General features: G+C 74.0%; 25 protein-coding genes, 1 tRNA gene and 2 pseudogenes. 10 read left to right on the forward strand and 18 right to left on the reverse strand.

Going from position 1 to position 41,216, the window contains the following annotated elements; all coding sequences use genetic code 11:
- Nucleotides 1-318 precede the first annotated feature (318 nt).
- The 5 genes from RKE29_RS05860 (at nucleotide 319) to RKE29_RS05880 (ending at nucleotide 17,188) form a co-directional block, all read left to right on the forward strand.
- Nucleotides 319-2,781 carry a SpoIIE family protein phosphatase gene (locus RKE29_RS05860; protein WP_312003959.1) on the forward strand — a complete coding sequence of 821 codons (2,463 nt, stop codon included), beginning with the start codon at nucleotides 319-321 and terminating at the stop codon, nucleotides 2,779-2,781.
- 456 nt (nucleotides 2,782-3,237) lie between these two features.
- Nucleotides 3,238-12,687 carry a non-ribosomal peptide synthetase/type I polyketide synthase gene (locus RKE29_RS05865; RefSeq protein WP_312003960.1) on the forward strand — a complete coding sequence of 3,150 codons (9,450 nt, stop codon included), beginning with the start codon at nucleotides 3,238-3,240 and terminating at the stop codon, nucleotides 12,685-12,687.
- Complete coding sequence (locus tag RKE29_RS05870; protein WP_312003961.1) at nucleotides 12,677-14,344, forward strand: NAD(P)/FAD-dependent oxidoreductase; 1,668 nt, start codon at nucleotides 12,677-12,679, stop codon at nucleotides 14,342-14,344. Before RKE29_RS05865 ends, RKE29_RS05870 begins: the two co-directional genes overlap by 11 nt.
- Before the next feature lie 95 nt (nucleotides 14,345-14,439).
- The gene (locus tag RKE29_RS05875) at nucleotides 14,440-16,131 is read left to right on the forward strand and encodes an NAD(P)/FAD-dependent oxidoreductase (RefSeq protein WP_312003962.1); all 1,692 of its coding nucleotides are present in this window, start codon (nucleotides 14,440-14,442) and stop codon (nucleotides 16,129-16,131) included.
- A 1-nt stretch (nucleotide 16,132) separates the two neighbouring features.
- Nucleotides 16,133-17,188: an NADP-dependent oxidoreductase gene (locus tag RKE29_RS05880; protein WP_312003963.1), complete on the forward strand. Its 1,056-nt coding sequence runs from the start codon at nucleotides 16,133-16,135 to the stop codon at nucleotides 17,186-17,188.
- 136 nt (nucleotides 17,189-17,324) lie between these two features.
- On the opposite strand, the gene RKE29_RS05885 is transcribed toward RKE29_RS05880, so the two are convergent.
- The gene (locus tag RKE29_RS05885) at nucleotides 17,325-19,544 is read right to left on the reverse strand and encodes an NADP-dependent isocitrate dehydrogenase (protein ID WP_312003964.1); all 2,220 of its coding nucleotides are present in this window, start codon (nucleotides 19,542-19,544) and stop codon (nucleotides 17,325-17,327) included.
- A gap of 679 nt (nucleotides 19,545-20,223) precedes the next feature.
- On the opposite strand from RKE29_RS05885, the gene RKE29_RS05890 reads away from it, so the two are divergent.
- The 4 genes from RKE29_RS05890 to RKE29_RS05905 all read left to right on the forward strand — a co-directional run bounded on the left by RKE29_RS05890 (nucleotide 20,224) and on the right by RKE29_RS05905 (nucleotide 24,071).
- Complete coding sequence (locus RKE29_RS05890) at nucleotides 20,224-20,910, forward strand: TetR/AcrR family transcriptional regulator (RefSeq protein WP_312003965.1); 687 nt, start codon at nucleotides 20,224-20,226, stop codon at nucleotides 20,908-20,910.
- 44 nt (nucleotides 20,911-20,954) lie between these two features.
- A complete protein-coding gene (locus RKE29_RS05895) occupies nucleotides 20,955-21,950 on the forward strand; it encodes a diiron oxygenase (RefSeq protein ID WP_312003966.1) in 996 nt (331 codons plus the stop codon).
- A gap of 124 nt (nucleotides 21,951-22,074) precedes the next feature.
- Entirely contained in the window at nucleotides 22,075-23,475 is a 1,401-nt protein-coding gene (gene lpdA / locus RKE29_RS05900) for a dihydrolipoyl dehydrogenase (protein WP_312003967.1), read from the forward strand.
- Nucleotides 23,476-23,663: 188 nt separating this feature from the next.
- Nucleotides 23,664-24,071, forward strand: a complete 408-nt coding sequence (locus RKE29_RS05905; RefSeq protein ID WP_312003968.1) for a tautomerase family protein — start codon at nucleotides 23,664-23,666, stop codon at nucleotides 24,069-24,071.
- Between the two features lie 39 nt (nucleotides 24,072-24,110).
- Here RKE29_RS05905 and RKE29_RS05910 read toward each other — a convergent pair whose 3' ends face one another.
- The 14 genes and pseudogenes from RKE29_RS05910 to RKE29_RS05975 form a co-directional block, all read right to left on the reverse strand.
- Nucleotides 24,111-25,247, reverse strand: a complete 1,137-nt coding sequence (locus RKE29_RS05910) for a cation diffusion facilitator family transporter (protein WP_312003969.1) — start codon at nucleotides 25,245-25,247, stop codon at nucleotides 24,111-24,113.
- A 146-nt stretch (nucleotides 25,248-25,393) separates the two neighbouring features.
- On the reverse strand, nucleotides 25,394-25,789 hold the full coding sequence (locus RKE29_RS05915) for an NUDIX domain-containing protein (protein ID WP_312003970.1): 396 nt from the start codon (nucleotides 25,787-25,789) through the stop codon (nucleotides 25,394-25,396).
- 83 nt (nucleotides 25,790-25,872) lie between these two features.
- Nucleotides 25,873-27,414 (reverse strand): carotenoid oxygenase family protein, encoded by a 1,542-nt coding sequence (locus RKE29_RS05920; protein ID WP_312003971.1) that lies wholly within the window; start codon nucleotides 27,412-27,414, stop codon nucleotides 25,873-25,875.
- Nucleotides 27,415-27,643: 229 nt separating this feature from the next.
- Complete coding sequence (locus RKE29_RS05925) at nucleotides 27,644-28,474, reverse strand: calcium-binding protein (protein WP_312003972.1); 831 nt, start codon at nucleotides 28,472-28,474, stop codon at nucleotides 27,644-27,646.
- Nucleotides 28,475-28,929: 455 nt separating this feature from the next.
- A pseudogene (locus tag RKE29_RS05930) lies at nucleotides 28,930-29,367 on the reverse strand (serine hydrolase domain-containing protein); the annotation flags it as partial.
- 43 nt (nucleotides 29,368-29,410) lie between these two features.
- On the reverse strand, nucleotides 29,411-30,529 hold the full coding sequence (locus RKE29_RS05935) for an ABC transporter substrate-binding protein (RefSeq protein ID WP_312003973.1): 1,119 nt from the start codon (nucleotides 30,527-30,529) through the stop codon (nucleotides 29,411-29,413).
- A 112-nt stretch (nucleotides 30,530-30,641) separates the two neighbouring features.
- Nucleotides 30,642-30,977: pseudogene (locus RKE29_RS05940) on the reverse strand (aminoglycoside phosphotransferase); the annotation flags it as partial.
- Between the two features lie 160 nt (nucleotides 30,978-31,137).
- On the reverse strand, nucleotides 31,138-32,253 hold the full coding sequence (locus tag RKE29_RS05945) for a methyltransferase domain-containing protein (RefSeq protein ID WP_312003974.1): 1,116 nt from the start codon (nucleotides 32,251-32,253) through the stop codon (nucleotides 31,138-31,140).
- A 68-nt stretch (nucleotides 32,254-32,321) separates the two neighbouring features.
- Nucleotides 32,322-32,477 carry a hypothetical protein gene (locus RKE29_RS05950; protein ID WP_312003975.1) on the reverse strand — a complete coding sequence of 52 codons (156 nt, stop codon included), beginning with the start codon at nucleotides 32,475-32,477 and terminating at the stop codon, nucleotides 32,322-32,324.
- 130 nt (nucleotides 32,478-32,607) lie between these two features.
- On the reverse strand, nucleotides 32,608-33,687 hold the full coding sequence (locus RKE29_RS05955; RefSeq protein WP_312003976.1) for a hypothetical protein: 1,080 nt from the start codon (nucleotides 33,685-33,687) through the stop codon (nucleotides 32,608-32,610).
- A gap of 499 nt (nucleotides 33,688-34,186) precedes the next feature.
- Nucleotides 34,187-34,411 (reverse strand): hypothetical protein, encoded by a 225-nt coding sequence (locus RKE29_RS05960; RefSeq protein WP_312003977.1) that lies wholly within the window; start codon nucleotides 34,409-34,411, stop codon nucleotides 34,187-34,189.
- Between the two features lie 113 nt (nucleotides 34,412-34,524).
- Entirely contained in the window at nucleotides 34,525-34,722 is a 198-nt protein-coding gene (locus tag RKE29_RS05965; RefSeq protein ID WP_312003978.1) for a hypothetical protein, read from the reverse strand.
- Between the two features lie 19 nt (nucleotides 34,723-34,741).
- The gene (locus RKE29_RS05970; protein ID WP_312003979.1) at nucleotides 34,742-34,879 is read right to left on the reverse strand and encodes a hypothetical protein; all 138 of its coding nucleotides are present in this window, start codon (nucleotides 34,877-34,879) and stop codon (nucleotides 34,742-34,744) included.
- 938 nt (nucleotides 34,880-35,817) lie between these two features.
- Nucleotides 35,818-36,009, reverse strand: coding sequence for a hypothetical protein (locus RKE29_RS05975; RefSeq protein ID WP_312003980.1), 192 nt, complete (start codon nucleotides 36,007-36,009; stop codon nucleotides 35,818-35,820).
- A 138-nt stretch (nucleotides 36,010-36,147) separates the two neighbouring features.
- On the opposite strand from RKE29_RS05975, the gene RKE29_RS05980 reads away from it, so the two are divergent.
- Nucleotides 36,148-37,401, forward strand: coding sequence for a helix-turn-helix transcriptional regulator (locus RKE29_RS05980; RefSeq protein WP_312003981.1), 1,254 nt, complete (start codon nucleotides 36,148-36,150; stop codon nucleotides 37,399-37,401).
- Nucleotides 37,402-37,641: 240 nt separating this feature from the next.
- Here the strand turns inward: RKE29_RS05980 and RKE29_RS05985 are convergent.
- The 3 genes from RKE29_RS05985 to RKE29_RS05995 all read right to left on the reverse strand — a co-directional run bounded on the left by RKE29_RS05985 (nucleotide 37,642) and on the right by RKE29_RS05995 (nucleotide 40,957).
- Nucleotides 37,642-37,728, reverse strand: a tRNA-Leu gene (locus tag RKE29_RS05985).
- Nucleotides 37,729-37,979: 251 nt separating this feature from the next.
- Nucleotides 37,980-39,524: an aldehyde dehydrogenase family protein gene (locus RKE29_RS05990; RefSeq protein WP_312003982.1), complete on the reverse strand. Its 1,545-nt coding sequence runs from the start codon at nucleotides 39,522-39,524 to the stop codon at nucleotides 37,980-37,982.
- 383 nt (nucleotides 39,525-39,907) lie between these two features.
- Nucleotides 39,908-40,957, reverse strand: a complete 1,050-nt coding sequence (locus tag RKE29_RS05995) for a type VII secretion protein (RefSeq protein WP_312003983.1) — start codon at nucleotides 40,955-40,957, stop codon at nucleotides 39,908-39,910.
- Nucleotides 40,958-41,216: the final 259 nt, after the last annotated feature.

The raw sequence follows: 41,216 nt of genomic DNA on the forward strand, positions 1-41,216 counted from the left end.
GGCGGCCGCGGACCCGGCGGGGCGCGCGCGGGCCGCGCGGGTGCGGGCTCGGACGGCGAGTCCGGGCCCGCGGACGGCGGCGACGCGGAGGGCGGACCAGAGGCCGGAGCGCGGGGAGGCGCGGGGACGGCGGGCGGGGGCGGCGAGCCCGCCGCCGTCTGACGTCGCGCACCGGCAGGCCACGTACGGCCGACCGGTGCCGCCGGACCACGGTAGAGCACCCCCGGGATGGGGAAAATATCCCGAGAAAGGGATATTTTCGGCAGAGCGCATCGGGCCGGCCGCCGGGCCGGACCAGCCGGAGTGGGGTGGCCGACCGTGGCGACACGCGAGGGGAACGACCTGCGCGGACTGCGTGCCGTGTCCGGCGTGGCCGACGCCGCCTCGCTGCTGCTCGACGCGCGCGGGCGCGTCACGGGCTGGTCCGCCGACGCCGAGCGGCTGCTCGGCTATCCGGCCGAGCGGATCGTCGGCCGGCCCGCCACCGCCCTGCTCGCCGCGGGCGGCGACGGCCGCAAGCCCGACGTGGCCCGGCGCTGCGGCGCGGACGGCGGCTGGTCGGGCGTGCTGTGTGCCCGGCACCAGGACGGCCGCGAGCTGCCGCTGAGTGTGCGGGTGGTCGCCCTGGCGGACGCCGCCGGGCCCGACCGCTGGCTGGTCCTGGCCGTCGCCGCGGCGGGCGCGCCCGGGCCGGGGATGAGCCGGGACGTCCTGGAGCGCATGGTCGTGAACACTCCGGTCGGCATGGGCGTGATGGACACCGGCCTGCGGTTCGTGTGGACCAACCCCGCGCTGGAGCGCTACGGCGGCGGCACGTCCGAGGAGCGGTACGGCAAGCGCTTCGCCGAGTGCCAGCCGGGGCTCGCGCCCGACCTGGTCGAGGGCCAGATGCGGCGGGCGCTGGAGACGGGCCGGCCGGTGGTCGACTTCGAGTACGTGGGCCGGCCGCGCTCCGATCCGACCCGGGACCGGGCGTTCACCACGTCGTTCATCCGCCTGGAGGACTCCGGCGGGCGGCCCTTCGGCATCGGCTACACGGTCGTCGACGTCACCGACCGCTACCGCTCCCGGCAGCGGCTGGCCCTGCTGGACCGGGCCAGCGAGTACATCGGCCGCACGCTCGACGTCCTCCAGACGGCCCAGGACCTGGCCGACGTGGCCGTGCCCGAGCTGGCCGACTTCGTCGCCGTGGACCTGCTGGAGCAGGTGGTCGGCGGCGGGGAGCCGCCGGCCGGGCCGCTGGGCGACGCCGGTCTGGTGCGGCTGCTGCGCGGCGGCCAGCAGTCGGTGAACGCCGGGGTACCCGAGGCCGTGGTCGCCGTCGGCGGCCCGGCCGTCTACCACCCCTGGGCGCCGGTCATCCACTGCCTGGTCGGCGGCACCTCCTGGCACGCGGCCCGGCTCGACCCGCTGGCCCGGGAGTGGGCCACCGACATCCCCGGCGGCCGGGCGGCGCGCTTCGCGGAGCTGGGGCTGCACTCCGCGATCGTGGTGCCGATCCGGGCGCGGGGCGTCACCCTCGGGGTGACCACGTTCTACCGGCGGCAGCGCGAGGAGTCCTTCGACGAGGACGACCTGCGGCTGGCGGAGGAGTTCGTGGCGCGCGCGGCCGTGTGCATCGACAACGCCCGGCGCTACACGCGCGAGCGGGACGCCGCCCTGGTCCTCCAGCACAGCCTGCTGCCCCGCGGCACCCCCGAGCAGACCGCCGTGGACGTGGCCTCCTGCTACCGGCCCGCCGACGAGCTGGCGGGCGTGGGCGGCGACTGGTTCGACGTGCTGCCGCTGTCCGGCGCCCGGGTCGCCCTGGTGGTGGGCGAGGTGGTGGGGCACGGCATCGACGCCGCCGCCACCATGGGACGGCTGCGCACGGCCGTGCAGACCCTCGCCGACCTGGACCTGACGCCCGAGGAGCTGCTGGGCCACCTGGACGACCTGGTCGGCCAGGTCAGCCGCGAGGAGGGGGCCCGGCCCGGCGGCGGCGCGCGGGCCCTGGGCACGACCTGCCTGTACGTGGTCTACGACCCGGTCACCCGGCGCTGCCGCATGGCCGGCGCCGGCCACCCCGCGCCCGCGATCGTGGCGCCGGACGGCTCGGTGGAGTTCCCCGACCTGCCGGTCGGGCCGGCGCTGGGCATCGGGGGCCTGCCGTTCGAGTCCGTGGAGCGCACGCTGGAGGAGGGCAGCGTGCTCGCCCTCTACACCGACGGGCTGCTGGCCGGCCACCGGGACACCGGCGCGGGCCGGGAGCGGCTGCGCCGGGTGCTGGAGCGGCAGATCCTGCCGCTGGACGGCCTGTGCCGGACGGCCGTGGACAGCCTGCTGCCCGAGCGGCCGCCCGACGACGTGGCCCTGCTGATGGCCAGGACCCGGCGGCTGGGCGAGGACCAGGTGGCCTCCTGGGACCTGCCCGCCGACCCCGCGGTCGTGGCCCGCGCCCGGGAGACGGCGCAGCGGCAGCTCGACGCCTGGGGGCTGGCGGGCCTGGCCTTCACCACCGAGCTGGTCGTCAGTGAGCTGGTCACCAACGCGATCCGGCACGCGACCGGCCCGATCAGGCTGCGCCTGATCCGCGACCACGCCCTGATCTGCGAGGTCTCCGACGCCAGCAACACCTCGCCGCACCTGCGGCACCCGCGCGCGACGGACGAGGGCGGCCGCGGCCTGTTCCTCGTCGCGCAGCTCACCCAGCGCTGGGGCACCCGCTACACCCCGGGCGGCAAGGTCATCTGGACCGAGCAGTTCCGCTCCGAGCGAGCCGACGGCTCCGGCTGGCTCTGACGGGAACGGACGGGAACGGCGGGACCGGCGGGACCGGTCGGCGTTCTCGGGCCGCCGTACCGCGACACCTCGGGATATCCCCCGCACGACACGCCCGGCCCCCTTTTCTCCACCGAGACCCAAGCGCGAATCGAGTGTTCTTCAAGTCGCGGCCGCTACTAATAGCACCGCAACGCATGCTTTCGGTGACGACCAGATGAGACGAGGGAGGGCACGTGTCCCCGAGCGCCGCGGAGTGCGTCGGTGGCGGTGCCGCCGCGGGATCCCGCGCGGCATGACCTCGTCTGCCCCGGCGCCCGCATCCTCCCGAGCCCCGAACAGCATCGCTGGGCCCCACCAGGCCTGTCTTGATCACGTCCTTCCCTGACGCCCGCGTACGGCTCCCCTGACCGGCGCGGCGTCGCGCACCGCCACCCTGAACCTGGCCGTAGCGCCCCTGACTTCGAGGATTCGCCCATGACGGACTCACCCAGTGCCGTTTTCCGCGACAAGATAGCGATCGTCGGCATGGCGTGCCGCCTGCCGGGCGGCGCGTCCGACTACCGCGCGTTCTGGCGGAACCTGATGGCGGGCCGGGACTGCATCACCGACACGCCGCCCGACCGGTACGACGTGGCGACCCTCGGCAGCCGGGACCGGACCAAGCCGGGGCGGCTGGTGGGCGGCCGGGGCGGGTACATCGACGGCTTCGACGAGTTCGACCCCGCCTTCTTCGGCATCAGCCCGCGCGAGGCCGAGCACATGGACCCGCAGCAGCGCAAGCTGCTGGAGGTGTCGTGGGAGGCGCTGGAGGACGGCGGGCTGCGGCCCGGGGACCTCGCGGGCTGCGACGTCGGCGTGTTCGTCGGCGCCTTCACCCTTGACCACAAGATTCTCCAGTTCTCCGACCTCAGCTTCGACACCCTGGCCGCGCACACCGCGACCGGCACGATGATGACCATGGTGTCGAACCGCATCTCCTACTGCTTCGACTTCCGCGGCCCCAGCCTGTCGATCGACACCGCGTGCAGCTCCTCCCTGGTGGCCGTGCACCTGGCGTGCGAGAGCCTGCGCCGCCGGGAGAGCGGCGTGGCGCTGGCCGGCGGCGTCCTGCTGCACATGGCGCCGCAGTACACCATCGCCGAGACCAAGGGCGGCTTCCTGTCCCCCGACGGCCGGTCGCGCACCTTCGACGCGGGCGCCAACGGCTACGTGCGCGCGGAGGGCGTCGGCATGGTCGCCCTCAAGCGCCTGGACGACGCGCTGCGCGACGGCGACCCGGTGCACGCGGTGATCATCGGCAGCGGCGTCAACCAGGACGGCCGCACCGGCGGCATCACCGTGCCGAGCCCGGACGCGCAGGTGACCCTGATCCAGCGGGTCTGCGCCGAGGCCGGCATCGAGCCCGGCGCGCTGGGCTACGTCGAGGCGCACGGCACGTCCACGCCGGTCGGCGACCCGATCGAGGCGAACGCGCTCGGCCGCGCCCTGGCGGTCGGCCGCAGGCCCGGCGCGAAGGCGTACGTCGGCTCGGTCAAGACCAACATCGGGCACACCGAGTCGGCCGCGGGCGTCGCCGGGCTGATCAAGACCGTGCTGTCCCTGAAGCACCGCACGATCCCGCCGCACATCAACCTGGAGCGCGTCAACCCGGCCATCGACCTCGCCTCGCTGCCGTACGAGATCCCCACCCGGCCCACCCCGTGGCCCGACCACGAGGGCCCGGCGCGGGCCGGGGTGAACGCGTTCGGCTTCGGCGGCACCAACGCGCACGTCCTGCTGGAGGAGGCCCCGGCGCGCCCCGCCCCGGCCGTCTTCGGACCACTGGACGCGGCGGACGGGCCGGTGCCGCGCCCCCGCTTCCTGGTGCTGCCGCTGACCGCGCGCGACCCGGACGTCCTGCCCGAGGTCGCCCGCGGCGTCCGCGCCGAGCTGGCCGGCGAGCACGGCGCGCCCGTGGACCTCGCCGACCTGGGCCACACCCTGGCGCACCGCCGCCAGCACCTGGAGTCCCGGCTGTCGGTGGTCTACGACTCGCGCGCGTCGCTGGCGGAGGTGCTGGCCGCCTGCGAGCGGGGCGAGGCCCACCCGCGCGCCCTGCCCGGGCGGCAGCGGGAGGAGCGGCGGCTGGTGTGGGTGTTCACCGGCATGGGCCCGCAGTGGTGGGCGATGGGCCGGCAGCTGTACGAGGCCGAGCCGGTCTACCGGGCGGCCGTCGACGCCGTCGACCGGGAGATCGCCGCGCTCGCCGGCTGGTCGCTGACCGAGGAGATGGCCGCCGGCGAGGGCGAGTCCCGGATGGCCGAGACGTGGCTCGCGCAGCCGGCCAACTTCGCCGTGCAGGTGGGCCTCGCGGCGCTGTGGCGCGCCTACGGCGTGCGCCCGGACGCCATCGTGGGGCACAGCACCGGCGAGGCGGCCGCGTTCTACGAGGCGGGCGTCTACACCCTGAAGGACGCGGTCAGGATCATCGTGCACCGCAGCCGCCTCCAGCAGAAGCTGGTGGGCACCGGCACGATGCTCGCCGTCAGCCTGCCCGAGGAGGAGGCGGCCCGGCGGGTGCGGCCGTACGGCGACGAGGTGTCGGTGGCCGCCGTCAACAGCCCGACCGCGGTCACCCTCGCCGGGGACGCGGACGCGCTGGCGCGGCTGGCCGAGGAGCTGAAGGCCGCGGGCGTCTTCGCCAGGTTCCTGTCCGTACGGGTGCCCTACCACAGCGCCCGGATGGACCCGGTCAAGGACGAGCTGCTGTCGTCGCTCGACGGCCTGGCGCCGCGCGCCGCGCGCGTACCGCTGTACCTGACCGGCCAGGAGGGCGTCGCGCACGGCACCGAGCTGGACGCGGGCTACTGGTGGAAGAACGTCCGCGACGCGGTGCGCTTCCGCGCGGCCGTCGACCGCCTGGCCGACGACGGCTACCGGGTGTTCCTGGAGCTGGGCCCGCACCCGGTGCTCGCCCACTCGATCGCCGAGTGCCTGGCCGCCAAGGGCGCCGACGGGCAGACCCTGCCCTCGATCCGGCGGCAGGAGGACGAGGCCGAGCGGTTCGCGATGTCGCTGGCCGCGCTGCACAGCCTCGGCGCGGACATCGCGTGGGACGTGCTGCACCCGGCGGGCACGCAGGTGCCGCTGCCGCGCTACCCGTTCCGGCGCGACCGGTACTGGACCGAGCCGGCGCCGGTGGAGCAGGTCCGGCTCGGCCGGCTGGACCACCCGCTGCTGGGCCGCCGCCTGGCCAGCGCCGAACCGGCCTGGGAGGCGCGGCTCGACACCGAGGCCCTGCCCTACCTCGCCGACCACCGCATCCAGGGCAGCGTGCTGTTCCCCGCCGCCGGCTACGTGGAGATGGCCGTGCAGGCCGTGCGGGCGATGACCGGGGGCGGCGAGGCGGCGCTGGCGGACATCGAGCTGCGCAAGGCGCTGTTCCTGCCCGAGGGCGAGGCGCGGGCGGTGCAGCTGTCGTTCTCCTCCGAGGGCGCCGCGTTCACGGTGGCCACCGCGCCGGCCCCGGGCGGGGAGCGCACCGTGCACGCCACCGGCGTGGTCCGCACCGGCCAGCGCAACCGCCTTCAGGCGGTGCTCGACGCGGAGGCGGTCCGCACGCGCGGCGAGCGGCACCTGGCGGCCGCCGAGTGCTACGCGGCGCTCGCGGACCTGGGCTACCACTACGGCCCGGCGTTCCAGGGCATCGAGGAGGTGTGGATCGGCCGCGGCGAGGCGCTGGCCCGGCTCGGCCCGCCCGCCGCGCTGGGCGGCGGCGCCGCCGGCCACCACCTGCACCCGGCGCTGCTCGACGCCTGCTTCCAGACGCTGCTGACGCCGCAGATCCTCACCGCGCCGGACGCGGCCGACGCGGCCGACGGCCCCGGCGCGCCGGGCACCGGCATCCGGCTGCCGCTGTCGATCGGCGAGGTGCGGGTGGACGAGGTCGGCGACCGGCCGCTGTGGGTGCACGCGACGCTGCGGCCCGGCACCGGCGACGACCTCGTCGGCGACCTGGCCCTGTACGCGGACGACGGGGCGCCGCTGGGCCGGATCAGCGGGTTCCGCGCGGCCGACGTGGAGAAGGCGTCCGCCGCGGTGGCCCTGAGCACCATCGACGGCTGGCTGGCGGACGTCACCTGGATCGACGCGCCGCCGCCCGCGGCGGCCGGCGAGGTCGCCGGCGGCCTGGCCATCGCCCGCGCCGCGGGCGACTGGCTGATCCTGGCCGACGCCGGCGGCGTGGCCGAGGAGCTGGCCGAGCTGGTGACCGGGCGCGGCGGCCGGTGCCACCTGGTCCGGCCGGGCCCGGCCTACCGGCTGGGGCGCGGCGGCGAGCCGTCGGCGGTCGCCCCGGACTCGGCGGCGGACTTCCGTCGGCTGCTGGCCGGCCTGGCGGACGCCGGGATGTCCTGCGACACGGTCGTCCACCTGTGGAACCTGGACCTGCCGCGGCTGGCGGACACCGGCCGGGACGCGTTCGGCGCGCACGCCGCCGCCGGCGCGTACTCGCTGGTCGCGCTCGCGCAGGCGCTGGCCGGGCGGCAGGCCCCCGGCAGGTTGCACGTGGTCACCCGCGGCGCGCAGGCGGCCGCGCCCGGCGAGGCGGTCGAGCCGCTGGGCGCGCCCGCCTGGGGCGTGGGCCGTGTGCTGTGGCACCAGGAACTCCTCGACCACCGCGGCAAGCTGATCGACCTCGACCCGGCCGCGGGCACCGGCCGGGCCGCGCGGCGCGTGGAGGCCGAGGCGCTGCTGCGCGAGGCCGCGGCGGCGGACGAGGACGAGATCGCGCTGCGCGGGCGGGCCCGCCGCACCAGCCGGCTGCGACCGGCCGGCGACCTGACCCGCCCGCTGCCGCTGCGGCTGCGCCCGGACGGCAGCTACCTGGTCACCGGCGCGTTCGGCGCGCTCGGCCGGCTGCTGTGCCGCACCCTGGTGCGGCGCGGCGCGCGCCGGCTGATCCTGGTGGGCCGCGGCCGGCTGCCCGAGCGCGACCGGTGGCACGAGCTGGACCCGGACAGCCCGGCCGGGCAGCGCGTCCGCTTCGTCAAGGAGCTGGAGGAGCTGGGCGCCCACGCCGTGCTCGCCCCGCTGGACGTCACCGACGAGGCGGCGCTCACCGGCTGGCTGGCGGAGTACCGGCGGCGCGACTCGCCGCCGGTGCGCGGCGTGTTCCACCTGGCCGGGCAGGTCCGCGACACGCTGGTGCCGGAGATGGACCGGCCGGTCTTCGACGCGGTGTACGACCCGAAGGCCGTCGGCGCCTACCTGCTGCACCGGCACCTGGCCGACGAGCCGCTGGACCACTTCGTGCTGTTCGCCTCGGTCGCCTCGCTGCTGACGACCGCCGGGCAGACCAACTACGCGGCGGGCAACGCGTTCCTCGACGCGCTGGCCCACCACCGCCGCGCCCGCGGCCTGCCGGGCCTGAGCGTGTCCTGGGGCCCGTGGGCGACGGGCATGATCGAGGAGCTGGGCCTGGTGCGCCACTACCGGGAGAGCCGGGGCATGAGCTCGCTGTCCCCGGAGGCGGGCATGGCCGTCTTCGAGCGGGTCATCGGCCAGGACCGCGCGCACCTGCTGGTGGCCACGATCGTGGACTGGCCGGTGTTCCTGTCCTGGTACCCGGTGCCGCCGCCGCTGGTGGCCGAGCTGGCCGCCGCCGCGCAGGACACGTCGTCCGGCGAGAGCAGCGGCTTCCTGGACGCCTTCCGCGAGGCGGGCGAGGAGAAGCGCCGCCTGCTGGCGGCCGAGCGGTTCACCGCGCTGGTCGCGGGCGTGCTGCGGGTGCGGGCCGAGCAGGTCGACCCGGCCGTCAGCCTGGGCGCGCTGGGCCTGGACTCGCTGCTGGCCATGGAGCTGCGCACCCGCGTGCACGCCGACCTGGGCGTGGCGCTGCCGGTGGTGGCGCTGCTGAGCGGCAGCCCGTTCGCCGACCTGGTCGGGCAGTTGCACGACGGCCTGGCGGACCTGGTGGCGGACGGCGCCGGGGACAGCGCGCAGGGCGCGGCCGTGGAGGTGCACACGGACGAGGCGCGCTATCCGCTGACGCAGAACCAGAAGGCGCTGTGGTTCCTCAAGCAGCTCAACCCGGACGGCTTCGCGTACAACATCGGCGGCGCCGTGGAGGTGCGGGTCGCGCTGGAGCCGGACCTGATGTTCGACGCGGTGCGGGTGCTGCTGGCGCGGCACCCGAGCCTGCGGGCGAACTTCCTGCTCGACCAGGGGCAGGCGGTCCAGGTGATCTCCCCCGAGCCCAAGGAGGACCTGGCCCTGTTCGACGTGCAGGGCACCCCGTGGGACGAGATCTACCAGACGATCATCCGCGAGTACCGCAAACCGTACGACCTGGAGCGCGACCCGCTGGTGCGCTTCCGGCTGTTCAAGCGGGCCCCGGACCGCTGGCTGATCATGAAGGCCGTCCACCACATCATCTCCGACGCGATCTCCACGTTCACCTTCATCGAGGAGCTGCTGGCGGTCTACGAGGGCCTGCGCGCGGGCCGTACCGTCGAGCTGCCCCCGGTGTCCGCCCGCTACCTGGACTTCCTCAACTGGCAGCGCCGCTTCCTGGCCGGCCGGGACGCGCGCCGGATGCTGGAGTACTGGCGCTCCCACCTGCCCGAGCGGGTGCCGGTGCTGGCCCTGCCCACCGACAAGCCGCGCCCGGTGGTGCAGACGCACAACGGCGCGTCGGAGTTCTTCGTCCTGGACGAGGAGCTGAGCGCCCGGGTGCACGCGCTGGCCCGCGAGCACAACGTGACCGTGTTCATGGTGCTGCTGAGCGCCTACTACGTCCTGCTGCACCGCTACTCCGGCCAGGACGACGTCATCGTCGGCAGCCCGGTGACCGGCCGCACCCGGGAGGAGTTCGGCGGCGTCTACGGGTACTTCGTCAACCCGCTGCCGCTGCACGTCAGCCTGGCCGGCGCGCCCACGGCCGGGGAGCTGCTGGAGCGGGTCCGGCACGCCGTGCTCGGCGGCCTGGACCACCAGGAGTACCCGTTCGTGCTGCTGGTGGAGAAGCTGGGCCTGAAGCACGACCCGAGCCGGTCGGCGGTGTTCCAGGCCATGTTCATCCTGCTCACCCACAAGGTGGCCACCGAGAAGTACGGCTACCGGCTGGAGTACATCGAGCTGCCCGAGGAGGAGGGCCAGTTCGACCTGACCCTGTCGGCGTACGAGGACGAGGCGGAGCACCGCTTCCACTGCGTCTTCAAGTACAACACCGACCTGTTCCTGCCCGAGACGATGCGGCGGCTGGCCGGCCACTACGTCAACCTGCTCGACGCGCTGACCCGCGCGCCCGCGACGCGGCCGGTCGCCCGGCTGGACATGCTGGGCGAGCGGGAGCGGGCGCGCATCCTGGGTGAGTGGAGCGGCGCGGACGAGGGAAGCGGCGCGGGCGAGCGGGCCGGGGCGGCCGAGCCGGTGCACGTCCTGTTCGGCCGGGCCGCGGCCGAACACCCGGACGCGGTGGCGGTCGCCGACCCGGCCGGCCCGGGCGGGCCGCGCCGGATGACGTACGCCGAGCTGGACGGCTGCTCGGACCGGGTGGCGCGCCGGCTGCGCGACCGGGGCGTGGCCGAGGGGTCCGTGGTGGCGCTGTGCCTGGAGAAGTCGCCCGAGCTGGTGGCCGCGGTTCTCGGGGTGCTGAAGGCCGGCGGCGCCTACCTGCCGCTCGACCCCGGCTACCCGGCCGACCGGCTGGCCCACATGGTGCGCGGCGCGGGCGCGGCGCTGGTGGTCGCGGACCCGGCCGGCCGGGAGAGGCTGGCCGCACTGCCCGGCGGCGCCGCGGGCGTGCTGGCGGTGGACGGCCTGCTCGCGCCCGACGGCCCGGGTGAGCAGGCGGCCGTCCCGGTCGCGGTGGGCGGGGACGCGCCCGCGTACGTCATCCACACCTCCGGCTCCACCGGCCGGCCCAAGGCGGTCGTGGTCGGCCACGCCAACCTGGCCGCGGCCTACGCCGGCTGGCGGGACGCGTACGGCCTCCGGCGGGACGTGCGCGTGCACCTCCAGATGGCGAGCCCGTCGTTCGACGTGTTCACCGGCGACCTGGTGCGGGCGCTGGCCTCGGGCGGCACGCTGGTGCTGGCCGGCCGCGACCTGCTGTTCGACACGGCGCGGCTGTACCGGGTGATGCGCGAGGAGCGGGTGGACTGCGGGGAGTTCGTGCCCGCGGTGGTGCGCGGCCTGATGCGCTACTGCGAGCGGGAGGAGGTCCGGCTGGACTTCCTGCGGCTGCTGGTCGTCGGCTCCGACGCCTGGAAGGTGGAGGAGTACGAGCGGCTGCGCGGCCTGTGCGGGCCGGACACGCGGGTGGTCAACTCCTACGGGCTCACCGAGGCGACGATCGACAGCGCCTACTTCGAGGGGCCGGCCGACGGCCTGGAGCCCAGCCGCATGGTGCCCGTCGGGCGGCCGTTCCCGGGCAGCCGGCTGTACATCCTGGACGAGCACGGCGAGCCGGTGCCGCCGGGCGTGCCGGGCGAGCTGTGGATCGGCGGCTCCGGGGTGGCGGCCGGCTACGCCGGGGACCCGGAGCAGACCGCGCGGCGCTTCGCGCCGCTGCGGCTCGGCCGCGAGGCGGACGCCGCGCCGGAGCGCGCCTACCGCACCGGCGACCTGGCCCGCTGGGACAGCCGCGGCCGCGTGCACCTGCTGGGACGCGCCGACGCGCAGGTGAAGGTGCGCGGCCACCGGGTGGAGCCCGGCGAGGTCGAGTCGCACCTGGCGCTGTGGCCGGGCCTGGCGCAGGCGGTGGTCACCGTGCGCCCGGACGCGCGCGGCGAGGCGGAGCTGTGCGCGTACTGCGTGCCCGCGCCCGCGGCGCGCCTGGACTGGCGGGAGCTGCGCCGCCACCTGGCCGGCTACCTGCCCACCTTCATGATCCCCGCGCACTTCACCGAGCTGCCGGAGCTGCCGCTGACGGCGAACGGCAAGGTCGACGTGGCCGCGCTGCCCGAGCCGCGCGCGGAGGCGGAGGACGCCGGGTCCTACGAGCCGCCGGTGACGCTGTACGAGGTGCGCATGGCCGCCCTGTGGTCGTCGCTGCTGGGCCTGGAGCGGGTGGGCCTGCGGCACGACTTCTTCGAGTCGGGCGGCAGCTCGATCAAGCTGATCGAGCTGATCCACCACCTCCAGACCGAGTTCGCCGTGAGCGTCCCGGTCAGCCACCTGTTCCGGGTGACCACCCTGCACGGCATGGCCCGTACGGTGGAGCGCATCGTCACCGGGCAGCTCGCCGGGGCCCAGCCGTACCTGCGGTTCAACACCGGCCGCGGCCGGCCGGTGCTGTTCTGCTTCCCGCCCGCGGGCGGCCACGGCCTGGTCTACCGGCAGTTCGCGGCGCAGCTGCCGGAGTACCAGTTCGTCGCCTTCAACTACGTGCCCGGCGACGACCTGGTGCGCCGGTACGCCGACCTGGTGGAGTCCGTGCAGCCCGAGGGGCCGTGCGCGCTGTTCGGCTACTCCCTCGGCGGCAACCTCGCCTTCGAGGTGGCCAAGGAGCTGGAGGGCCGCGGGCGGCACGTGCCGGACGTGGTCATCATGGACTCGTACCGCATCCCCGAGTCCTTCGAGCCGGCGCCCGAGCACCTGGCGGAGTTCGAGCGGGAGCTGGGCGAGCACCTGCGCAAGCACACCGGCACCGAGGCGGTCGCCGAGGAGACCCTGGCGCAGGCCCGGGAGTACATCGGCTTCTGCGGCCGCCACCCCAACCTGGGCACGGTCCGCGCCGCGGTGAGCGTGATCTCCGACGAGCACAAGGAGGCGTTGTACGCGGCGGGCCAGGAGGGCACCTGGCACGGCGCGTCGGCCACGCACAGCGCGGTGCTGCGCGGCCACGGCCGGCACGCCGACATGCTGGACGAGGAGCACATCGCCGGCAACGCGGCGCTGACCCGCGGCATCCTGACGGGCGGTGAGGCACGTGCCGCGTGAGACGGGTGGCAAAGACGACTGGAGCGAGCGGCACCGGCCGGCCGGCGGCCGGCCGCGGGTGATCATCATCGGCGCGGGCGTCGGCGGCCTGTCCACCGGGGCGTACGCGCAGATGAACGGGATGGACACCCGCGTCTTCGAGAAGCACGTGCTGCCCGGCGGCTGCTGCACCGCGTGGTCGCGCGAGGGCTACCTGTTCGACTACTGCATCGAGTGGCTGGTGGGCACCGGCGCGGGCAACGAGGCGAACCAGATCTGGCGGGAGCTGGGCGCGCTCGACGGCAAGACGATCACCGACTTCGAGGTGTTCAACACGGTCGTCGGCGAGGACGGCAGGTCGGTGACGTTCTACAACGACGCCGACCGGCTGGAGCGGCACCTGCTGGAGGTCTCCCCCGCCGACGCGCGGCTGATCCGGTCCTTCTGCCGCGACCTGCGCCGGTTCGCCGGCATCAGCCTGTACCCGTTCCTGAAGCCGGCGGCCTTGCGCACCACCGGCGAGAAGCTGCGGATGCTGCGCACGGTGCTGCCCGCGTTCCGCCTGTTCTGGCGCACCGCCGCCACGCAGATGAACGCCTTCTCGGGGAGGTTCCAGGACCCGCTGCTGCGCCGGGCGTTCCCGAACATCTTCTTCCAGGACCACGAGGTCTTCCCGCTGCTGCCGTACCTGTTCAACATGGCGGGCGCGCACAACCGCAACTGCGGCTTCCCGCAGGGCGGGTCGCTGGGCCTGGCCCGGTCCGTCGAGGAGCGGTACACCGGTCTCGGCGGGCGGATCACCTACCGGGCGCGGGTGGAGCGGATCCTGGTGGAGGGCGACCGGGCCGTCGGCGTGCAGCTGCGCGACGGGCGGCGGTACTACGCCGACCACGTGGTGGCCGCCTGCGACGGGTACACCACGCTGTACGGCCTGCTGGAGGGCCGGTACACCAGCCCCCGCGTCCACCGGCTGTACACCGACCTGCTGCACCGGCCCGGGGTGATCTACCCGGGCGTGGTGTCGGTGTTCCTCGGCGTGGACGGCGAGGTGCCCGACGACCGGCACAGCACGACGTACCTGCTGTCCCGCGAGGACGGCGCGGTGCTGCACGCGGCGCAGGACAGCCTGGCGGTGCAGATCCGCTCCCGCTACTCCGACGGCTTCGCCCCGCCGGGCAAGTCGGTGCTGCACTGCACGTACTTCAGCGACTTCGACTACTGGCACGGGCTGCGCAGCACCGACCGCCGGGCCTACCGGGCCCGCAAGCAGGAGGTCGCGGACTTCGTGCGCGGCTACCTGGAGAAGCGCTATCCGGGCCTCGGCGGGCGCGTCGAGGTGGTGGACGTGGCCTCGCCGGTGACGAACAAGCGCTACACCGGCAACCACAACGGCAGCATCCTCGCGTGGATGGCGTTCACCGACGCCGACGACGTGATCGGCAAGGTGGTCAACAAGGACCGCTGCCGGCTGGACGGGCTGGACGGCTTCTGGCTGGCCGGCCAGTGGGCGGGCGGCGGCGGACTGATCCGGGCCGCGTCCACGGGCCGCTTCGTGGCCCAGTACCTGTGCCAGGAGCTGGGCCGGGAGTTCCGGGCGTGGGAGTCGGTGCCCGCCGGGCCCTGGCACCCGGACAAGCTGGGCCACCTGCCCCAGCTCGACCGCCGGCCCGTCCGGTGACCGGCCCGGACTTCCGCCGGCCTGCGCAGCCACCACACCACGAGACGGAAAGAGGCGACCGGGTCATGCCTGGGACACGGCACGACAGGAAAACCATGATCATCATCGGTGGCGGCCTCGGCGGCCTGTCCACCGGCGTCTACGCGCAGCTCAACGGCTACCACACGCGGATATTCGAGATGCACGAGATCCCCGGCGGCTGCTGCACCGCGTGGGACAAGGGCGACTTCACCTTCGACTGCTGCGTCAGCTGGCTGCTGGGCAACGGGCCGGGCAACGAGATGCACCAGATATGGCTGGAGCTCGGCGCGCTCCAGGGCAAGCAGATGCGGCACTTCGACGTGTTCAACATCGTGCGCGGACGCGACGGCCGCGCGGTCTACTTCTACTCCGACCCCGACCGGCTCCAGGCCCACCTGACGGAGCTGTCCCCCGCCGACGCGCGGCTGATCCGCGACTTCTGCAAGGGCTTGCGCGCGTTCCGCAAGTGCCTGGCGGTGTACCCGTTCCTGAAGCCGGTCGGCCTGATGGGGCGGCGGGAGCGGTGGCGCATGCTGGCCTCGTTCCTCCCGTACGTCAACGTCATCCGCAAGTCGATGGGCTCGCTGATGACCGAGTACTCGGCGCGGTTCAAGGACCCGCTGCTGCGCGAGGCGTTCAACTTCATCCTCTACGAGAAGCACCCGAACTTCCCCGTGCTGCCGTTCTACTTCCAGCTCGCCTCGCACGCGAACCTGTCGGCGGGCGTGCCCGAGGGCGGCTCGCTGGGCCTGGCGCGGTCCATCGAGCAGCGCTACCGGCGCCTGGGCGGGGACATCACCTACAACGCCAAGGTCACCGAGGTGCTGGTGGAGGACGACCGCGCGGTGGGCGTGCGGCTGAGCGACGGGCGGGAGTTCCGCTCCGACATCGTGGTCTCCGCCTGCGACGGGCACACGACGATGACGAAGTTCCTGAAGGGCCGCTACCTGAACGACGCCTACCGGAAGCTGTACACGCGGACCATCCAGGAGCCGGGCATGGTCTTCCCCGGCTACTTCATCCTCTTCCTGGGCCTGAAGCGCGCCTTCCCCGAGGGCGACCCGTGCACCACGCACCTGCTCACCGACGCGGAGGCCGCGCGGCTGACGGGCATCCGCCACCCGAGCATCAACGTGCAGTTCCGCAGCGCGCACTACCCGGAGCTGTCACCGCGGGAGACCAGCGTCGTGTACGCCACGTACTTCTGCGACATCGGCCCGTGGCGCGCGCTGGACGAGGGCCCGGAGCAGGTCAGCCGGGTGCGCGGCGGCGAGGAGATCCACACCCTGCCGGTGCGGCACGGCCGGGAGTACTACGCCGCCAAGCGGCGGGCGCGCACGGCGCTGCTGGAGTTCCTGGAGCAGCGCTACCCGGGGCTGACCGAGTCCGTCGCCGTACGGGACGTGTCCACCCCGCTCACCCAGGTCCGCTACACGGGCAACTACGACGGCACCGTGCTGGGCTGGCAGCCGTTCGTGGAGAGCGGCGAGACGCTGGAGGAGCTGGTCAAGAAGCACGGGCCGGGCCTGCCGGGCCTGGCGAACTTCTACATGTCCGGGGTGTGGGCGACCACCGGCGGGCTGATCCGGGCGGCGGCCGCGGGCCGGCACGTCATGCAGTTCGTCTGCCGCGACGACGGCCGCGAGTTCACCGCGAGCGTCGACGACACCAAGCCCGCGCCCACCCACGTGGTCGTGCCCGTCGGGGCGCGGCCGGCCGCCGCGGCGCGCGAGCCGCGCGGCGCCTCACTGTCACAGGGAGTCTGACATGCGGATCGAGAAGTGGGTCGTACGCGAGCACGCCGAAGGCGTCCCCGACGTGCGGCGCGTGTACGAGAAGGTCGTCGAGGAGGTGGACGTCGACCTGAAGGACGACCAGATGCTGCTGAAGACGCGGTACATCTCCGTCGACCCGTACCTCCAGGGCATCTGCCTGGACACGCCGCTGGGCGATCACATGGGCGCCGACGCGGTCATGGAGGTGCTCCAGGCCGGGCCGCGGGCCGCCTTCCGGCCCGGTGACCTGGTACAGGGCTTCGGCGGCTGGCGCAGCCACGTCGTCAGCGACGGCGCGCCCGCGCTGTGGCAGACCGGCACGTTCCCCATGGTGTTCCCCGCCTACCGCAAACTGGACCCGGCGGACCACGACGACGCGCTGCCGCTGTCCACGGCGCTGAGCGTGCTGGGCGGGCCGGGCATGACCGCGTGGGGCACGCTGACGAAGTTCATGACCGTCCGGCCGGGCGACACGGTGGTGATCAGCGGCGCGTCGGGCGCGATCGGGACGCTGGTCGGCCAGCTCGCCAAGCGGGCGGGCGCGCGCGTGGTGGGCACCACCGGCTCGCCGGAGAAGGCCGCGTACCTCACCGGCCTCGGCTTCGACGCGGTGGTGGACTACCGGCAGGGCGACGGCGAGGAGAAGGTCCGCGAGGCGCTGCGGCAGGCCGCGCCGGACGGCGTCGACAAGTACTTCGACAGCCTCGGCGGCACCCTCACCGACGTGGTGTTCTCGATGCTGAACGTGGGCAGCCAGGTGGCGGTGTGCTGGCAGTGGGCCACGCAGGTCGCGGGCGACTTCGTCGGTCCGCGGCTGCTGCCGTACATCATGTTCCCGCGCGCCACCATCCGCGGCATCTTCGCTATCGAGTGGTTCAGCGAGGAGAACTGGAAGGCGCTGCGCGACGAGCTGGGCGGCCTGGTCCGCGACGGGGAGATCACCTACGACCAGACCGTGTGGAAGGGCTTCGACAGCATCCCGGACGCGTACCAGAGCCTGTACACCGACCGGGCGGCCAACCGGGGCAAGGTCCTGGTGGAGCTGTAGCCGCCGGCTCGGGGCCGCCCGTCCGGCCCCGGGTCCCGCGCTCGCGCCCTGCGCGGACGCGGGGCCGCCCCGGCCGGGTGCGGCGCCGGCCGGGGCGGTCCGGGGTGCGGGCGGCGCCGGTCCGCCCGCGCGGGCGTCAGCCGAGGGTGGCCAGGGCCTGGTTGAGGGTCTGCGACGGGCGCATGACGGCGGCGGCCTTGGCCGGGTCGGGCCGGTAGTAGCCGCCGATGTCGGCCGGCGAGCCCTGCACGGCCAGCAGCTCGTCGACGATCGTGCCCTCCTGCTCGGTCAGCGTCTTGGCCAGCGGCGCGAACGCCTCGGCGAGCTGCGGGTCGTCGGTCTGCCGGGCCAGCTCCTGCGCCCAGTACAGGGCCAGGTAGAAGTGGCTGCCGCGGTTGTCGATGCCGCCGAGGCGGCGGCTGGGCGACTTGTCCTCGTTCAGGAACGTGCCGGTGGCGCGGTCGAGGGTGTCGGCCAGCACCTTGGCGCGCGCGTTGCCGGTGGTCTGCGCGAACTGCTCGAAGCTGACCGCCAGCGCCAGGAACTCGCCCAGGCTGTCCCAGCGCAGGTAGTTCTCCTTGACCAGCTGCTGGACGTGCTTGGGCGCGGAGCCGCCGGCGCCGGTCTCGAACAGCCCGCCGCCGTTGATGAGCGGCACGACCGACAGCATCTTGGCGCTGGTGCCCAGCTCCAGGATCGGGAACAGGTCGGTCAGGTAGTCGCGCAGCACGTTGCCGGTGACCGAGATGGTGTTCTCGCCGCGGCGGATGCGCTCCAGGGACACCGTGATGGCGTCCACCGGCGCCTTGATGTCCAGGGACAGCCCCTCGGTGTCGTGCTCGGGCAGGTACGCCCGGACCTTCGCGATGAGGTTGGCGTCGTGCGCCCGGGTCTCGTCCAGCCAGAACACGGCCGGGTCGCCGGTCGCGCGGGCGCGGGTGACGGCGAGCTTGACCCAGTCGCGGATCGCCACGTCCTTGGTCTGGCACATGCGCCAGATGTCGCCGGCGCTCACCACGTGCTCCAGCACGGCCTCGCCGCGGCCGTCGAGCACCCGCACCGTGCCGGTGACGGGGATCTCGAAGGTCTTGTCGTGGCTGCCGTACTCCTCGGCGGCCTTGGCCATCAGGCCGACGTTGGGCACCGAGCCCATCGTCGCGGGGTCGAGCGCGCCGTGCGAGCGGCAGTCGTCGATGACGGCCTGGTAGATGCCCGCGTAGCTGCTGTCCGGGATGACCGCGAGGGTGTCGGCCTCCTGGCCGTCCGGGCCCCACATGTGGCCGGAGGTGCGGATCATGGCCGGCATGGAGGCGTCCACGATGACGTCGCTGGGCACGTGCAGGTTGGTGATGCCCCGGTCGGAGTCGACCATCGCCAGCCGCGGGCCCTCGGCCAGCTCGGCCTCGAAGGACGCCGCGATCTCCACGCCCTCGGGCAGCGCCGAAAGGCCCTTGAGGATGCCGCCGAGGCCGTCGTTCGGGGTCAGGCCGGCCGCGGCGAGCGCCTCGCCGTGCGCGGCGAAGGTCTTGGGGAAGAAGGCCCGTACCACGTGCCCGAAGATGATCGGGTCGGACACCTTCATCATCGTCGCCTTCAGGTGCACCGAGAACAGCACGCCCTCGGCCTGGGCGCGGGCGACCTGCGCGGCCAGGAACTCGCGCAGCGCCGCCACCCGCATCACCGACGCGTCGACGACCTCGCCGGCCAGCACCGGCACCGACTCGCGCAGCACGGTGGTGGTCCCGTCGTCCCCGGCCAGCTCGATGCGCAGCGCGCCGTCCTCGGCGATGACGGCGGACTTCTCGGTGGAGCGGAAGTCGTCGGCGGTCATGTGGACGACGTTGGTCTTCGACTCCGGCGACCAGGCGCCCATGCGGTGCGGGTGCGACCGGGCGTAGTTCTTCACCGACGCGGGGGCGCGCCGGTCGGAGTTGCCCTCGCGCAGGACCGGGTTGACGGCGCTGCCCTTGACCTTGTCGTAGCGGGCGCGGATGTCCCGCTCCTCGTCGGTCTTGGGGTCGTCCGGGTAGTCCGGCAGCGCGTAGCCCTTGTCCCGCAGCTCGGCGACCGCGGCCTTCAGCTGCGGGATGGAGGCCGAGATGTTCGGCAGCTTGATGATGTTGGCTCCGGGCGTCTTCGCCAGCTCGCCCAGCTCGGCGAGCGCGTCATCGATGCGCTGGTCCTCCCGCAGGCGCTCGGGGAAGGCGGCGATGATCCGCCCGGCCAGGGAGATGTCGCGGGTCTCCACGGCCACCCCGGCCGCGGAGGCGTAGGCCTCGACCACGGGCAGGAGGGAATACGTCGCCAGGGCCGGGGCCTCGTCGGTGTGCGTGTAGATGATGGTCGAGTCAGTCACCGGGTGCTCCGCTCCACGTCTGCAACATTGCTCGACATCAAGATATCTCGTGGCGGGGTGCGGGCGGGGCACGGGGCGGGGGACGCCTGCGCACGGCCACCCGGAGGCGTCCGAGGAGTGGACACCGCCCGTTCCGCCGCTTCCGCGCGGGCGCGCGCACGGCTGCCGGGGACGCGCGCGGCGCGGAGGCCCGCCCGCGCCAGGGGCCCGCCCGCCTTCCGGCCCGTACGGTCCGGAAGCCGCCTCCGTCCGGCCGCTTCCGGGCCGTACGGCTCCACCGGCCGCGCGGACGCCGGGCCCGCCCCGCCGGGCGCGGCTCGGGACGACCGGACGCCCGGCGCGTCGATGCGGGTCAGCAGCCGGCGCGGCCGGGCCGACGCGCGCGACACCGGATCCGGGCGGTGCGGGCCCGCGTCGGTGCCGGGTCCGGGCAGCATCCGGACGTCCTCGGGCGGCACCCGCACCGCGCAGGCCGGGCAGGTGCCGTCCGGGCCCAGGCGGGTGCCGCAGGGTTCGTGGCGGAAGACCACCCGGAGCCGGCCGTCGGAGGCGTGACCTCACCCCTGGTCGGTTCGACCGGTGAACCGCGGCGCCGCGGGCCGGCCCTCACGGCCGGATGTGACGGGCGGCACATACAAGCAGGCTTGCTTGCTTGTTGCCGCGCTCCTACCGTCGGGGCGTGTCAGTCAGCAGGCGCCGCCGCCACTCGCGCGGGTACAGCGACAGCCGCCGCACCCAGGACGAGCGGCGCTCGCGCACCCGGGCGCGGCTGCTCGACGCCACCATGGAGTGCCTGGTCGAGCTGGGCTGGTCGGGCACCTCGACCACCGAGGTGGCCCGCCGCGCGGGCGTCTCCCGCGGGGCGCAGCAGCACCACTACCCCACCAAGATGGCGCTGGTCGCCGCCGCCCTGGAGCACCTGCTGGCGGCCCAGCGGCTGGCGTACGAGACGGCGTTCGCGGTGCTGCCCCCCGAGCGGCACAACGTCGAGGGCGCGCTCGACCTGCTCTGGGAGGTCTTCCGCGGGCGCCCCGCCAAGGCCCTGCTGGAGCTGGCCATGGCGGCCCGCACCGACGAGGAGCTGCGGGAGCTGTGCCGGGACCTCGACGGGCGGATCCTCGACGCCATCCTGGACACCTTCGACCGGCTGTTCCCGCAGAACGCGCTGCCGGAGGACTTCGCGCCCGTCGTACTGCGCAGCCTGTACGCCACGTTCGTCGGCCTGTCGGTGCAGAACGCGCTGGACGACGACGCCCACGGCCACCAGCGGGCGGTCCTACAGATGATCAAGGACATCGCCCGTCTGATCATTCCCGACCCCGGACCCGCCGCCCCGCCCCGCGGACCCGACGGCGGCCTCCACTGAGCCGACCGCGGTCTCCCGCGCGTGACCACAAGGAAGTGCCCGACATGCCGAAAGCACCCACCGAACTCGCCGAAGAACTGCGCGCGCAGGTCACCGACCGCGCGGCCTACCTGAGCGTCATCGACCGCCTCAACAAGGCGTCGGTGGACAAGCACTGGGAGGCGTACGCCGACATCCCCTGGGACGACCCCGACCTCCAGGTCGACCCGGACGACCCGCGCTGGGTCCTGCCGCCGTTCGACCGGCTGGGCGAGACCGAGTGGTACAAGGCCCAGCCCGCCGGGGTCCAGACGCGGATCGGGCTGTGGCGCGTGGCCACCGCGATGAAGATCGGCCTCCAGTTCGAGAACCTGCTCAAGCGCGGCCTGCTCAACTACGCCTACCGGCTGCCCAACGGCCGCCCGGAGTTCCGGTACGTCTACCACGAGACGACCGAGGAATGCCATCACGGGATGATGTTCCAGGAGTTCGTCAACCGCACCGGGCTGCCGATACGCGGCATGCCCCGCGCGCTCAGCGCGATCGCCCAGCTTGCGCCGCTGATCCCGCTGGTCAACACCGAGCTGTTCTTCGTCTTCGTGCTCGGCGGCGAGGACCCCATCGACTACGTGCAGCGCAAGTCCCTCAAGGGCGGGCACATCAAGCACCCCCTTGAAGAAACGATCATGCGCATCCACATCGCCGAGGAGGCCCGGCACATCTCCTTCGCCCGCCACTACCTCAAGCACCGGGTGCCGCGGATGCCCGCCCTGCGGCGCCGGATCCTGGGCCTGACCACCCCGGTCGTCCTCGGCGTGATGGCCCGCATCATGCTCTCCCCGCCCGGTCCGATGGTGCGCTACTTCGACATCCCCGACGAGGTCGTGAAGAAGGCGTACGAGTGCCAGGCGGCCCGGGACGAGATCCGCGCCTCGGTCGGCAAGATCCGCGACCTGATGGGCGAGCTGGGACTGCTCACCCCGGCGAGCAGGCGGGTGTGGAAGGCGATGGGCATCTGGGACACGCCCCGCGTCCGCGGCGCCGCCGCCAAGGCGGCCTGAACCCGGTGGACCTTCGGGGCCACCGCGGGCCGGCGGGCCGCACGCCCGCCGGCCCGCGGTGAACCGCGCCGGGCCGCACCGGTCGGGACCGGGCCGACCAGGCCGGTTTGGTAGCCTGCCCGCCATGAGCGCGCACTATGACGTCGTCGTACTGGGCGCGGGGCCCGGCGGTTATGTCGCCGCGATCCGGGCCGCCCAGCTCGGGCTGACCACCGCGATCGTCGAAGAACGCTACTGGGGCGGGGTCTGCCTGAACGTGGGGTGCATCCCCTCCAAGGCCCTGCTGCGCAACGCGGAGCTGGCGCACCTGGTCACCCACGAGGCGAAGGCGTACGGCCTGGTCTTCGACGGCCCGGTGACGGCCGACTACTCCGTGGCCTACCAGCGCAGCCGGCAGGTCGCGGACGGCCGCGCCAAGGGCGTCCACTACCTGATGAAGAAGAACCGCATCCAGCAGTTCGAGGGCCGCGGCTCCTTCACCGACGACCACACGCTCCAGGTGACCCGGGCGGACGGCACCGCAGAGACGGTGACCTTCGGACACTGCGTCATCGCCACGGGCGCCACGCCGCGCCTGCTGCCGGGCACGTCGCTGTCCGACCGGGTGGTCACCTACGAGAGCCAGATCCTCAGCGACAGCCTGCCGGAGAGCATCGTCATCGCCGGCGCGGGCGCCATCGGCGTGGAGTTCGCCTACGTGCTGCGCTCCTACGGGGTCGCGGTCACCATCGTGGAGTTCCTGGACCGCCTCGTGCCGCTGGAGGACGAGGAGGTGTCCAAGGAGCTGGCGCGGCAGTACCGCCGCCTGGGCGTCGACGTGCTCACCTCGACCCGGGTGGAGGGCATCGACGACTCCGGCGAGAAGGTGCGCGTCACCGTCTCCGGCGGCGGCCGCACCCGGGTGCTGGAGGCCGACAAGGTCCTTCAGGCCATCGGCTTCGGCCCGAACACCGAGGGCTACGGGCTGGAGCGCACCGGCGTGCGGCTCACCGAGCGCGGCGCGATCGGGACCGACGCCCGCGGCCGTACGAACGTCCCCCACGTCTTCGCCATCGGCGACGTCACGGCCCGGCTCATGCTCGCCCACGCGGCCGAGGCCATGGGTGTCGTCGCCGCGGAGACGATCGCGGGCGCGGAGACCATGGAGCTGGACTTCACCATGATCCCGCGGGCGACCTACTGCCAGCCGCAGATCGCCAGCTTCGGCTGGACCGAGGCGCAGGCCCGGGAGCGGGGATTCGACGTGCGGGTGGCCAAGTTCCCGTTCACCGCGAACGGGAAGGCGCACGGCATCGGCAGCCCGGCCGGCTTCGTGAAGATCCTCAGCGACGCCACGCACGGGGAGATCCTCGGCGCGCACCTCATCGGCCCGGACGTCACCGAGCTGCTGCCGGAGCTGACGCTGGCCCAGCAGTGGGACCTGACCGTGACGGAGGTCGCCCGCAACGTGCACGCGCACCCCACGCTCGGGGAAGCGGTGAAGGAAGCGGTCCACGGCCTGGCCGGCCACATGATCAACTTCTGACGCGCGGCGCGTCCCGCCCGGCTCCCTGTCCGCCCGGCTCCCGGCGCCCCGCGGGACGTGCGAGGACGAACGCGTCCCGCGGCCCGTACCCCTGCCGGGGCCGGCGCGGCGGGCGGTGGCACGGCCGGCGCTATGATCGGCGACCGTCGGCCACCGCGCCGGGTCCCCGACGGAAAGCGAGCGTATCCGTGCCTCTCGTCCGCATCGACCTGTCCGCCACCCGTCCGCCCGCCGCCCGCCGCGCCATCGCCGACGGCGTGCACCGGGCCCTGGTCGACGCCGTCGGCGTCCCGGCCGGGGACCGCTTCCAGATCGTCACGCCGCACGACCCGGAAGAGATGTTCTTCGATCCGAGCTACCTCGGCGTGGCCCGCGAGGACGTCGTCTGCGTCCAGGTCCTCCTGCGCGCGGGCCGGCCGGAGGAGGTCAAGCGCGGCCTGTACCGGCGTCTGGCGGACGAACTGGCCGAGGCCGGGGTGCGGCCCGAGGACGTGTTCGTCACGCTGTCCGAGAACTCCAGCGACGACTGGTCGATGGGCAACGGCCTGGCGCAGCTGGCCGACCAGGCCGCGGCCGCGGCGCGCTCCGGTACCTGAGGAGGCGGCGCCCAGTCGGCGCTTGGCCGCGCCCGCCGCTCAGGCCGCGGCGTGGTGGGCGAGGGCGGCGTGCGGGTCCCCGCCGTGCGGGGTGTGGTCGGTGTGCACGGTCGCCGCGGTCAGCCGGGGCACGGCGTGGATCAGGGCGTGCTCGGCGGCGACGGCCAGCTCGTGGGCGGCGACCACGGTCAGGTGCGGGTCGACGACGATGTCCGCCTCCGCGCGCAGCGCGTGCCCGATCCAGCGCATCCGCACCTGGCCCACGCCGCGCACCCCCGGCACGCCGCGCAGCGCCGCCTCGGCGGTGTCGACCAGCCCGGGCTCGACGCAGTCCATCAGCCGCCGGCCGACCTCGCGGACGGCCTCGGCGAGGACCGCCAGGATCGCCAGCGTGATCAGCAGGCCGACCGCCGGGTCCGCCCAGCGCCAGCCCGCGGCGGATCCGGCCACGCCCAGGAGGACGGCCAGGGAGGTGAAGCCGTCCGTACGGGCGTGCAGGCCGTCGGCGACCAGCGCGGCCGAACCGATCCTGCGGCCGGTGCGGATGCGGTGGCGCGCGACCCACTCGTTGCCGGCGAAACCGGTCACCGCGGCGGCGGCCACCGCCCACGGGTGGGTGACCTCGCGGGGGTCGAGCAGCCGGTCCACGGCCTCGTACCCGGCGAACGCGCAGGAGGCGGCGACGGTCAGCACGACCGCCACCCCGGCCAGGTCCTCGGCCCGCCCGTACCCGTAGGTGAAGCGCCGGTTCGCCGCGCGCCGGCCCAGGACGAACGCGATGCCCAGGGGCACGGCGGTCAGGGCGTCGGCGGCGTTGTGGACGGTGTCCCCGAGCAGCGCGACCGACCCCGACAGTGCCACGACCACCGCCTGGACCACGGTGGTCGCCCCCAGGACGGCCAGCGACAGCCACAGGGCGCGCATGCCCTCCCGGGAGGTCTCCAGCGCGGAGTCGGTCCGGTCCACGGTGCTGTGGCTGTGCGGGGTGACCAGGTGCGCGAGCCGGTGCCGCAGCCGGGAGCGGCGCGTGTCCCCGTGCCTGCGGTCGTGGCCGTGGCCGGTGTCGTGGCCGTGCTGGTGGCCGTGGCCGTGGCCGTGCTGGTGGCCGTACGGGCGGGCGGCGGGCTCGGGGCTCTCGGAGTGCCCTGCCGCGTGCGGGTGCTGATGGGCGTCCATGCCGCCTACCGTGGCACACGAAACCGCTTGCGGCCATCGCCGTCCTACACGCTCTGACCAGGTGCGATACGGTCGCAGCCGCACTCTCGGCGCGGCTGCGACCGTACCGGCCGGAGCCGGCCGGACGGGACGGTCGCGCCCGGCGGTCAGGCCAGGTGCCCGGCGGACTTCAGATCGTCGAAGAGCAGTTGGTCGACGGGCGGGACCAGGGGGCGGTCGGCGTACGAGAACCAGGCCACCTCCTCGATCTCGCCGCTGACGGCGAGCCGGCCCCGGTAGTCCCCGGTGTAGCAGCTCATGCGCACCACGGCGCCGTCCGGCAGGCCGGGCCCGCCGGACTCGTAGGTGCCCACGTGCGCGACGGTGTCCGGCAGGATGCGCACCGCCAGCTCTTCCTCGATCTCGCGCAGCAGCGTCTGGAGGTCGCTCTCGGCGCCCTCCCGCTTGCCGCCCGGGATGTAGAACACGTCCTTGCCCCGGGGGCGCGCGCAGAGGATCCGGCCGCCCTCGACGCGCACCCAGGCCACGGTGTCGATCAGCACCCGGCGCCGTCCCCTCCGTGCTCTCAAGCCTTGCCTGTCGGTCCGGGGAGCCTACCGGGTCGCCGCCGGCGGGCGGTGGCCGGTCAGGCGTCCGCGACCCAGCTGCCGTGGAAGCCGAGGGGGACCCGGCCGGGCAGGTGCACGCGGGCGACCGGTGCGCCGGTGAAGTCCTGCGCGGCGAGGATCACCAGGTCGCCCGAGCCGCGCTCGGGGTTGTGCGCGTAGGCGAGCGCGTAGCCGTCGTCCTCGGCCGCCGCGCGCCCCGCGTCCCGCGCGCCGCACGCGGGGACGAACACCGCCTCGCCCGCGGCCGCGCCCTTCGGCAGCCGGTGCACCGCGGTGGTGCCCCGCAGCAGGTCGTGCTTGACGAGGGCGTTGCCGAAGGCGCGGTCCGGCGGGACGCCGTCGGCGGTCAGGTACGCCCGCCACATCTCGGCGGCCGACGCCGCGTACCCGTACCGGTGCCGCCGGGAGACCCGCTGCTCGTTGACGCGCGGGAACTCCTGCGGCCGGTCGTCGAGCCGCCGGGCGTGCACCCGGCCGCGCGCCAGGTCGACCGTCCACCGGTCCAGCGCGGGCGTGCCGGTGGCCGTCGGCCCGCCGGTGCCCCGGCCCTCCGGGTGGAAGGGCGCCGGCATGGTGGTGAGGTCCACGACGACCGAGGAGCCCTCGTCGTAGGCGTTGAGGGTGTGGGAGGAGAAGACCGGCGGCGCCTCGAACCAGCGGACCGCCCCGCCGGCCCGCGGCAGCACGCCGACCCGCGCGGGGTGCCGGTCGTTCCAGGTGTACGGCACGAGCGCGCCCGCCGCGGCCGCCTCGGGGTCGAAGGTGACGGGCACGTCGAAGACGACCACGTGCTTCTCGGTGAGCGCGAAGTCGTGCATCATCGGGCTGCCCGCCACCGGTACCCGCGTCGTGCGGGCGACGCGCCCGGTGCGGTCCACGACGAGGTGGCGCACGTGGTCCCAGGTGGGGAAGTAGGTGACGGCGTGCAGTTCGTCGGCGCGGGCGTCGTACTTGGTGTGGGCGGTGTACGCGCCCTCCAGCGTGCCGCGGAAGTCGTACGGGCCGACGGTGTCCAGCTCGCCGTCCAGCTCGTACGGCAGCGGCCCGCTCTCCTGGAGCGCCAGGATCCGGCCGCGGTGCCCGATCACGTGGGTGTTGCAGGCGAAGTCGTTCTCCGGCACCGGCCCGGGGTACGGCTCGCCGAGCTTCCGGGCCACGCCGGCCGAGCGGACCCACCGGTTGCGGTACCACTCGGCGCGGCCCTCGCGCAGCCGCACCCCGTGCACCATGCCGTCGCCGAGCATCCAGTGGTGGGCCCGCGGGTCCTCCAGGCCGAGCACGTTCGGGCCGGTCCGCAGGTAGCGGCCGTTCAGCTCGCGGGGTATGCGGCCGGTGACGGGCAGGTCGAAGGCCGTCACCTCCTCGGTCACGGGCGCGAAGGCACCCCGCAGGAAGGGCCGCGCGTCGCGGCCCGCCGAGCCCGCGGCGACGGCGGCGGCCGGGGCCGTGCGGCCTGACGGCCCGCCCGGCCGCCGCCCGCCGGTGTGGGCGGCGGCGAGCCCTCCGGCGGCCGTGAGCGCGGTGCCGCGCAGGACAGTGCGTCGAGTGTGCTCGGACATGGCTGGTTTCCCGCCTTCGCTGGTCGTGGTCGCGGATCGGCGCTCACGATTCTTCGGCGGGAAACCGGGCTGGTCAGGAGGGCTGGACCCCGGCCGGGGGTGGTGCCAGCCCCCCTTTCTCGTGGCCGGGGCCTTCCGTGCCCGGGGCCTTCCGTGCCGGGCCTTCCGTGCCGGGGGGCGGGGCGCTCCGGCGGCCGGTCCCGCCGGAGCCCCGCGGAGAGGCGGGCCGTCAGTCCTGGTAGACCCGGTCGCTGCCCGGGCCGCCGGAGAGGGTGTCGCTGCCCCGGCCGCCGTGCAGCAGGTCGTCGCCGCTGTTCCCCCAGAGCTTGTCGGCGCCGTCGTCGCCGTACAGCCGGTCGTTGCCCTGGCCGCCGTAGAGGGTGTCGGCGCCGGCCCTGCCGCGCAGGGTGTCGTTGCCGGCGTCCCCATACAGGACGTTGTCGAAGCCCTCCACCTCGATGCCGCCGCCGGTGAGGGAGTCGTTTCCGGGGCCGCCGTGGCACTCGTACTGGCAGTCGGTGAGGGTGTCGTTTCCGGGGCCGCCGTAGGAGCCGAGGCCCCAGACCCCGCCGCCGCCGTCGATGCGGTCGTCCCCGTCCTCGCCGTAGAGCACGTCGGCTCCGGTGCCGAGCAGGACGTCGTCGCCGGAGCCGCCGTGGATCGCGGCGTACGCGGAGCTGTCGGCGGCGATCGTGGCGGTGTCGTCGCCGTCGCCGAGGTCGACGTCGTAGATGTCCGAGTCGTCGGAGCCCAGGGGGGCGGGGACCCTGCACTGGGCGACGGTGTGGTCGGTCGCCGAGAGGTAGCCGCACTCCTGGGCGGCGAGGGTGATGCCGACCCGGTCGCGGAAGGTCAGGATGTAGTCGTCGCCTTCGATCCTCTCGGACACCGTCAGGCGGTTCGCCTGCCCGGGTGCGGCTTTGTACCACAGCTCGCCGTCCTGGTGGCGCAGGGCGGCCGGGGCCGCGGGGGCCGCGTGGGCGGCGGGGAGGGCGAGCAGGGTCCCGGTCAGGGCGAGGGCGAGGGCGGCGGTGGCGGCGAGGGCTCTGTGCGTACGCATGCGGAAGACGGCCCCTTCGTGGAATCGGTGGCTGGTCAGGCCCGGTGGCGGGGCGCTGGTGACAGTCGCCGCCGCCGCGGCCGGCGGCCGGGATGGCGAGGCCGGAGCTGTGCGCGGGCGGTCGGTGGTGTCCGGTCACCTGTTGGACACGGGACCGGCGGCGAGGGTTGCACCGGAAACCGGCCAGGTCCCGCCGTTCCGCGCGGACACCGTGGGCCGGGCGCCCGGGACGGCCGTCGTACGGCGTCCCGGGGCCGCCGGGCCGCGGGCGAGACCGCTGAGGCCGCGCGCGGACAGGGCACGGCCGGACCCCGGCCGAGGGGCCGGGCGGCGACGGCCGCCATACGGGCACGGCCTCACGGGCACGGCCTTACGGGCACGGCGGGCGGGCAACCGCCGCGAGACACCCCGGGGCGCCCCGGGAACGCGGTCAGGCCCGCAGGCCCGTGAGCCGCCCAGCGCGGAGCCTGCCCGGCCAGCCGGGCCGTGGCGGCCGGCCAGTCGTACAGCTCCCCGACCGGCCCCTCCCAGTCGGGCAGGCCCGCGGTGTGCGCGAGCACGTGCCGGACCTGCACGCCGTCCTTGCCCGCCGCGGCGAACTCCGGCCAGTACCGGGCGACCGGCGCCGCCAGGTCCAGCTCGCCGCGGTCGGCCAGGATCAGGGCGCACAGCGCGGTCATGGTCTTGGTGACCGACCAGGAGTTGCTGATCGTGTCACGCTGCCAGGGGATCGTACGGCCCGCGTCGGCGAAGCCGCCCCAGACGTCCACCACCGGCTCGCCGTCCACGAAGACCGCCGCCGACGCCCCCGCGTCCCCGGAGTCCAGCAGCTCCGCCAGCGCGTGGGGCACCGCGGCGAACAGATCGTCGTATGTGCCCTGGATCTCGGCCATGCCCGGACTCCAGCCCCCGTCACCAGGCCGCGGTCAAAGGGTTTTAGACCGGGTGCCGCCGAAGAATCCGAAAGCGATCGGGATCCGCCGGATCCCGGTCGACGACCTGGACCGGCGCCCAGGCCCACTGCCACACGCCGATGCCCGGCGTCCGGGAGAACCGGATCCGCCCGCGGGTGCCCTCGACCGCGACGCGCGGCCAGGACGCGGCGGTGCGCGCCCGGTCCGCGCCGTGCGCACGCAGCACGTCGGCGAGGACGGCGACCGTGTCGTAGCCCTCGAAGGCGACGAAGGAGGGCGCTTCGGCCAGCCGCTCGCGCAGGGCCGCCCCGACTCGTGCGCCGAGGGGGCTGAGGCGCTCGGGCAGGTAGCGCAGGAACGGGATCGCGGCGCCGTCGCCACCCAGCGACGCCGCCCATCCGGCGAACTCCGGCTGCCCGGCCGGAGCACCGACCATGATCCCGGAGAGGCGCTGGTCACGGCGGACGGACCTGACGATCGACACCGCCGGTTCCGGGTGGCCGACCAGAAGAAGGAGGGCTGTCGCGCGCTGGCCGACGAGTTCGTCGCACACGGCCGCGGGGGCGAGGGCACGCATGTCCAGTTCGATGGCGGTGCCGCCGCGCGGCGCGAGGTGGTCCCGCAGAACGCGGGCCCCGGATGCCCAGTAGACACTCGGCTCGGCCGCTACGGCGATGCGCCTGTGGCCCGCGCCGAGGAGGAAGTCCGCGTAGATCCGCCAGCCGTGGGACTGCGCCGGGGCGAGGCGCGCGACCCACTCCGTGGGCTGTTCGGTGAGCGCGTCGAGAACCGCCGACGAGCACAGGAACGGCAGGCCGAGCACGTCGGCCCTGGCGGCGGCGGCGCGAGCGACGACGCTGTGGTACTCCCCCGCCACGGCGGCCACGCCCAGCCGGGCCCATTCGTCCACCGCCGCCGCGGCCCTCCGCGGATCGGCCGCGGTGTCCCGGACCAGCAGCTCCAGTGGCCTTCCGGCGATCCCGCCGGAGTCGTTGACGTCGGATACGGCCAGCTCAAGTCCGGCGAGCAGGTGCCGACCGGCCTCGCCCCAGCCGGGCCGGGTCAGCGGAACGAGAGCGCCGATCCGCACGGACGACCCGTCGGTCCGCTCTGCTCCGGAGGGCGGTGGTGGTGCGTTCATGCGTGGGCGTCTCCCGTGTGACGATCCGGTTGTGTCGTGCCCGGATCGTAGAGTGACGTCCTGGTCGGCTTCCCCACCGCCGTGTCTCCGCCCAGCCGAGGCCGAGATCGATTCATTTATTCGAGGTCCGGTGCTGGGACCAGCGCCGGGCGGCGTCTCGCAGGCGGGCCGTCCACGGGTCGGGGTCGGCTCCGGCGATCTCCTCCCAGAGGTTCGCGTTGGCCGCCGCGAAAGCGGTGATGCCTTCCTGCGCTGCGTATCCCCAGGCGGGGACCTTGGCGGCCCAGGCTTCCGCGGACTCCGGCGAGTGTCCGCCCACCGCCAGCAGCCAGATCGCCCGATACCCGGCGTCCAGCCACCCGGCGCCGCGCGTCGCCCAGGCCCAGTCCACCAGTCGGGCCTCGTCGCCGACGAGGACGTTGGCGTTGTTCAGGTCGGTGTGGAGCAGTCACGGGTCCGGCGTGTGCCTCGATGGCGGCCAGGGCTGGAGGGGGCAGTTCGTTGGCGTCGATGCGGATGGTGGGCATGGGGCCACCTTTCCACGAACGGGCCGAGCAGCCCCCGCCTGAGTTCGCCGCGAGCGGCGGAGGGCGGGCTGCTTCGAGACATCAGCTCACGGGTGCCAGCACGTTGGCCGGAGTGTCGAGCCAAGCTTTGTGGCCTTCCGGGTCGACGGTGAGGCCGAAGCGGTCATAGCCTGGCTTGCCCTGCTCCTCCCACCACCGGTAGGCGGCCTCGGATTCGTCCCACAGTCGGCGAGAGCCGGACTGGTAGACGGTGTTCTCGGCGGCTCCGTCCTGGAAGATCACGACGGCCCATGACCTGTCCGACAGGCCGTAGAACCACACGGGGCGGGTGCCGTCCCGCTTCCTGGCGGGGCTGTTGCGGCAGTCCCGCACCCGGAGCCCGACCGCGAAGGGCGCAGCGTCGAACAAGCCGCTGGAGAACTCTTCCTCCGTCAGTGTGGTGGTTGTCTGGTCGCTGTTGCCGATCACGTCCTGGGGCACGAGGGCGCTGTGTCCGCTCCACTTGAGACGCTGGTCACGCAGCTTCATGAACTGCGCGGGGCGGGTGAACGGCCCGGAAGCCGATGTGCCGTCCGAGGAGACGGTCAGTCGGGCCACAGCGTCCCGGTTGCTGTAGTGCGTTCCCCAGGGGGCCACGATGGCCCCACCCGGCCGAGTCTGCTCCACCCACGTGTACGGGACGGTCCGCAGGCCGGCCGTCGCGATCACGCGGTCGTACGGCGCGCCCTGCGGATGGCCCAGGAAGCCGTCTCCGGTGACCACCTCTACCGCTGCCCCGAAGCGCCGCAGCGCCGCACGGGCCGATGCCGCGACAGCCTTGTCCACCTCCATGGTGATGACGTTGTCCGCCCCCGCACGGTGAGCGAGGAGAGCCGCGTTCCAGCCGGTGCCAGTGCCGATTTCCAGCACCTTGTGACCGGGCTGTACGTCGAGATCCTTGAGCATGGAGAGCACGAGGCTGGGCATGCTGGCGGAACTGGTCGACAGTCTGCCGGGCCCGGTGCCGGTGTGATCGCCGTCGTCCCACTGGGTGACGATGGGGACATCCGCTTCCGCGTACGCGAGCCACGTCTCAGGGTCGTCGGCCCGGCTGACCGGCATGTTGCTGTTCGTGTCGAGGTCGTGGGCCCACATGAGGTCAGGCAGGAACGGCGCGCGTGGCACGGCGGTGAAGGCGGGCGCCCAGTCGGGTGTCATGGACTGGGTGCGGTCGAGGAAGCGGCCCGGCTCCGTCCGAGTGGGCCGCTTCTCATCCTGAGCTCGGCTCACTTCTTGTGCGTCCCGCCGCCGTCCGGAGTGCTGCCATCGGGGCGAGGCTCCGCGTCTTCCTCCGAGGGGGTCCAGGGCTGGCCTGGCAGCATGTCGGGCTTGGGGTCCTCGGGCTTGCCGTGGTCTCCCTCGCGCGCACTGTTCGATAACACCGAGTGTTCTCCTCTCGACTGAGGGTCCTCATAGTGGGGTGCTTACGCGGTAGAAGGAAGGGCGGCATACGAGATCCGGCCTCGGCTGGCAGGTGTGCCGGCGCACCGGGGCGGCTGCCGCCTGGGCGGCCTACACGGCCAGCTTGACCAGGAAGTCGCCGTTGGCCGTCAGGTCGTGGCCGAGGGTCACGGAGTAGCGGGGAAGCTGTTCCAGGGCCGCGGCGACCGCGAGTCGGCTCGCGGCCCGGCCCCCGCCGTCCACGCCGCCCGCCAGGCCGAACACGTCGGGGTACCGGTCCTCGGTCTTGCCGCTCATGAAGTCGTGGTCGGTCAGGCTTCGGCTGTTGTGGGTCAGGGTGGGCGGGGCGTGCGGGTCGATCCGCGGGAAGAGCAGTCCCGCAGCGTTGCCGTGCGTCGCCAGGTCCACCCCGAACCAGTCCGGGAACTGGTCGGGGAACACCTGGGCCTTCAGCTCCCGCTTGCCCTCGTCGTCCCACAGGGGCTCCCGGCGGCCGGCCAGCAGCGCCTCCGTCACCCGCGGGTCCTGGGTCGGGTGCAGTTCCTCCCCCGCCTCCAGCCGCTCGCGGACCACGTCGTACCAGCCGAACGCGTCGAGCAGCCCCAGACCGAGGGCCGCCGCCGAGGGCCAGGGCAGCACCTCCACCGCGTCGTCTCCCAGGCGGACGAACACCCTGTCGTTCGCCAGCAGGGACCAGCCGCGGCGGGTCGCCATCGCCAGGGCGGCGGTGGTCTTCCCCGCCCCCTTGGGCCCCAGCGTGAGCACCACCCGGCCGCCCAAAGCGGCGGCGGAGGCGTGCAGCACCGACCACCCCGCCCGCAACAGCACTCCGCGCACCGCTTCCCGTGCCAGGCGGGCCGCGGCGGTGGCCACCGGCCCGTCAGCGCCTCCGTAGATCGTCAGGTGCCCGGAGCGCGGCTCCGACCGGTAGGCCAGGCGCTCGCGCGGGGACACGGCGAGGATGACGCCGGTGGCGGCGTCGCGGTGCAGGAGCGTCTCCGCTCGCGCGTACGTCAGGCGGGTGTGCGCCGCGGCGGTCACGGCCGCGGCCAGGTCCTCGTAGCGCGCCGGGTGGACCTCGGCGACCACGACCGGTGCGGCGCAGACGGCTTCGGCGGAGACCTCCTCGGCCTCCCACCAGGGGCGGACGTACCGGCCGCACCAGGTGGTGACGGCTTCGGTGTTCGACATGACGGTCACGGACGCTGGGCCGGCGTGCAGACGGACGGCGTGCATCAGGAGGTGTCCCCTGCCGCCGCCCTCGACGGCACCCGGTCGGAGCACGCCCTGTACGGCGCCCCCGTCCCGGGCGGAGGGGCTAAGCGTGGGCGCGTCCGCCCGTCTCGCCCCTGCCGGGGAACCTCTGGCCCGGTGCGGCCGACGCAGCTCTACGCCTGCGTCGGCCGAACCGGGGGCTCGGGGCCCCGCCCGGCCGGAGGAGAAACGGCCGGGCGGGGCCGCGTGGGGGCGCCGACGTGTGCCTACCTTCCAGCCTCACGCGTCGGCACCCCGTGTCCCTCACCGCACTTCAGGGGTGGCGGCGCCCGCCACGCGCGCTCAGGCCAAGCGCGTCGTAAGGCGGGCAGGCAGGGGAGCCTGGGCCCGCGCTGCCCGGCTCTTCCAGCCTGTCGAGGGACGTAGGGCCCGTTCCGGCCAGGCGTTCCTCCGACACCATGCCGGAACGGGTGTCTTACGCCTCGGAGTCCGGGTCGTCTCCCCAGGCGTCTTCAGGCTCCTTGTCGGGGCGCGGCCCGTACAGGCGCTCCGGGGTGTGGTTGCGGACGTGCCGGTCCACGAGGGCCCCCTGGGTGCGCACCGGGTCCTCGTGGGAAGGTGTCGGCGGCGGGTTCGGCTCGCGCACCTGTCGCGCGATCGCGCTCTTCGCGGCTTTCACCGTGTCCTTCTTCCTGGCCATTACGCCTGTTCCTGTCCCTTGTCTGTTCGGGTTCCCCGGGGGCCCGCCCCCGCCTGAGCACCTGACGGATGCCGGGGGAAGTCATCCGAAAGGGCAGGCGGGGACGGGAGTCTTCAGCGGCCGGTAATGCGCCGCGCGGGCAGCGACTCGCCTTCCTCAAGCAGGTACGTCTGCCCGCTTTCGAGAACGAGCTTCTTGCCCTTGCGATGGCTGATCAGGTTCACGACCGTGTGCTGCCATCCGCCGATGAGAACCACGTCCTTGACCCGGACGGTGCGGGCGCTCACATCCAGGACTTCGATCCGGCGCACTCGGAATTCCTTCCGCGGGTCACGGCTCGTACGGGTCGCTGTAGATCGCGACGGCCACCAGACCGGCGAATGCGGCCAGGACGAGCAGGGCTACGGCGGCTGCCCGCGCGATACGGACCGCGTACATCAGCCGCCGCACGCCTGCCGGGCCCGACACCCCGCCGACCACCGGGAGGCAGCGACGCGGGCGACGATGGCTCCCGGCTCCCGGCCCCAGGGGCAGTCGGTGTCTCACGGCCCCGCCCCCCGTCTCCCGGCGGGCAGCTCGTCCTTCGCGGCCTCCTCGTCCGACCAACCCGAGCGTGCCTCACGGGCCCGCAGGGCCCCGGGCGGCCATTCCATCAAGGCGAGGTACCACCAGGTCGCGCCCAGCCACCACAGGTTCCGTCCTGCCGCGACCCAGGCCCACCACACCGTTCGCACCAAGCCGCGTGGCCTGTGATCCGGTGCGGCCTGTCCGAGGGGTTCCATGCCCTGCCCTGCCTCTGCTCTGCCCCGCCAGGGGGATGTCGTGTCAGGAGTCCGGGCCCGGCGCTCGACCGACCGTCGAGGGCGAGCAGCCAGGCCCGGACAGGCGGCGGTCGGCACCGCCGCTCTCCCCCGGCGCACGTGCTCTCGATCCGCGCCAGGGGAAGCCAGGGGACTTGGGGAGGTGCGGGTGCGACCGCCCGGGACGGCCGCACCCGCACCTGCTACCTCGCTCGGCGCGCCGTCCGTCCGGCGCCGAAGCGCGGTCCCCAGGACGCCCTCGTGCCGTGGCGCGCGCTGGACGACACGATCAGGCGGCCCCCGCGGCCGGGATCGTCCTCCGGCCGCCCTCCCTGCCCCGGTTCAACGGCGGCAGGGAAGCCGAGGTGTGCGCGGCGGGACGCGGGCCCCCCCGGGGGTGACCCCGGGCGACCGGCTGGCCCGCGCCCCACCCCCGTCCCCGCTGTCTGAACCCCAGGGAACGGGCCCGCCTCCCGGCTTCCACAGCCAGGCCCACGCCCAGCCCGGCGGCGGGCCAGGCTGACCGAGGAGGCAGGAGCAGGTGCCCCGCCCTGCCGATCGCAGTCCCCTTGCGGCCTGCGGGACGGGAGACGACATCGCCACCGGTCACGGCGGCGTGCCGGGCCTCTCCTTCGCCCGGCACCGCCGACAGACACAAGGCGGGAACCGCAGCGAATCACTCGGCGAGTCGTACAGCCACGTACGCCAGTCCGCCCGGATCACCAGCTGACCGCGCTCGTGGACGCGGCGCCCGGTCCGGCTGTCGACCTCGTACACCCGGATCGTCATGGCGGACATCCCTTGCCTCCTGCCTCAAGACCGCGATCGGTGTGTGACAGGCAGTCAACTCCTAGTAGTCTCGGCAGGGAAGGGGCCGCTATGTTGGCTCTCTGTTGGCCCCTGTTGGCCAGGTCTGCGCAGGGAGGGGAGAGGTTGGTGCGCCTCGGGGAGACAATCAAAGCCGCGCGAAACACGGCGAAAATGAGCCAAAGTCAGCTGGCACAAGCCCTGAACGAGGCCGCAAACTACCCAAAGGGCACAGGGCCGGTCACCCGGCACGAGGTGAGTCGCTGGGAAACCGGCAAGAGGAGGCCGCGGGACTGGTGGCGCCTCATCGAGGAAGTGCTCGATGTCGATCTGTCTGGTTACCTTGGAGGCGAACCAGACATGATGGGGTTCGAGGACGAGTCGGAGGTGGTTGGACCCGTGGAACGACGCAACTTCGTTGGGGCCAGCACGGTCGCGGGACTCGCGGTCGGCGCGCCCGCGGCAGCAGCAAAGGGGCGGCGCGTCGGGCAGGCCGATGTCGACCGGTTCCGTCAACGGATCGCGGACTTGCGCAGACTTGACGACTACAGCGGCGGAACATCTGTGTTTCCTCTGGCAGTAGCCGAGATCCAACGGATCACGGAACTGGCATCCAGCGGGTCATACACCCACGATGTTGGCCGGGGTCTGTTCAGCGCCCTTGCCGAGACGTATCAGTTCGCCTCCTGGGTCGCATTCGATGCCGGTCGCCTGAAGCAGGCCCGTACGTTGGCGATAAAGGCCGGCAACGCGGCACATCAGGCCGATGACCGGACCTTGGCAGCTACGGCACTCAGCGAGCTGTCTTACCTGACGGCTTCTTCGGACAACCCAGGAGAGGGCCCGGCAATGGCACGAGCCAGCCTGGCCAACGCTCCTTCTGACGTGCTGCCCGCCGTGCGGGTCGTGCTGGCAGACCGACTGGCGTGGGCTTATGCCCGAGTCGGTAACGAAAAGGAGGCGGCTCGCGCGCTTGGCCTTTCCGAGTTTTCCCACGACCAGCGAGACGGGAGGGCTACGGAAGAACCAGACATGGTCTACTGGATCAACCGAGACGAATCCATGATCATGGCCGGACGGTGCTGGGCCGAGCTGAACCAGTCGACCAAAGCGATCCCGGTCCTGGAGAGCCTTACGGCTCCGTACGACGAAACGCACGCGCGAGAAGTCGCCTTGTATCAGGTCTGGCTGGCAGACGCGTACCTCGACGTGGGCGATATCGAGCAGAGCACTCATTCTGCCTCTCGGGCAGTCGAGCTTTCCCAGAGCACGGCATCACTTCGCACGAACAAAATTTTGGCTGAAATGCTCAGCAGGTTCAAGCCGCACCGGAACGCCAGGAGCGTTCGAGAGCTACTGGATCATTACCAGGCCGCTTCCTGACCCCCGCGCTGCCGAGATCTCCACCCCTGCCCAGGCCTTCCGCGATCAAGACCGAGGCGTCCCCACATCCGGCAGCGGCAGATGTGGGGCGTTGCTTGTCGAGCCCCCGTGCCCAACTCGACGCCTGGCAGGACCGCCCGCACCTCCAGCCCGGGGGCGCCGCTGGGATGAGCCCCGCCCCGCAGGAGCGATCGGCACGCCCCGGCAACAGGAAAACCCCAGGTCAACTGGGGTTTTAGCTGGTGTCCGAGGGGGGACTTGAACCCCCACGCCCTTAACGGGCACTAGCACCTCAAGCTAGCGCGTCTGCCATTCCGCCACCCGGACCGGGTGTGCCGCGGTGCGCCCCGCGGCGGCGTCAACCACGATACCAAGACTCCGGGACGTCTTTCATCCGAGCGTACGAGCGTACGGGCCCCCTCGCGGGCCGCACGCGCGGGCGCCCCTGGAGGGGCCCCGATGGCTCAGGGCACCGGGGCCGCCGAGCGGCGCGTGCGGGCGTCGCTCGGCGGCCGGCCGGTGCGGCGGCTGGGGCCGGTGGGGCCGGTGGGGCCGAAGGGGCCCACGGGCCCAAGGGGTCAGGAGGGCAGTAGCTGGTAGTCGGGGAAGTTGCCCGGGACCCGCTCGTTGCCCGAGCCCTCCGTGACCGCCTTGACCAGCAGTTCGCCGCCGACGAAGGCGCCGCGCCAGGAGGCGCCGAAGCCGCCGAACAGCTCCTCGCGGTCGCCGCGGGAGCGCGGCTTGCCGTGGCCGACCTTGAAGGCGCGGATCTGGGGGGCGAGGCGGGCGAAGGCCGTGGGGTCGTCGCAGGACAGGGTCGCGACGAGGGCGCCGTTGCTGGCGTTCATCGCGGCCAGCAGCTCGGCCTCGGTGTCGACCAGGACGATCGTGTCGACCGGGCCGAACGGCTCGGCGTGGTGCAGGGGCGAGGTGGAGGGCGGGGCCAGCAGGGTGACCGGGGCCAGGTACGCGGACAGGTCCTGACCGGGGATGAAGTGCCCGTCGGACAGGTCGCCGCGGTACAGCGGCACGGCGCCGCGGTCGACGGCCTCGGCGACCTGGTCGCCCAGCTCCTTGGCCTTGGCGGCGTTGATCAGCGGGCCGAAGTCCAGCTCGGGCAGCGGGTCGTCCGGGCTGGCGACGGCCAGCGGGTGGCCGACGCGTACGGACCGTACGGCCGGGAGGTAGGCGGCGAGGAAGGAGTCGAACGCCGAGCGCTGCACGACGAAGCGCGGGTAGGCGGTGCACCGCTGCTTGGCGTAGTCGAAGGTCTTGCGGATCTGGCCGCCCAGGGTGTCCCAGTCGGAGTAGTTCCACACGCCCCAGGCGTTCAGGCCCTCCTGTTCGAGGATGTGCCGCTTGCCGAGGTCGGCGACGGCGGTCGCGACGTTGGCGCCGGTGTCCCGGCCGCCGACGAAGGACACGCAGCCGATCTCCGGCGAGCGGACCAAGGCCTCGGAGAGCTGGCCGCCGCTGCCGCTGAGCAGGGTGATCGGGATGCCCTCGCGGGCGGCGAGCGCGGAGGCGAGGGTCAGGCAGGCCAGGCCGCCGTCGGTGGGCGTCTTGGCGATCACCGCGTTGCCCGCGAGCGCCTGCACGAGCATGGCGTGGGCCAGGACGCTCATCGGGTAGTTCCAGCTGGCGATGTTGCTGACCGGGCCGGACAGCGGGGTGCGGCCCTCGACCATGCGGTCGATCTCCTCGACGTACCACCGCACGCCGTCGATGGCCCGGTCGACGTCCGCCTGGGCCAGCTTCCAGGGCTTGCCGATCTCCCACACCAGCAGCAGGGACAGCAGCTGGCGGTGCTCGGTGAGCGCGTCGAGCGCGGCGGACACCCGCGCCTTGCGCTCGGCCAGCGGGATGGACCGCCACGCGCGGTGCTGGTCGAGGGAGGCGCGTACGGCCCGCTGGGCGGTCTCCGCGTCCAGCCGCGGCGGGCCCGCGATGGGGCTGCCGTCGACGGGGGAGGTGGCGGGAAGGCTGCGGCCGTCGGCCTGCCAGCTTCCGCTCCAGAGGTTGAGGACTCGGTCGTCGCGGAACGCCTCGGGCGCGACGGTCAGGCAGCGCTGCCAGGCGTCGGCCCAGGCGGTGCCGGGCTTGAGGGTGAGGGTGGGTGCCATCTAGGGACTCCGCTCTCGATGCACGCGGGGCGGGATGTGGCGCTGTTGTCGTGTAGGGCGCAAGGTAACGGCATGGTCCTTGCGGGTCCCTAAAGTCCGGGTCATCCACGGCTCGGCCGGCGCCCGCCCGCGCGCCCCCGCGAGGTGGGAAGGTGCAGGTCAGCTGAGGTCTTGGCGGACGGGTGCGGGTGGTGCGCGAAGGGAGTTCGCAACAGTGGGCCGTCCGGGTGAGTCCGCGACGGGTACGGCGGGGGCGCGGGGGCCGGGCCCGCCGCTGCCGGTCTGCCGGTCTGCCGGTCTGCCGGTCTGCCGGCGCTGGGCCAGGGCGCCGCTGCCGGTCTCCGGCGGCCGGTGTCAGGCGGTCCGGTGTCAGGGGGCCGGCGTCAGTGCCAGGTGGCCCACGGGGGCTCTCCCAGCCGCACCGCCCGGTCCAGGACCGCCGCGGCCAGGCGGCCGGAGGCGGCCCGGGTGCGCTCGCCCAGCAGCGCGGTGCGGATCGGCCCGCCCGCCGCCAGGTGCCGGTCGTAGGGGAGCGTGAGGACCGACACGCCGACCCCCGCCAGGTGCCGGGCCGCCGCGTCCAGGTCGATCGCCACGTGCGGGGTGGCGGCCGTCAGCGCGACCACGGTGCCCGGCAGCATGGGGCGCGGCACGGCGGCCATCCAGTCCAGCACCGTGCGCGTGGTGGCCACGCCCTCCAGGGTGGCGGGCGCGACCAGCACCCGGGCGTGCACGGTGTCCAGGGCGGTGCGGGCCAGCTCGCCCGGCAGCGTCTCGCAGTCGACGACGGTGACGCCGAAGTAGCGGCCCAGCGCGGTGGTCACCGTCCGGTACGCCGGGATGTCCAGCGGCGCGCCGATCCGGCCCTGGCTGCCGGGCAGCAGCCAGCCGCCTTCCCGCAGCTGCACGAGGTAGCCGGTGACCTCCGCGAACTGCATCGCGGGCGACACCACCCGGGCCAGGTCGGAGCAGGTCCAGCGGACCGACTCCGCGCCGAGCCGGACCGGCAGGGTGCCCAGCGCCGGGTCGGCCTCCAGCACGAGCACCGGGTCCGGGCGGTAGTGGGCGAAGGTGAGGTTGAGCAGGGCGGCGACGGTGGTCTTGCCCGCGCCGCCGCGGATGCTGGTCACGGCGATCTGCCGCCCGCCGGCCACCGGCTGCTGCACGGTGCGGGCGATGCGCGTGGCCTCCTCGACCTCCCGGGACGGGACCGCGCTGACCAGGCGCCGCAGGGCTCGGCCGGCCCGGCGGGCCAGGGACTCGCCGGGGCGCGGGGCGCCTCGGAGCGCGGCGACGGCCGGGTCGAGGGCGGGCGCGGGGGTGGGGGCGGGCACGTACCGGGGCCGCGGCTGGGGGCTGCGGTCGGCCGGGGGCCGCGCCGCGGGCGGGGGTGGCGGTGACACGGCGCCGTCCAGCCCCTCGCCTCGTGCCATGGTGTCCTCCCTCGGTTCGGTCCCCGGTCGGTGCGGCGGCGCGGCCGGCTGCGGTGCGGCCGACGGCGGTGCCAGGCTGAGCAGGGTGGTGCTGAGTGGTGCGGCGGTGCGGGCCGCGCGGTCAGAGCGCGTCGAGCAGGGGCCCGTACGCGCCGAGGGCCCCGGCCAGCAGCGGGAGCAGCGCGACGGCCGCGGCCCGCTCGGCCAGGTCCGCGGCCCGGCGCAGCCGGGCCCGGACGGGCTCGGGCGGCCGGGCGGC

The sequence above is a fragment of the Streptomyces sp. B1866 genome, from assembly GCF_031932565.1.
In the GTDB taxonomy this organism is placed as follows: domain Bacteria; phylum Actinomycetota; class Actinomycetes; order Streptomycetales; family Streptomycetaceae; genus Streptomyces.

Bases quoted from the DNA above. Each gene is read 5' to 3' on its own strand.
- RKE29_RS05865 (WP_312003960.1), top strand. From the start codon at position 3,238: ATGACGGACTCACCCAGTGCCGTTTTCCGCGACAAGATAGCGATCGTC.
- RKE29_RS05875 (WP_312003962.1), top strand. From the start codon at position 14,440: ATGATCATCATCGGTGGCGGCCTCGGCGGCCTGTCCACCGGCGTCTAC.
- RKE29_RS05880 (WP_312003963.1), top strand. From the start codon at position 16,133: ATGCGGATCGAGAAGTGGGTCGTACGCGAGCACGCCGAAGGCGTCCCC.
- RKE29_RS05895 (WP_312003966.1), top strand. From the start codon at position 20,955: ATGCCGAAAGCACCCACCGAACTCGCCGAAGAACTGCGCGCGCAGGTC.
- lpdA (WP_312003967.1), top strand. From the start codon at position 22,075: ATGAGCGCGCACTATGACGTCGTCGTACTGGGCGCGGGGCCCGGCGGT.
- RKE29_RS05910 (WP_312003969.1), bottom strand. From the start codon at position 25,247: ATGGACGCCCATCAGCACCCGCACGCGGCAGGGCACTCCGAGAGCCCC.
- RKE29_RS05920 (WP_312003971.1), bottom strand. From the start codon at position 27,414: ATGTCCGAGCACACTCGACGCACTGTCCTGCGCGGCACCGCGCTCACG.
- RKE29_RS05925 (WP_312003972.1), bottom strand. From the start codon at position 28,474: ATGCGTACGCACAGAGCCCTCGCCGCCACCGCCGCCCTCGCCCTCGCC.
- RKE29_RS05935 (WP_312003973.1), bottom strand. From the start codon at position 30,529: ATGAACGCACCACCACCGCCCTCCGGAGCAGAGCGGACCGACGGGTCG.
- RKE29_RS05945 (WP_312003974.1), bottom strand. From the start codon at position 32,253: ATGACACCCGACTGGGCGCCCGCCTTCACCGCCGTGCCACGCGCGCCG.
- RKE29_RS05955 (WP_312003976.1), bottom strand. From the start codon at position 33,687: ATGTCGAACACCGAAGCCGTCACCACCTGGTGCGGCCGGTACGTCCGC.
- RKE29_RS05960 (WP_312003977.1), bottom strand. From the start codon at position 34,411: ATGGCCAGGAAGAAGGACACGGTGAAAGCCGCGAAGAGCGCGATCGCG.
- RKE29_RS05975 (WP_312003980.1), bottom strand. From the start codon at position 36,009: ATGTCCGCCATGACGATCCGGGTGTACGAGGTCGACAGCCGGACCGGG.
- RKE29_RS05990 (WP_312003982.1), bottom strand. From the start codon at position 39,524: ATGGCACCCACCCTCACCCTCAAGCCCGGCACCGCCTGGGCCGACGCC.
- RKE29_RS05995 (WP_312003983.1), bottom strand. From the start codon at position 40,957: ATGGCACGAGGCGAGGGGCTGGACGGCGCCGTGTCACCGCCACCCCCG.